Source organism: Catenulispora sp. GAS73, assembly GCF_041262085.1.
Lineage (GTDB): Bacteria > Actinomycetota > Actinomycetes > Streptomycetales > Catenulisporaceae > Catenulispora.
The window spans coordinates 1-57,027 of sequence record NZ_JBGCCM010000049.1 but is presented as its reverse complement, the minus strand read 5'-3'; the positions used below and the strand labels follow the sequence as shown (position 1 = coordinate 57,027).

Below are 57,027 nucleotides of genomic sequence, written 5' to 3'. Positions count from 1 at the left end.
CTCACCGCCAGCAGCACGATCGCGGCCAGCGCGTTGGCGACGTTGAAGTCACCGGGCAGCCCCGCGCGGGCCTTGTGCCGGCCACCGTCCGGGCCCACGACGGTGAACGTCGAGGCGTCGGCGCCGAGATCGATGTCCTCCGCGCTCCAGTCGGCGGGCTCGCCCTTGATGGAGAAGGTGTGCACCTCGACGCCGTTGGCCCGACAGCGCTCGACGATCCTGCGGCCGTGCGCGTCGTCGACGTCGACGACCGCGCGCTCGGTGTACCCCGGGGTGAACAGCTTCGCCTTGGCCTCGAAGTAGTCCTCGAAGTCGGCGTGGAAGTCCAGGTGGTCCTGCGTCAGGTTGAGGAACGCGGCCGCCTTGAACCGGATCCCGGCGGTGCGGCCGTAGGCGAGCGCGTGGCTGGAGACCTCCATCGCGACCGCGTCGACACCCTTCTCCACGGCGGTCGCCAGGATCGCCTGCAGGTCCGGGGACTCCGGGGTGGTGCGCACGGAGGGCACCACCTCGTCGCCGATCAGGATCTGCACGGTCCCGATCACGCCGGTCGTCAGGCCCGCGCGGCGCAGACCGCCGTCGATCAGGTAGCTGGTGGTGGTCTTGCCGTTGGTGCCGGTGACGCCGTACATCGCCAGGTGCGTGGCCGGTTCGCCGTACACGTACGCCGACAGCCGGCCCGCCAGCCCGCGCACGTCCTCGGCCACTAGGACCGGGACGGCCAGGCCGTCGAGCATCGCCGCGCCCGCCGCGTCGGTCACGACCGCGACGGCGCCGGCGTCCACCGCGCCGGGCGCGAACTCGGCGCCGTGCCGCGCCGCGCCGGGCCAGGCGATGTACAGATCGCCGGGCCGGATCGCCTGCGAGTCGTGCGAGATCCCGGTGACCGCCGCTTCCAGGAATTCCATGGCCGCGTCCGCCGGGACGACGGCGGCGCCGACGTAGTCCGCACAGGCGCGGACGCTGTGCTGCGGGATGTTCTGCGGGCGCGGCGTGGAAGTCATGGGATCCCGATACGTCGTCGGATCGGCGGGGACGGTCACTTGGGGCACGAGCGGAAGGCTACCGGTTCGCGGAGCGCGGTCGTGCGTTCAGCTCCTCGCCGATATTCGCGTCCCGTCCCGCGCTCGGGCCGAACCGGCTGGTGAGGCCTGACGAACGCGGGTGGGACGGCCCTTTGCGTCAATGACTTAACAATCAGCTCCCAGTGGCCGGTCAGTTACCGGATCCGTAGGTGGTGGGCAGGTTGGCCTGCGGAGTCCCGGTAGGCGCGACCCCTCGGCTCTGCAACCCGAACGACATGACCTGCGTGAACACCGGCGCGGCGATCTCGGCGCCGAAGTGCGCGCCGACCGGGGCCTGCAGCGAGACCGCGACGACGATCTGTGGTTTGTCGGTCGGAGCGAAACCGATGAACGACGCGGTGTAGCCGTTGTAGCGGCCCAGCTTCTCGTCGTAGCGGTTCGCCGTGCCGGTCTTGCCTGCGACGCGGTAGCCGGGGATCTGGGCCGTGGTGCCGGTGCCGCGCTGGGAGGTGGTGACCGACTCCAGCATGTCGGCGACCTTCGACGCGGTCGCGGCGCTGACCACCGGCGTCTGCTGCGGCGCGGCGGCCGGGGTGTACTTGCCGGCCGCGTCGGTCCAGCCCTGGATCAGGGTCGGGGCGATGCGGACGCCGCCGTTGGCGATGGTCTGGTAGACCGAGGCGTCCTGGACCGCGGTGGCGGCCAGGCCCTGGCCGTACAGGACGGTGTAGCGCTCGGTGTCGTTCCACTTCTCCGGCGGGTCCAGCAGGCCGGCGCTCTCGCCGGGGAAGCCGATGCCGGTCTTCTGGCCGAAGCCGAACAGCCGCTGGTACTTGGCGATGGTCTGGTCACGGTCCAGGCCGTGCTGCTGGAACAGGTCGGCGACCTCGATGGTGCCGATGTTCGAGGAGGCGGCCAGGACCCCGGTCATGGTCAGGCTCCAGGGGCCGTGCGAGACGTCGTCGTTGAAGATGTAGCGCCCGACGCGCTGCGGCGAGGTGAACTGCGGCAGCTGGGTGTCGGGCTCGGCCACACCGGTCTGCACGGCCGCGGACATGGTGATGACCTTGGCCACCGAGCCGGGTTCGAAGGGCTCGGTGAAGGCGCGGTTGCCCAGGTTCGGGCCGTCCGCGTTGGTGAGGTGGCGCGGGTCGAAGGTCGGGTAGTTCGACAGCGCGAGGATCTGGCCGGACTTCACGTCCTCGACCACGACGGTGCCGGAGACCGAGCCGGTCTGCTGCACCTCCTTGGACAGCGCCTGGTCGGCGGCCCACTGGATGTCCGGGTCGATGGTGGTCTTGACGCTCTCGCCGTCCACCGCCGGCTTCAGGTTCACCCCGGTGGTCGGGATCTCCACACCGGAGGCGGCCTGGTAGGACTCCTGGCCGTTCTTGCCGGCCAGCTTGTCGTTGAGCATCTGCTCGATCCCGGCCTTGCCGACGCCGTCGGAGTCGGTGAAGCCGATGAGGTTCGCCGCGAGCGTGCCGCCGGGATAGGTGCGGCGGTCGTCGCGGGAGTTGGTGTAGACCCCGACGGTGCTGCTCGGGTTGCTGGTGTTGGACACGGCCAGCTGCCGGATCTTGGCGCAGGTCGCCGGCGAGGCCTTGTGCGCCAGCACGACGTAGCGGGTGTCCGTCTTGGCCAGCGCGGCCTGCAGGTCCGCGACGCTGGGCGCGCCGCCCTGCGCGTACTCCGGCGCGGCCGAGAACAGGCCGGCGAGCTTCGCGGCGAGCTCGTCGACGTCCTCGTGGTAGCGGGCGACCAGGGTCGGGTCGGCGGTGACGTCGTAGGCCTCGACGGAGACCGCCAGCGGCGTGCCGTCGGCGGCCAGTATCGCGCCCCGGCTGGCGTGCAGCGTGGCGGTGGCCTCGCGGCCCTTCTCGGCGGCCGCGGCGTAGCCGCCGGCGTCGACGGCCTGCAGCTGGAACAGGCGGCCGGCGAACAGGGAGAAGGCGAAGAGCAGGCCGAACATCGTGACCCGCAGACGGCGGCGCGGCGAGCCCATGCGCAGGGTCGGGGTGCGCGGGCCCGGGGGGCGCGGCGGGCGGGGGCGGGCAGGGGCGCTGCCTGTGCCGCCTGTGCCGCCTGTGCCGCCTGTGCCGGCCGGACGGCGGGGCGCGAGTTGGCGGACGGCGGTTTTGCGGGGGCGGGGGCGCGGCACGTCGCGGTCAGAGTTCTGACGCGGCGGGCGGGCGGGACGCGGTAGTTTCAGGGCATCACGATCGCCGGCAGGACGCCGGGGGCGAGGGTCTTCGGGACGGTCGCGGTCACTCATACTTGCTCCCCGTTGCTGCTCGGGAGGTGATGGAAGTCATCGGCCGACCCCGGTCGGAGTGGGGGTCGGCGCGGGTGGGACGTGGGGAGCAGCCGCGCCGGGCTTGGCCTGAGGCGCGACCGGCGTGGTCGGCGCGGCCGGACTGGGCGTCGGCGTGGTCGGGGCCGGCGTGGTCGGCAGAACCGCGGCGCCGGGGACCGCACCGTTGGCGGTCGGCGCGGAGGTGGAGGGCTTCGGCGCGGGCGTCGGCGAGCCGAGTACCGAGCCGTTCGGCGCCAGGAACGCCGGGTTCGGGTTCGGCACCATGCCCATCTGCGAGGCCTTCGTCGCCAGGGCTCCGGGACCGTCCAGACCGTTCAGCGACTGCTGGATCTGCTCGGAATCCTGCTGGAGCTTGGTCGCGGTGGCTTTCTGCTGCTTTATGGTGAACGCGCCCTTGTTCAGCTCGGTGTTCAGGACCAGCAGCGCCAGCAGCCCGACCAGCCCGAGCGCCAGCAGCACCGCCACGAACGGCAGCAACGACGGCGTGCCCTTGCGCCCGGCCAGGACCACCAGCCGCGGGGTCAGAGCACCGCCGCGGCCCGAGCCGCCGGACCCGCCAGAACCCCCGGAAGCCCCGAACCGGCCGACCGCACCGCCGCTCTTGCCCGCAGCAGACCCGGCACCAGTGCCGCCCTCGCTCCCGGACTTGGCGCTGCCCGAACCGCCCGCCTCGCCGGACCGGTCATCGCCGCCCGACCGGCCTAATCGCTCCCCGCCGCCAACGCCGGCACCGGTACCGCCAGCCCCGCCGCCGCCACTCGCCCGCGCACCGGAACCGCTCGCGCTCCCCGCGCCCGAATCGCCCGGCTCGCCATCGGTACCACCGCCGCCGCCGGGACCCTCCGCGCCCATCGCTACCCCTCCCTCACGCGCTCGGCGCCCCGCAGCTTCGCCGACGCCGCCCGCGGGTTCTCCGCGACCTCGGCGTCGGTCGGCGGCTCCGCGCCGCGCGTCAGCAGCCGGAACTTCGGCTGGTACTCCTCCGGCACCACCGGCAGGCCGGGTGGGGCCGTGGACTCCGACACCGCCGCGAACGCGCGCTTGACCAGGCGGTCCTCCAGCGAGTGGTAGGACAGCACCGCGATGCGCCCCGCCAGGCCGGTGGCCTTGATCGCGGCCGGCAGGGCCCGCTCCAGGACCGGCAGTTCGTCGTTCACCGCGATGCGCAGGGCCTGGAACGTGCGCTTGGCCGGGTGCCCGCCGGTGCGCCGGGTGGCCGCCGGGATGGAGTCCCTCACCAGTTCGGACAGACGGGCGGTGGTGGTGAACGGTTCCCGTTCGCGCTCGGCCACGATGTTGTCGGCGATGCGGCGGGCGAAGCGCTCCTCGCCGTAGTCGCGCAGGATGCGGGCGATGTCAGGAGCCGGATACGTGTTCACGATCTCCGCCGCCGTGATGCCGCGCGAGGAGTCCATGCGCATGTCCAGCGGGGCGTCGTAGCTGTACGCGAAGCCGCGCTCGCGCATGTCCAGCTGCAGAGAGGAGACTCCGAGGTCGAACAACGTCCCGGACAGCGCCCGGACGCCGAGGCGGTCCAGCACCTCCGGGATCTCGTCGTACACCGCGTGCACGAGGGTCGCGCGGTCGCCGAACGGCGCGAGGCGCTTGCCCGCGGCGTCCAGCGCCTGCGGGTCGCGGTCCAGGCCGATCAGCCGCACCTCCGGGAAACGCTGGAGGAACGCCTCGCTGTGGCCGCCGAGTCCCAGGGTGGCGTCGAGCACGACCGCACCGGGCCGCCCGAGGGCCGGGCCGAGGATCTCGACGCAGCGTTCGAGCATGACCGGGATGTGTGTCGCGCTTGTCATCGGTGGTGGTTCCGCCTTCGAAGTCTGCTGCAGGTCCGGGCCCCACGGTATCGAGCGGACCTCGGGAGTGGCGCACGCCGCGCGCCTTCTGGTCCCCGCCCGTCAAGGCCGGCTGCCGCCAGGCTGGCACCGGGGAAGGTGTGCCAGCCGGGCGGGCCGGTCGAGCGGGAGGAGGCCACAGGGCACGCGGCGTGCGGGAACGGTTCGGACGGTGCTGACGGTTCGACTGCCGCCGGGTCCGCCGGAGCTGGTCCACCGGTCGCCGGCGACTACTCAGCAGCCGCCTCCGATCCGGACGCGGCGAACGCGGACTCGGCCCCGTCCAGATAGCCGGCCCAGGCCTCGGCGTCCCAGATCTCCAGCCGGGTGTCGGCGCCGATCACCACGCACTCGCGCTTCAGCCCGGCGTACGCGCGCAGCGGCGGCGGGATCACGATCCGCCCCTGCGCGTCCGGCTGGCAGTCGTAGGCGCTGGCGAAGAACACCCGGTGGTAGTCGCGGGAGGAGCGGCCTATCGCCGCGTCGGGCGCACCGGGCCGGGCGGCGCTGCGCATCTGCGCCGTCAGCTCGGCGAAGCCCTCGGCGGTCCACACCGCCAGACAGCGCTCCTGCCCCTTGGTGACCACCAGACCCGCGGCGAGCTCCTCGCGGAAGCGCGCCGGCAGGATCAGCCGGCCCTTGTCGTCGAGGGAGGGCGTGTAGGTCCCGAGGAACACTCGCGCCTCCTATCCCGGCGAGTCGACATGCAGGTCGTCGGGTCCGTAAAAAATCTGCGCATTGCGCGGTAGTCCGAATCCGGACCCGGTCCCGCTCCACTTCCCCCCACTGTACTCCACCAAACTTCCCGGGCAACCCCGGATCACCGGATCCGAGCAGGTCACAGTGGCCCTGAGCACCGGGGTGGGGATTGCCCCGAACGGGGCGTGCAACGCCGGGGGTCTTCCGCACGTCTTGACATCAACGGGAACGTGACGGGGTGGTCCAGACCAGTGCGTCAAAGTTTTGGCCGCATCTATTGCCCTAGGCGCCCCGCTGTGAGCGAAGATCTGAGGAGTACATGTTTTCGCTGGCGCACCGCGCGATCAGCGGGAAGAGTGAACGCCCCGCGCGCGGAGGAGACGCGTGGCGGGGGCCTGGCGGCCCGGGGCCCGGAGCGAGAAGCTCCGGGGGACCCGTGACGTCGGGTGGGGCGGCCGTGCGAACACCGTGCGGCCGATAAGGACAGTGTGGTGGGAGGATCCTGTGACGGTCGGCAACAGCGAGCTGGGATACACCGGGGGCGGCGGCCTGGACGCCGTCGCGACTCCCGCGGTGCGTCCGCAGGGCCCGGTCGGCGGGGCGGACCTGGAGCGCCTGTCGGCCACCACAGCTCGGATCCGCGCCGCGGTGGAGACGGTCATCGAGGGCAAGCCCGAGGTGGTCAAGCTGGCCGTCACGGTGCTGCTCGCCGAGGGCCACCTGCTGCTGGAGGACGTGCCCGGGGTCGGCAAGACCATGCTCGCCAAGGCGCTGGCCAAGTCGATCGACTGCACCGTGCGCCGTATCCAGTTCACCCCGGACCTGCTGCCCTCGGACATCACCGGGGTGTCGATCTTCGACCAGCAGCGCAAGGAGTTCGAGTTCAAGCCCGGCGCGATCTTCGCCAACTTCGTGGTCGGCGACGAGATCAACCGGGCCTCCCCCAAGACCCAGTCGGCGCTGCTGGAGTCCATGGAGGAGCGGCAGGTGACGGTGGACGGCACCACGTTCCACCTGGAGTCGCCGTTCATGGTGGTGGCCACCCAGAACCCGATCGAGATGGAGGGCACCTACCCGCTGCCCGAGGCCCAGCGCGACCGGTTCATGGCCCGCATCTCGATCGGCTACCCGGCGCCGGTCGCCGAGCTGCGGATGCTGGACACCCACGGCCAGGTCTCGCCGCTGGACGAGCTGCGCCCGGTGACCGACGCGCACGAGGTGGCGCAGCTGATCGACACCGCGCGGCACATCCACGTCTCCGACGAGGTCCGGCGTTACGCCGTGGACCTGGTCAACGCCTCGCGCACCTCCCCCGAACTGCGCCTGGGCGCCTCGCCCCGGGCCACGCTGCAGCTGGTCCGCGCGGCCCGCGCGGCCGCGGCCATGGAGGGCCGAGACTTCGTGCTCCCCGACGACATCCAGCACCTGGCGGTCTCGGTCCTGGCGCACCGCCTGCTGCCCACCGCCGAGACTCAGATCAGCCGCCGCACCACCGAGCAGGTGGTGGCCGGCCTGGTGTCGGCGGTGCCGGTGCCGTCGCTCGGCGGCACGCACCACGCCCGCCGCTAGGAGGGAAGGGCAACGATGTCCGCCCAACAGAATCAGAACACGGAGAACACCGACGGCCGCGGCGGGCGGCTGGCCGGGCTCACCACCCGCGGGCGGTCGTTCCTGGCCGCCGGGCTGGCCGCGATGGCCTGCGGCATGCTCTTCGACTACAAGGTGCTGCTGCGGGTCGGCGCGATGCTGGCGATGCTGCCGCTGATCGCGATCATGGTGCTGGCGCGGACCCGCTACCGGGTCTCGTGCCGGCGCGCGCTGGAGCCGGCCCGGGTCGGGGTCGGCCAGGAGGCGCGCGTGCACCTGCGGCTGGAGAACGTCTCCCGGCTGCCCTCGGGCACGCTGCTGGTCGAGGACCGGGTGCCGTACGTGCTCGGCTCACGGCCGCGCTTCGTGCTGAACAAGGTGGAGCCCAACGGCCGGCGCCGGGTGGTCTACCGGGTGCGCTCCGACGTGCGGGGCCGCTACCTGCTGGGTCCGCTGGCGCTGCGCCTGGCCGACCCGTTCGGGCTGGTGGAGCTGTCGCGCTCGTTCTCGGCGCAACACGCGCTGACGGTCACGCCGCAGGTCTTCGCACTGCCGAACGCGCCGGTGGGTCAGGCCTGGAGCGGCCGCGGCGAGGGGCACGCCACGTCCGTGGCCGCGGCCGGCGAGGACGACATCGGCACCCGCGAGTACCGGCACGGCGACGACCTGCGCCGCGTGCACTGGCGCTCCACCGCCCGCACCGGCGAGCTGATGGTGCGCCGCGAGGAGCAGGTGTGGCAGAGCCGCGCGACGATCCTGCTGGACACCCGGGCGATCGCGCACCGCGGCGACGGCCCGGCCTCGTCCTTCGAGTGGGCGGTGTCCGCGGCCGCCTCGATCGCCATCCACATGGCGCGGCACGGCTACGCGGTGCGGCTGCTGACCGAGACCGGGCAGGCGGTGACCGCCGCGGCGCACGACTCCTCGGCGGCCGTCGGCCTGGACTTCGAGGGCATGCTGCTGGACGCGCTGGCCGTGGTGGAGATGAGCAACGCCGCGACGCTGTCCGGCGCGAACGCGATGCTGCGCCAGGGCGGCGGGGACAGCCTGGTGATCGCCGTGCTCGGCGACCTGTCCGGGGACGACGCCTCGGAGCTGGCCCGGGTGCGGCACTCCACGACCTCGGGCGTGGCGTTCGCGATGGACACCGCGTCCTGGCTCGGCGGACGGCCGATGGCCCAGGCGCAGACCCGGTTCGCGGGCTCGGCGCAGGTGCTGCGGGTCGGGGGCTGGCGCGTGGTGGGGGTGGAGCCGGGCGACCGGCTGCCCGAGCTGTGGGAGCAGGCGGCGCGCCGCGGCGCCGGGCTCTCCGGGATGGCCGGGACGGAACTGGGGGCTGCGCGATGAACGTCGGTCGGAGTTCGGGGGCGCGGGGACGGACGAGCGCGCGCGCCGAGATGCGAGTGCGAGTGCGGGTACAGGTGATGACGCGGGCCGGAGGCCCGGACAACGGGGGTACGTGGCGATGACCGGCAGACTGCGCATAGGCATAGCCGCGGCCGTCGCGCTGCTGCTCACTTCCACGGGGCTGCTGCGGCTGCTGGCGCCGGGCTCGTGGGTCTGGCCGATCGTGCTGGCGGTCATCGTGTCCACCGCCTCCGGCGAGCTGTTCCGCCGGCTGATCCGGCCGCGGCCGCTGGTGGTGCTGGCCCAGACCGTCGTCGTGTTCTGGTACGACATGGTGCTGCTGGCCCACGACGAGGCGTTCGGCGGCGTCCTGCCGACCTGGGCGGTGTTCCGGGAGCTGGGCGACCTGTACTCCAGCGGCGCCCACGACATCCGTGACACCGTCATCGGCGGCCAGGCCACGCCCGGCATAGCCGCGATCCTGGTGCTGTCGCTGAGCGCGCTGGCGGTGCTGGTGGACGCGCTGGCCGCGACCTACGCCGCCGCCCCGCTGGCCGGCCTGCCGCTGCTGGCGCTCTACCTGGTCCCGGCCACCCGCAGCGGCGGCGGCTACGACTGGCTGGCGTTCGGGCTGGCCGCGGCCGGCTACACCGCGCTGCTGTCCGCCGAGGGCCGCGACCGCCTGGGCCGCTGGGGCCGGCCGCTGGTGCACGCCGGACGGCAGCGGGCCGGCGCCGACGGCAAGCCGGTCGCGGCGCCCAAGGCCCGCGTGGACACCGGTCCGATCGCCGCCACCGGGCACCAGATCACGATGTACGCACTGATCGTCGCGGTGCTCGCACCGCTGCTGCTGCCGACGATATCCGGCGGCCTGTTCGGGATCGGACCGGACAGCGGCAACGGGAACGGCGACGGGCACAAGAAGGACAACGGCTCGTTCAGCCAGGTGCTGAACCTCAAGAACAACCTCGGTGCGGCGTCCGACGACCCGGTGCTCGACTACCAGGCGGGCAAGCCGGAGTACCTGCGGCTGCAGACGCTCGACGTGTTCGACGCCAAGGCCGACGTGGCCTGGGCGCCGGACCCGAACAAGCAGCTGACGCAGATCGGCACCGACGGGACCGTCTCGGCGGGCGTCCCCGGGCTGGCCGGCGACATCACGCCGCCGAAGACGGTGCAGGTGCAGGTCAAGTACGTCTCCGACCAGACGACCAAGATCGAGAAGACCGACATCAGCTCGCTGCCGGTGCCCTATCCGGCCCAGGTGGTGAACGCCCCGCCGGGGTTCCAGGTCGACCGCGACTCGCTGGCGATCCTGGGCACGGCCTCGGTCTACAAGGGCATGCCGTACAGCGCGACGGTGTTCGACACGACCTCCTTCGCCCCCGCCGACCTGGCCAAGGTCACCGGGATCACCGGGGACGACAAGACGCGCTACAACCTGGGCATGGACCTGGACGCGAAGGGCATCCCGGCGGACGTGGCCGCCCAGGCCCAGACCATCACCAAGGGCATCGCGAACCCGGTCGCCCAAGCGCAGGCGATCCAGGACTTCTTCCAGAAGGGCAACCGCTTCAGCTACTCGCTGAGCGTCCCGTCCGAGGACGGCGTCGGCGCGATGGAGTACCTGCTGAAGTACAACAAGGGCTACTGCCAGTTCTACGCCGAGACGATGGCCGCGATGGCGCGCTCCCTGGGCATCCCGGCGCGGGTCTCGGTGGGCTTCACCCCGGGGCAGCCCATCAGCGGGGACAACTACGAAGTCCGGAAGCACGACTACCACGCCTGGCCGGAGCTGTTCTTCCACGGCATCGGCTGGCTGCGCTTCGAGCCGACGGTCGGCATCACCAACGCCCTGGTCAGCGGCGGGCACGGCGTGGTCCCGAACTACAGCACCAACACCAGCGGCAACACCAGCACGGGGCCGTCGCAGAGCCCGAGCACCTCGGCACCGTCGGGCGCCGGCGCCTCCTCGGCCAGCAACTGCCCGGTGAACATCCGCAAGTTCAACGGCTGCAACGACAACAGCCAGACCGGCGCCGCGGCGGCCGGGCCCAAGCCGAAGTTCAGCTGGCTGGGCTGGTTCGGCGCCGTCCCGCGCTTCCTGGAGTACTGGCTGTTCGGCGGCTCCGGCTACGCCATCGCAGTGCGCTTCATCCTGCTGGCCCTGCTGCTGATCGCCTCCGTCCCGATGCTGCTGCGCATCGCCCGCCGCCGGGCCCGCGGCAAGCTGGCCGCCGGCCTCAGCCGCCGCGCGGGACGGCGCGGCAAACCGGGAGCCGAGGACGAGGACGGCCTCGAATGGGAGTCGGCGGACGCGCCCACGAACCGCCGGCCCGAGGAGGACCCGGAACGCCGACGGATCCTCGCGGCCTGGGACGAGGTCCGCGACAGCGCGACCGACCTGGGCTACGCCTGGCCCACGTCGGAGACCCCGCGCCGCAGTGCCGAGCGGATCATCAAGCAGGCGCACCTCTCCCGCCCGGCCCAGGACGCGATGGGCCGCGTCACCGGCCTGGCCGAACGCGCGAACTACGCCCGCACCCTGCGCCGCCCGACGAACTCCGGCGCCGCACCGATGCCGGACCTGATGGACGACGTGAAGGAGATCCGCGCCGGCCTGGCCGAACCGGTCTCCCGCCGCACCCGCATCCGCGCCACAGTGATGCCGCCCTCGGCCCTGGCCGCCCTCCGCGAGCGCCGCGAAGACTTCACCGGCCGGGTGTACGAGAGGGTGCAGGGCGCCGGCACGCGGCTCCGGGCGCGAGCGCCGCACGGGCGGCGGCCGGGGTCTTCGTCGGAGGGGCGGGGGTCGGAGGAGAAGACGCGGCAGTAGCAGGGAGATGACGAGGCCGGCGCGGTTGATCTCAGTATCGGCCGCGCCGGCCGATGCGTAGGCGATGACGTGATCAGCAGAAAAGCTCGGCGCTGTGGTCGGCGGGTGTTATGAACCGCGGCACGACAAAAGCCGGGCCCCAGTAGGGACCCGGCTTTAAAGCTCTCTCAGAGGTTGCCCTCGTCGCGCCGCCGCTGCCAACGCTCCTCGAAGCGGCGCATCGTCGGCTGGCGGGGCTGGCCGGGCGACCGGCCGGGCTTGCGGGCGGCGGCGCGGACCTTGCGGCGCGCCACCGGGACGATCTCGCCGGGGGCGGGGATCCGGCGCCAGCTCGCGTAGGCCAGCCAGGCGCAGCCCAGCATCACCACGAAGCCGGCCACGCTGAGCGGGATCTGGGAGATGACGACGCCGGCCACCAGTGCGCCGATGCCGAGCACGAACCCGATCACGGCCAGCAGGGCGCGGCGCCGGAACAGCGCGCGCAGATCCGCTCCCTGCAGCGCGGAGGCGAACTTGGGGTCCTCCGCGTGCAGCGCGCGCTCCATCTGCTCCAGCAGGCGCTGCTCATGATCAGACAGCGGCACTTGGCCTATCCTCCCAGCATCCACAGCCACCCATCGGCGGTGACTGTCTTAAGAATAAGCAGACCCCGGGGTCTACGAAAGCTCCCATCAGAGACAGATCCTGTGACCCCTTCACCCGAACGATGCCCTGGTATGCGCTGTGCTACGCATGGGGTGATCTCGGTGTCGGGGGCGCTTTCGGATCCACCCCTTACAAGAACGTTCCCGGGCCGGAAAAGGTTCGCTCCGAAGAGCCGGGAGATCAGTTGTAAGCACGTATTAAGAAGTGATCTTACGTGTCGGCCGAGAGGCCTGGGACGGGACCGCTACGCCGGGCTCTTGCGCGCCAGCACGTGCAGCCGCCCGGCCACCGCGCGGAACTCCGGCCGGTCGGCGACCGCCGCCTCCAGCGCCGCGAGGTCCGAGGCGGCCTGCGGGTCGGCGTCCACCAGCGCCCCGGGCACCAGGTCCGTGAACACCCGCACGCCGTGCACCGACTGCACCACCAGCCCCGCGTCGCCCACCAGCCGGGTGAGCTGCTCCTCGTCGAAGCGGGCGGCCAGCGGGTCCTGCGGTCCGAAGCGGCCGGTCGGGTCGGCCAGCGCGCGCCGGGCCTCGGCGAAGTGGCCGCCGAGCGCGCGGGCCACCACCGCGGCTGCGCGGTTGGCCGCCAGCACGCTCACCACGCCGCCGGGGCGCAGCACGTCGGCGACCGTCGCCAGACCGGCCGCCGGGTCGTCGGCCATCTCCAGGACGCCGTGGCACAGGACCAGGTCCACGCTCGCGGGCTCGACGTACTCCAGCAGCCCGGCCAGGTCGCCCTGGACGGCGCGCAGGGCGTCCTTGGGCACGCCGCTCTCGGCGGCCCGGCGCTCCAGCGCGGCCAGCGCGTCGGGGCTGGGGTCGACGACGGTGACCCGGTGCCCGAGCTCGGCGATCGGCACGGCGAAGCCGCCGGTGCCGCCGCCGACGTCGAGCACGTCGCGGGGCGCGGAGTCGTCGAGGACGGTGCGCACGGCCTGCCACAGCACGGCGGTGCGGGCCTGGGCGCGGCGCGCCGCGGCCGGACCGGTGGCGGCCGGGCCGGCGGCCGGGCCGGCGGATCCGCCCGGTCCCGCGGCGGCGCCTTCGGCGGGTCCCTGGGCGGCGGGGGTGGCGGTCGCGCTGGCGGCGCTGTCGGCCATGAGGGGTGCACTCCTGCGGGTCGGCTCGGGCTCGGCGGGGCCCGACTGCGCCCGGCTGGGACTCGGCTCGGCCGGGGAGACAGGCTCCGGTGCCAGCGTAGTGGACCGGGTGGCCGGTGGTCCGGGGTGTCTCGCAGGGCGTCGTGGCCGGTCGGGGCGTCCGGGTCACCCGAGCGGACCTGCGGTGGTCCATCCCGCGCTCCGGCCCGGCCGGCTCCGCGCCCCGCCCCACCTGTCACTCTTGTCCACTCCTGTCACTGCCAGCAGATGTCAGTGGCCCGGTGCACGATGGAGACGTGCGCCGGCTGCCCTCGATCTTCCACGTCGATCTGGACGCGTTCTACGCGTCGGTGGAGCAGCTGCACAAGCCGAGCCTGCGCGGCAAGCCGGTGGTGGTCGGCGGGATCGGGAACCGGGGTGTGGTGTCGACCGCGTCGTACGAGGCGCGGGCCTTCGGCGTGCACTCGGCCCTGGCCACCGGCATCGCCCGCCGCCGCGCGCCGAACGCCGCCTACCTGATCCCCCGCTTCGGCGCGTACCAGGCGTACAGCGAGCGGGTCATGGCCCTGATGCACGAGCTGTCCCCGCTGGTCGAGCCGCTCAGCCTGGACGAGGCGTTCATCGACATATCACACTTATTCGAACCACTTGACACCGAAAGCACGCATTCTGCGACACTGAGAGCACAACGGATAGCAGCGGAACTGCGGGACCGCATCAAGACCGAGACCGGCCTGACCGCCTCCGTCGGCGCCGGGACCAGCAAACTCATCGCCAAGATCGCCTCGGACGCCGAGAAGCCGGACGGTCTGGTCGTCATCGAACCCGGGACCGAGCAGACCTGGCTGGACCCGCTGCCGGTCCGGGCCCTGTGGGGGGTCGGCCCGGCCACCGCGGACCGGCTCCGGAAGATCGGCGCCACCACGGTCGCCGAGCTGCGCACCCTGAGCCGGAACGAACTGACCGCCGTCGTGGGCGCCTCCTACGGCAGCACCCTCTACGCGATCGCCCGAGGTCAGGACGACCGCGACATCAGCACCGACCGCGAGATGAAATCGGTCAGCGTCGAGGACACCTACGCCGAGGACCTGCTCGACCCCGCGACCATCACCGCGCACATGGACGACCTGGTGACCCGCCTGGGCAGCCGGATCCGCAAGGCCGGCCGGTCGGGGCGGACCATCACGATCAAGGTGCGGGGCCACGACTTCACGACCGTGTCCCGCAGCGAGACCACGCCCAACCCGACCGACGACCCCGCCACCATCCGCGCGGCCACGCACCGCATGCTCCCCGGCGCCGTGGCCGCCGCCACCCAGACCGTCCCGGGCGTCCGGCTGCTCGGCGTGGGCCTGTCCGGCCTGGCCGAGTGGGCCCAGCTCGACCTGTTCGCCGCCGACGACGAGCCGGCCACCGGGCTGGACTTCTGGGAGCAGGCGGCGGAGCCGGGACCGGCGGCCGACGACGGCGACTTCGACATGCCGCGGGGCACGGTCATCGAACCTGATCCCGAACCTGCCCCAGATCCCGAACCAGATCCCGAGCCCGAGCCCGAACCCGGACCCGACCCGGCCGACGTCACGACCCCGGTCGACACCGTCGAGGGCGAACGCTCGCCGCGCCAGTTCGGCCCGCTGCCGCCCGGTACGCGCGGTGCCGTCGAGACGGCGGTCGGCGAGCGCCGCTTCCTGCCGGGCCAGGACGTCGCGCACGACGAGTTCGGCAGCGGATGGGTCCAGGGCAGCGGTCTGGGCCGGGTGACCGTGCGCTTCGAGAGCCCGTGGTCCGAGCCGGGCCGGATCAAGACCGTGTGGGCCGACGATCCGGCGCTTCACCTCGTCGACGCGGCCGCCGTCGCCCGCGAAGCCCTGGCACTGCTCGCCGACCCCGACACCGACGCCGATCCCGACACAGATCCCGATCCCGATGCCGCCCCGGCCTGATCCGCCCGCGAGGCACACCCCCACCCCCGGCGTTAGCATCGGCAGCATGACTGAAGAGCCCACCAAGACTGAGGTAGTCGACAACGAACTCGAAGACCGCTTCGAGATCTGGTACGGCGACGAACTAGCGGGTTTCGCCGCCTACCGGCGCCGCGCCGGGGGAACGGTCTTCGTACACACCGAGATCGAGCCGAAGTTCGAGGGCAAGGGCCTGGGGTCGGTGCTGGCGCGGCAGGCGCTGGACGCGACCGTGGCGCGCGGGGAGCAGATCATCCCGGTGTGCCCCTTTATCGCCGCCTACCTGCGCAAGCACCCCGAGTACGACGAGCACGTGGAGTGGCCCGCGCCGTGAGCGACCTGGAAGCGAACCCCGCCGAGCAGGACTGCCCGGCCAAGGACGACCCGGGTCCGGTCGTCGAGTTCCACGAAGCCCGCGACGTCCCGCTCGGCGGGGTCCGAGGCGTGCACGTGATGCGCGCCCTGCCGCAGCGCGTGCTGCCCACCGTCGGCGCCTGGTGCTTCCTGGACCACTTCGGGCCGCAGGCCTCGGCGATGAACGTCAACCCGCACCCGCACATCGGCCTGCAGACCGTCACCTGGCCGTTCCAGGGCGACGTGCGGCACCGCGACAGCGTCGGCTCCGACGTCGTGGTGCGGCCGCGCCAGCTGAACATCATGACCGCGGGCCGAGGGATCGCGCACTCGGAGATCGGCATCGAAGCCGGGCAGGTGGGACACGGCCTGCAGCTGTGGACCGCACTGCCGCGGGAGCACCGCGACACCGCCCCGCACTTCGAGCAGCACCGGGACCTCCCGGTCTACGAACTCCCCGGTCTGCGCGCGCTGGTCTTCCTCGGGACGCTGGACGACGTCACCTCCCCGGCGACCACCTACTCCCCGATCGTCGGCGCCGACATCACCGTCAACCCCGGCGCGTCGGCGACGATCCCGCTGACCCACTACCACGAGCACGCGGTGATGGTCATCGACGGGGACCTCACGGTGGCCGACTCTGACACCGAGACCGACGTCCCGCCCGGGCCGCTCCTCTACCTCGGCACGGGACGCAGTGAGCTGACGCTCACCAGTCGCGCCGGCGCACACCTGATCCTGCTGGGCGGCGAGCCGTTCCGCGAGGACATCGTCATGTGGTGGAACTTCGTGGGGCGTACTCATGAAGACATCGAGGAAGCCCGCAATGACTGGGAGAAGCGCAACCTGGAACGCTTCCCGGACATCGCAGGGCACGCAGTCGAGGAGCGCATCCCCGCGCCGCCTCTGCCGGGCATCCGCCTCAAGCCACGCAGTCGCCCATCCCGCTGAAACGCTAAGGGGCGCCCACAGAAGTGAGCGCCCCTTAGTCCGACATCAGACCGCTGCCCAACCCGGCATCGGGTACTGCGCCATCAACTCCCGCACCTGCCCGGCGATCCGCGGGTACGCCTCGGTGTCGCCCTTGGCCGCGGCCTCCACGGTCTCGTCCATCCACTGCGCGACCTGCCCCATCTGCTCCGGCTTGAGCCCGCGCGTGGTGATCGCGGCGGCGCCGAGCCGGATGCCCGAGGGGTCGAAGGGCTTGCGCGGGTCGAACGGCACCGAGTTGTAGTTCAGCTCGATCCCGGCCGCGTCCAGCGCCTTGGCGGCCACCTTGCCGGTGACGCCCTTGGGCGTCAGGTCGGCCAGGATCAGGTGGTTGTCCGTGCCGCCGGAGACCAGGTCCCAGCCGCGCTCGGTGAGCCCGGCGGCCAGCGCCTTGGCGTTGGCCACGACGGTCGCCGCGTAGGTCTTGAACTCCGGCTGCGCGGCCTCCTTGAGCGCCACCGCGATGCCGGCCGTGGTGTGGTTGTGCGGGCCGCCCTGCAGGCCGGGGAACACGGCCTTGTCGATCGGTGTCGCGTACTCCTCGGTGGTCAGGATCATCGCGCCGCGCGGACCGCGCAGGGTCTTGTGCGTGGTCGTGGTGATGACGTCCGCGTAGCCCACCGGCGAGGGGTGCGCGCCGCCGGCGACCAGGCCCGCGATGTGCGCGATGTCGGAGACCAGGATCGCGCCGATCTCCTTGGCGATCTCGGCGAAGGCCGGGAAGTCGATGGTGCGCGGGATCGCGGTGCCGCCGCAGAAGATCAGCTTCGGGCGCTCCTTCAGGGCCAGGTCGCGGACCTCGTTCATGTCCACGATGCCGGTCTCGCGGGAGACCCCGTAGGCCACCGGGTTGAACCACTTGCCGGTCACCGACACCGGCGAGCCGTGCGTGAGGTGGCCGCCGGCGGCCAGGCCGGCCCCCATGAAGGTGTCGCCGGGCTTGAGGAACGCCAGGTACACCGCGAGGTTCGCCGGCGAGCCGGAGTACGGCTGCACGTTGGCGTGGGCCACGCCGAACAGCTCCTTGGCCCGCTCGATCGCGATGTTCTCGATCGGGTCGATGAACTGCTGGCCCTCGTAGTAGCGGCGGCCGGCGTAGCCCTCCGAGTACTTGTTGGTCAGGACCGTGCCGGAAGCCTCCAGAACCGCGGCGGAGACGTAGTTCTCCGACGCGATCATGCGGATCTTCTCGTACTGGCGGCGCGCTTCGTCCTCGATCAGACCGGCGATCTGCGGGTCTTCCTGGGCGAGCTCGGGAATGGCGGGCGAGTGCATGTGATGCCTCCTCGGGCGTCATCGTCCGGAAGGACACCCAGGCGCGCGGTGCCCGCTACATCGATCGCTTCCCGGTGGTCGCTTCCACCTCCACACACTCCGCTCCGGAGACATCCCCGGAGAAAAGCGTGCGTTCTGCGCCAGTCGCGATGGGTAGATGCTATCGCTGCGCGGGTTCCAAGAGCGCCACGCATTCCACATGCCGAGTCATGGGGAACAGATCGAAGGCCCGCAGGTTCGTCAACTCATACCCGGCCTCCGCGAAGTACGCGACGTCCCGCGCCAGGGCGGCCGGGTCACAGGCCACGTAGGCCACGGCGCGCGGCGCCAGAGCGGCGATCCGGGCGCAGACCTCGCGTCCGGCACCGGCGCGCGGCGGGTCCAGGACCACGAGGTCGGCGCGGTCCGGCGCGTAGCTGTCGTCGGCGAGGACCTCGTCCACGGAGCCTTCCACGAGGTCCACCCACGGGAACTCCGTGCTCTCCTCTTCGTCCTCCACGAACCCGAGATTGTGCGCGGCGTCCTTGACCGCCTGCCGGTCCAGCTCCACGGCCAGCACGGTGCCGTCCTCGCCGACCGCCTCCGCCAGCGGCACCGCGAACAAGCCGACACCGCAATAGAGGTCCAACGCGGACTCGCCCGCGCGCGGCTTCAGGAAGTCCAGGACCGCTTCGGTCAGGACGTCCGGGGCCGCCGGGTGCACCTGCCAGAAACCGCTTCCGCTGACCCGCCAGGTGCGGCCCTCTGCGACCTCGCGCACATAAGGACGTCCATGGATGCGCTGCACACCGGAGATGTGCGTGTTCCTGGAGACGCCCCGCAGCACCGACACCTTTACGTCAGCATCCACATAGGGCATCTGCTCGCCGCGCTTCGGCGTGACCACCAGAGCCCGGTCCGCGGAGCCGGTCGCGGCGATCACCTCGACCGTCTCCATACCCGGCCAGCTCCTCTGCAGAGCGCCGACCTCGTCCACGCCGGAGGACGCAATAGCGCACTCCTCTACAGGGACCACCTCATGCGAACGGTGCTTGCGGAATCCCAGACTCCCCTCGGGGTCCACCGCGAACTGCACCCGGGTCCGCCAGCCGAACGGCGAGGCGACCTCCTCGACAACCACCTCGCGGTCCAGCTTCGCCAGCCGCCGCAGCTGCTCGGCGACGATCTCGCCCTTGATCCGCAGCTGCGCCTCGTAGCTCGCGTGCTGCCAGTCGCAGCCGCCGCACATCCCCGGCCCCGCGTACTCGCACGGCGCCTCCACGCGGTCCTCGGAGGCCTCCAGCACCTCCACGGCGTCGGCGCGCCAGAACGAGTCCTTGGAGTCCCCCTCGGTCACCTCCGCGACCACCCGCTCGCCGGGCAACGCGTGCCGCACGAACACCGCACGCCCCTCGTGCCGCGCCACGCAGAAACCGCCGTGCCCGGGCGCCCCGACCTCGACCTCGATCCGGGTCCCGACCGCGTCGCCGGGGCCGCGCTCCGCGGTGGCGCGGCGGGCGCCGCCAGAGCCTCCGGAACGGCGTTCGGGGGCGGCGGGAGCGGCAGGAGCGGCGGAGCGGCGGTCAGCAGGTCGTTTCACATCGCAAGCCTAGGGGTAGTCCAGGCTGCTCACCGCCGGGCTCGGAAACAGGGGCTCACGCCCCGTAGTACCGTCGAGTTACGAACATCGAAAGTCCGTCGTCCGAAGTCTCCCGAGAGGGTCGAACGTGCACGTCGTCATCATGGGGTGTGGCCGGGTGGGCTCCACCCTGGCGCACAGCCTGGAGGATCTCGGCCACACGGTCGCGGTCATCGATCAGGACCCCGGGGCCTTCCGCAGGCTCAGCCCGCACTTCGGCGGCCGCCGGGTGACCGGGGCCGGATTCGACCGCGACACCCTCGCCGAGGCGGGGATAGGGGACGCCGGCGCCTTCGCGGCGGTGTCCAGCGGCGACAACTCGAACATCATCGCCGCGCGGGTGGCCCGCGAGAACTTCGGAGTGGAGAACGTCTGCGCGCGCATCTACGACCCGCGCCGCGCGGAGATATACCAGCGCCTGGGCATCCCCACGGTGGCCACCGTGCGCTGGACCGCCGACCAGATGCTGCGCCGGCTGCTGCCCACCGGCTCGACCGAGGTCTGGCGCGACCCCAGCGGCCAGGTGGCGCTGGTCGAGGTGCACACCTCGCCGGCGTGGATGGGCCACCGGGTGGCCAAGCTGGAGGACGCCACCGGCCAGCGGGTGGCGTTCCTGACCCGGCTCGGCGAGGCCGTGCTGCCCGCCTCCGACACCGTCCTGCAGGACGGCGACCTGGTGCAGGTCTTGGTGCACCCGGCGGACGTCGCCCGGGTCGAGGAAGTTTTCGCGAAGGGACCGGGCGCCTGATGCGTGTCGCAATCGCCGGAGCCGGCAACGTCGGCAACTCCATCGCCAAGGAGCTGCTGGAGAACGGCCACGAGGTCCTGCTGATCGACCGCGACCCGTCGCGGATCGCCGTGGAGGGCCTGCCGACGGCCGAGTGGCTGCTGGCCGACGCCTGCGAGATCTCCTCGCTGGACGAGGCGGCCCTGCAGCGCTGCAACGTGGTGGTCGCGGCCACCGGCGACGACAAGGCCAACCTGGTCGTGTCGCTGCTGGCCAAGACCGAGTACGGGGTGCCGCGCGTGGTGGCCCGCATCAACCACCCCAAGAACGAGTGGATGTTCGACGAGAAGTGGGGCGTGGACGTCGCCGTCTCCACCCCGCGCCTGCTCTCGGCGCTGGTCGAGGAGGCGGTCTCGGTCGGCGACCTGGTGCGCCTGCTCCGCTTCAGCCAGGGCGACGCGAACCTGGTCGAGCTCACCCTGCCGAAGGACACGGCGCTGGTCGGCGTCACGGTCGGCGAGGTCGACTGGCCCGAGGACACCGCGCTGGTGACCATCATCCGCGGCGGCCGGGTGCTGATCCCGACGGCCGAGGAGCCGCTGGCGGCGCTGGACGAGCTGCTGTTCGTGGCGCACGTGGACCGCGAGGAAGAACTCGAAGAACTGCTCTCCCCCGCTACGCCCGCGTCCTGAGCGGAAACGCTATAGCGATGTACACGTAAAGGTCCGCAGGAGTTCGGTCCTGCGGACCTTTACCTCTGTACGGTGGCAAATGAGATGGAACCACAGCAATTGGGAGCTCCCCAGCGGCGGATCCTCCTGGCCGCGGCCCGCGTCCTGGCCGACGATCCGGCGGCGAGCATGCAGCAGGTCGCCGACGAGGCCCAGGTGGCCCGCCCGACCGTCTACGGCTGCTACCCGACCAAGGTGGCACTGGTCGAGGCGATCGGCCACGAGGCGGCCAAGGAGTTCGCGGCGGCCCTCGGCCACGCGCGGGCCGCCGGCGACGGCGCGGCCGCGACCCTGGCGCGCCTGATCCGGGAACTGGCCAGGATCGGCGCCGACTACCCGATCGTGTTGCAGACCCCGCACACCGAGGACGTCGACGACCTCGTCGCCCGCGTCGACGAGCTGATCGAGGACGGCCAGGCGGCGGGTGAACTCCGCGGCGACGTGGCCTCCGACGTCCTGCGCCACGCACTGTTCGGCGCGCTGTCGGCGGGACTGCGGCTGGCTCGCGACCCGGAGCGGCCGCAGGTCGACTCCGACACCGTCGGGACCCAGATCGCCGCGATCGTCGTGGAGGGGATGCGCGCGGGGACACGCGAAAAGGGAGCCCCTGCGTAGGGGCTCCCCATGGGATTCGCTTAAGCGTTGGCGAGCTATTGCTCGGCCGCGGTCACTCGCGCGGTCTCCGCAGCCGCGCCGGCGTCGGACTCGTCCTCGTCGGTCACCGGCATCACCGGCGGCGGCGCGTTCTTGATCCACTGCCACGCGACGTACAGGCACGCGAGGTACGGCGGGTAGCCCAGCGCGAGCCGGGCCACGCCGAGCGCCGTCGTGTGGTGCGTCAAGTACAGCGGCACCTGCACCGCCAGCTTCACCGCGAACAGCCCGGCCAGCAGCCACGTGGCCTTGGTGAACGCCTTCAGCCGCCCGGGCACCTGGCGCCAGGTGGTCATCTCGCCGGTGATCGGGCCGATCATCAGGCCCGCGATCGGCCACCGCACCAGCGCGGTGATCGAGAAGAGCAGGAACGAGCCGAGATTGATCAGGATGCCCGGCAGGTAGTAGTTCTGCGCGTGCCCGGAGAACTTCGCGAACGCCGCGCACACGATGACGCCGAACAGGCCGGACAGCGCGTGCTGCAGGGTCTCCTTGCGCAGCAGCCGGATGACGAACATCACCAGCGCCACCGCCACCGAGCCGATGACGGCGGGGTTGAGGTTGTTGGTCGCGGTGTAGACGATCAGGAAGCAGATCGCCGGGAGCCCCGCGTCGGCCATCCCCATCTTGCCGCCGAACGCTTTCTTGACGGCGTCCTCATAGGCCTTGGTCTCGGCCTGCTTGGCCTGCGCGTCACGCTCGGCCTGACCGGGGGCCTCGTCGCCGACCAGGACCTCGGTGCCCGGCGCCGCGTGCCGGGGCCGGCTCATCGGTTCGGCACGCTGGCCGCTCTCCAGGGACATACTGCGAACTGTAGCGGGCCGAGCTGTACCAAACAGGACTGCTCGGCCCACCAATCACTCCAGGGAGCGGATTACCGCCGCTCGGTAATCTCCGGCCCGCGCTGGAACGGGTTCAGGTCGCCCTGCGTGTACTGGTTGCCCTCGGCGTCCTCCGGCGCGGCCTGCTGCTGCATGGCCTGCTGCGCCTCGGCGGGCATCCGCAGCGGGATCGGGTCGCGCGGGGCCATCGGGGAGTTGCCGCGGCTGACCACGGTGTCGCGGAACACGTGCTCTATGTCCAGGGCCTCCTTGGGCTGCACCGCGCCCTGCCCGGACACCACGCCGCGCAGGAACCACCGCGGGCCGTCCACGCCGATGAAGCGGACCAGCTGGATGCCGCGGCTGCCGTCCGGCGCCTGCACCGGCACCTGGGCCCGCAGCTCGATGCCGAAGGGTCCCTCGCGCTCGTCGACGGTGCCGCCCTGCTTGGAGATCTCCAGAGCGATCTCCGCGCGGACCTCGGCCCAGATGCCCTCGCTGCGCGGCGCGGCGAACGCCTGCAGCTGCACCGCGGACTGCCGGGCCACGACCGTGGCCGCGATCACCTGCTCGGCGTCGGCCATCTCCAGCCGCAGCTCCATGCCCTCCACGGCCGGCACCAGGAGCGCGCCGAGGTCGACACGGCCGGCCTTGGGGTCCTCGACCTCGTTGAAGTCCCAGGGGCCCGCAGCCCGCGAGACGTCGGCGAGGCTGATCTTGCGCTCCTCGTCCTTGATCTCGCTCAGGTCGCCGTAGGCGTCCGCCTCGCTCACTTTGTCGCGGCGGTCCGCGTCGCCCTTCTGTCCGCGTCGGAAAACCACGGCTTCCCACTCTCTCTATCTCTGCGTCCTGAGACGCAACGCTCTACTCCACGGGGCGCCACCCGCCCCGGCCGCCAGGGCCGGCAAGGCCACGCCGACGGACACGGTTCTAGCCCGGCCCACTCCAGAACCGGTTTGGTGCACGGTCGTCACGCGAGACCTCGGCGAGAGTACCGTCACTCGGCCTCTCTCCGGGAAACGCGCGGGATCTACGCAGGTGTTCCCGCAGCCGTGCCCGTCGAACCGAAACCACCCTCACCGCGATGCGAGCCCGGGAGTTCGGCGACCTCGTGGAAGACCGCCCTCTCGACCCTTTGTACTACAAGCTGCGCCACCCGGTCGCCCCGCTTGAGCGTCACCGGGTGCACCGGGTCCAGGTTCACCAGGATGATCTTGATCTCGCCGCGGTACCCGGCGTCCACCGTGCCCGGGGCGTTGACCAGCGCGACCCCGCAGCGCGCCGCCAGACCCGAGCGCGGGTGCACGAAGGCCGCGTAGCCGTCGGGCAGGGCGATGGCCACGCCGGTGGGCAGCACGGCCCGCTCTCCGGGGGCCAATGTGGCGTCCACGGTGGTCAGCAGATCGGCCCCGGCGTCCCCCGGATGGGCGTACGAGGGCAGCGGCAGGGCGTCGTCGAGCCGCCGGATGAGGACGTCGACCCCGGGCACTACGGGTTGACCTCGAAGGCGCGCGCCGCCCGGAGCTGTTCCGGGTCGTGCATGGCTTCCTGCACGTCCTCCAGGCGGCCGTTGTTCAGGAAGTGGTCGACCTCCACCTGGATGAAGATCGCGGTCGCCCGGACCGCGACCTCGCCCTCGGGCCCGTCGAGGCGGCCGACCGCCGAGGTGTAGATCTTGCGGCCGGAGATGCCGTCGCACTGCGCGGTGATGTGCAGCGTGGTGCCGACCGGGACCGGCAGCAGGTAGTCGGTCTCCAGGCGGCCGGTGACGGCGATCGCGCCGATCAGCCAGTTCACGGCGCCCAGCGCCTCGTCGAAGGCGAGGGCGAGCAGGCCGCCGTGGGCCAGGCCGGGCGCGCCCTGGTGGTTGTCGGTGACGGTGAACTCGGTGGTGACGCTCAGTCCCTCGCCGACCGTCGAGGACACCCGCAGGCCGCCCAGCGCGTCGTCGCCGCAGCCGAAGCAGCGCGAGTAGTGCGAGCCGAGCTTGGTTCCCGGTGCGGGGGCGTTCGGGTGCTTGTCCGGCATCACAGCGTCGGCCGGCGGAGTCGTGGAGGCAGGTCTCACGGTGAGGAATCTACCGGCACGACCGCGGCGCGTCCGACCGGCGTGGCCACGCTCACACCCGGACGGCAATCGATCGACACCCCCCACGGACACCCTCCGTATCCGTCTCGTATCACCGTGGCTGATATCCAGGTCGCGGCCGCGTCCTACCTTCCTGGGTATGAAGTCCATGAAGAGCCCTGAAACGGACGACCTTCCGGAGATCGGCGCCCTCGTCCGCGACGCCAGCGGCCGGATCGGCCGACTGATGGCCTACACCCGCGCCCGGGCGTGGCTCCGTCCGCCCGGCGGGGGCCGGGAGTGGGACGTCGAGCCCGACACCATCACCGAGATCCCCGGATGGGACACGGCCGGTGCCGGAAAGGAGGGGGCGGTCCAGGACCGGTGACGGTCTCCTCAGAAGGATGTGGGAGATTGTCGGCATGGCAGACAAGGCCAAGGCCAGCACGAAGGCCAGTACTTACGAGGAACACCTCACCGCGCCCGCCGGATGGTGGGCCGTCACCGCGATGGCCGGCATCATGGGCGGACTCGTCTTTCTCCGCGTGAACCCGGCCGCGGCCCTGGCGGCGGCGATCGTCACGGCGGCGCTGTGCGGCGCGCTGGTCGTCGCCTATGGACGCGTCGGAGTGCGCGTCCACGACGGGTTCCTGGAAGCCGGCCCGGCACGTCTCCCCCTCACGGCGCTCGGGGCAGCCACCGCCCTGGACGCCGAGGCAGCCCGACGGCTGCGGACCACGGAGGCCGACGCGCGCGCGTTCATGTTGTTGCGCGGCTACGTGAGCACCGCCGTAAAGGTGGACATCACAGACCCCGAGGACCCGACGCCGTACCTGTACCTGTCGACGCGGCGGCCGGAGAAGCTCGTGAAGGTGCTCTCCGCACGCTGAGGTCCGCGCACCAGCCTGCGCACCACCCCCGCGTTACTCGCCCGTTCGCAGCAACTTCCGTCGGCATTCCTTGACCCGCGCCGGGCCGGGCACAGATCCTGGGCGAGGCCCTCTCCCCCGATGGAGCCTCCAGACCGTCCGCTACAGGCTCCGCAGAGCCCGTAGAGCCCTCTCAGAGCCCATATAGGCGCCACAAAGGTAAAGGCCCCGCGAACGCGGGGCCCAGGGGCGCAGAGACTACCTCGCGACGACGCGGTCAGGCGCAGTCCTTGCAGATCATCTCGTTGCCCTTTTCGCGCGCCAGCTGGCTGCGGTGGTGCACCAGGAAACAACTGGTGCACGTGAACTCGTCCGCCTGCCGTGGCAGCACGCGCACCGACAGTTCCTCGTTGGACAGGTCGGCGCCGGGGAGTTCGAGCGACTCGTTGTCGCCCTCGTCCAGGTCGGCCAGGCCCGCAGCCTTGTCGGTGCGGCGGGCCTTCAGCTCCTCCAGGCTGTCCTCGTTGAGGTCGTCGTCGGTCTTGCGCGGTGTGTCGTAGTCGGTAGCCATTCTTGATCCCTCTCCCCTGACGGCTGTTTCGTCGTCGTGTTGGTGCTGTGTTCAGTGCGGCGACGGCGGTGGCGCCCCGACGCGGCCGGCACAAGCGGTGCGCTACCGTCTGCGCTCGGGCGCCGTCGGCGTTTCGCCGTCAGCGCAGTAACGCGGAAAGGAGCGCAATTGTGCCCGCTGAAGCGCAGATTGTGCCGTACTTCAAGACCCGTTACGCAATCGACACCCCGGAACAGACCCGAACAGGTGATCCGGAGGCCTGATCCCCGGCCCCATCCGTCCTACCTCGTCCCGTTTCGTTCCGGACATCACAGCAGCCACACCCAGGAAGGATGACGAACCATGGCCGTCTACGCAATCGGCGACGCAGTGCCGGAAATCCACCCCGAGGCCTACATCCACCCGGACGCGACCGTCATCGGCCAGGTCAGCGTCGGTGCCGGCAGCACAGTATGGCCTGGTGCGGTACTGCGGGGCGACTACGGACGGATCACCGTGGGCGACCGTACGTCGATTCAGGACGGCACAGTGGTGCACGCCACTGAGACCTTGCCCACAGTGATCGGATCGGACTGTGTTGTTGGTCACATCGCGCATCTGGAGGGGTGCGTGGTAGAGGACGGCTGTCTGATCGGATCGGGTTCCGTGGTGCTGCACCGGGCCGTGGTGCGCACGGGGGCTCTGGTGGGGGCGAACGCTGTCGTGAGCAACAACGTGGAAGTCCCCTCCCGCGCGATGGCCCTCGGCGTGCCGGCGAAGATCCGCGAGAACGCGGTGCCGGCGGGCAGCTTCGACGACGCGGTCGCCCGCTACGTGGCCAACGGGAAGCGGTACCGCGAGGAACTGCGGCGCATCGACTGACCACCGGCCTTCCGCCCAGCCCTCTCGTGTTCGTCCCCGCTGCCCATCAATCCAGCTCCGGCTCCGGCTCCGGCTCCCGGCCGCACCGAAACCGGGCGGAGCCTAGCAGAACCGAGCAGAACCGGGCACATGGTCATCCCGCGCCCTTAAGCGTTCTGTCTGCGCGCCTTCTCCCTGGACGCGCTCCAGAGGCCGCCTCAGGAGATGTGCATCCGCCCCGCCATGCGCCGCAGCCGCTCCCGCTGGCTGCGCCGCTCGTGGCTCAGCAGCGAGCGCACGGCGGCCTTCGCGACCGGGTTGTTGCGCACCAGCAGCGGGGCGATGCGCTCGGCCCGCTCGATCTCGTCCAGCGCCTGGTCGTAGCCGCCGTAGTAGATCCAGCCGCGGGCGGAGTCCAGATGGAAGCGGCCGCGGCGGGAGGCCGGGAAGTTCGGCGGGATCCTGGTCTGGGACGCCAGCGCGACGGCGCGCGCCCCGTCGCGGATCTCCACGGCCACGGCGAGCTTGTGCAGATCGACGTTGGCCGGGCAGAAAGCGAGCTTGTACGGGTCGTACCCTTCGCCGAGGCGGTGCGCGGTCTCGTCGGCCAGGCGGATCCGCTGCCATGCCTCGTCCTCCTTGGACGACAGCGCCGCGGTGATCGCCGCGCGCAGTTGGAGCGAGCCCCACACCGACGCCTGCTCCTTCTGGCGCGGTTCGCCGACGAAGCCGATCGCGCCGTCGATCAGATCCAGCGCGTCGGGCCACAAGTCGGCGGCCCACAGGTCGCGCACCCGGAGGTAGTCGAAGACCACTGACAGGCACGGGTCCCCGGCGCGGTCCGCGGCGGCGCGGAAACGCTCTGTGGTGAGCGTGGAGAGGTCGTCGTAGCCCAGTTCGTGGGCGACGGTGTCGGCTTCCTTGTAGGCGCGCGCGAGGAGGCCGTGTAATCGCTCCGATTCCTCCCCCGCCGGGGCCACGTAGGCCGCGGCGTGGATCTCCCGGATGAGGTTCGGCGCGGCCTCCCCGAGGTCGGCGTAGCGCGCCGCCATGCGCAGCACCGCCAGATGCTCCACCGCGGCCTCCAACTCCCGGCGCGACCGCGGTTCCACCGGCCAGTCCGGCGGGAGGTCGTGCCGCGAGACCACGCGGCGCAGGGCCGGGATCGCGCGGTGCCCGCGGTCCTCGGCGGGGGTGCCGGGGTCGTAGGGGCGTCCGGTGATTTCGTTGGGATAGACCTTCAGGACACTCGCGGCGCGTACGATCAGGGTCACCGAATCGAGCTCCAGATCGCCGTTCTCGATGCCCGACACCCAGCCCTGGGAGCGGCCCATGAGCTGTCCGAACTCGGACTGCGTCAAGCCGGCACGCTTGCGCAGCCGGCGGATCCGCCCGCCGTCGGGTTCCTGCTCGTAGGTCACCATGCCAGGCCTCACAATGCGGTCAATGAGGAACATCCCGTATACGGGCCCATCGTCCGCCCCGGCGCCGTGGCGTTCGTGCACGGACGGCAGAATGTCCCCGACGAGCCGGGAGGTTCCCTGTGCCAGTGCTCTACCTCGTCGCCTGCGGCGCGCCGCCCGCGGCCGAGCTGTTGTCCCATCCCGAGGCGGTGCCGGGCCTGCAGGCCGACGGCTGGACCGTGTGCGTGCTGTGCACGCCGGCCGGAGAGCGTTTCCTGGACCCCGCGGCGGTCTCGATCGCGACCGGCTATCCGGTCCGCGTGGAGCAGCGCCAGCCGGGGGAGCCGGACGTGCTGCCGTCACCGGACGCGATCATGGTCGCGCCGGCGACCTTCAACACCCTCAACAAGTGGGCCCTGGGCATCTCCGACACCCTGGTCCTGGGCATACTCAACGAGCACCTCGGCGCGGGCCTGCCCATCGCGGCGACCGTGTGGGCCAAGGACGAGTTGCAGAAGCATCCGGCGTTCGACGGCCACGCGCAGCTGCTCTTCGAGAGCGGCGTCCGCTTCATCCAGCCGGAAGACGGCGTTGCGCAGTTCCCCTGGGGGCAACTGCGCAACGCCATGGCGGAACTCCTCACAGACTGAGGAAGCCGCCGAGAGGATCAGAGGATCGACCGAGATCAACCGAGGACGGTCACCCCGACGACCATGCCCATGGCCGCGTGCGGCAGCCCGGTCTTGTCATCGGGCACGAGGCAGAAGGCGATGTAGCGCCCCGGATCGGCCTGGACCTTGAACCAGCCGCCGTGGCCCGGCGCCACGGCCCCGTGCCCGCCCTCGAAGACGAACGGCGGCGGACCCGGGTTCACCGGCGGCGTCGCGGAGGAGGCGACGAACCACGCCTTGGCGTCGTCGACCGTCTTGCCCGGCAGCAGCTTGCCGAGGTTGACCTCGTGGTAGTCGGTGGCGTCGGTGTCCTCGAACCGGACCACGGTGCCGTGCACCAGGTAGCGCGGCATCGTGTAGGTCAGGTCGTGGCCCCGGATCACGAAGGACGACTCCGCCGCCTCCCGGTCGTCGGCCGCCGCCCACTCCGGCACCGTGCCCCGCACGTCGAAGGACTTGTACATGCCCAGGAAGATGTGCGGCACGCCGCCGGGGCCGGGCACGAAGCAGGTCACGACATAGGTGCCGCCCCGCAGGACGTCCCACACGTCCTGCCGGCCGCGCGGCGGGACGACGGGGTTCGCGCCTCCGGCCGGCACACCGTCCGCGAACAGCGCCGCGTTCGCGTTCGGGCCGTGGATGTCCGCCTGCCACTGCGCGAACGTGACACCGTCGTTGAGCCGGAACAGCTGCGCCTGGTGCAGATCGGTGCCGCGGTTCTCGAACCGGATGTGGACGACGCCGGCGGCCAGGACACCGTGCGTGTCGACGTCGTACGTCAGCGGCTCCACGGCCGTGACGTCGACCTGGTGCGAGAGCCGGACATGCGCGTCAGCGGGACCCGCGATGCCGACGAACGCCAAGGCCGCGGCCACCGCGACGACGACGGCCCGCCGGACCCGGCGCGGGATGGGGTGAAGGTGATTCAGCACACTGCCGATCATCCCGCCGAAGCGGACATAACGGGAAAATACCGCCGCACGCAGTCACCCGTTCGCGAGACGGAGCCAGGGCCGCCACGCTCAAAGACCACCGGATCGGAGTATTCCGCTGACGCCGTGGCCGAGCGCCGGCGCACCGCCCGCGCGTCTCCGGCCGACCCACCGGCGCACCTCTGGCACATCTCCCCAGGCACATCTGGCGCGCCGCGGGGCTTCTCCAGCGCACCACCGGCGCATCGCGGCGCGCCGCCACATCGCCGGCGAATCAGCCCTCGGCGAGCTTCGCCTCGACCGCGGCCACCTTCGCCGTCAGCCCGTCGGTGACCCCGGCGCGGATGTCCGCCTTCAGCACCACACTCACCCGAGGCGCCTTGGCCGCCACCGCGTCCACGGCGGCCTTCACCACCGCCATCACCTCGTCCCACTCCCCCTCGATGCTCGTGAACATCGCGTCGGTGGAGTTCGGCAGGCCGCTCTCGCGCACCACGCGCACCGCGTCGGCCACATACTCGCTGACACCTTCGCCGACACCGATCGGGGTCACAGAGAACGCGATAATCATGCTTCGATCCTAGGGCGGACTCAGGGCGGGCGGTCACACCCGCACCGGCAGCCACACCCGCACGATGAGCCCGCCGCCGGGCCGCGGCTCGGCGGCGACCCGGCCGCCGTGCGCCCGCACCACGGAGCGCACTATCGACAGCCCCAGACCGACGCCCTTGTCCTTCGGGTCCCGCGCGGGGGACGCGCCCGAGGGCTGCGAGCCGCGCTTGAACGGCTCGAACAGCGTCTCCACCGCGTACGGCGGCACCTCCGGGCCGGTGTTCGCGACGACCAGCAGGCCGTGGCCGGGGACGTCGTTCGAGCGGTCGTAGCTGAGCACGTCCACCCAGCCGCCCGCGCCGATGTTGTGGCGCAGCGCGTTCTGGATCAGGTTCATCGCGATCCGCTCGATCAGGATCCCGTCGCCGGAGACCACCGCCGGCTGCAGCGACGTGCGGATCGCGACGTGCCGCTCGGCCGCCTCCATCTCGCACTGCGTCACCGACCGGTACGCCACCTCCGCGAGGTCGATGTCCTCCCGGTTGGTCGGCTCGTTGTCCGCCCTCGCCAACAGCAGCAGGCCCTCGATCATGCGCTCGCTGCGCTCGTTGGTGGCCAGCAGCGTGTGGCACAGCTGCCGGGTCTGCTCGGAGGCGTCGGGGTCCATCAGGGTCACTTCGAGCAGCGTGCGGTTGATCGCCAGCGGCGTGCGCAGCTCGTGCGAGGCGTTGCCGACGAACCGCCGCTGGCCCTCGAAGGCGTGGTCCAGCCGGTCCAGCATGCCGTCGAAGGTCTGCGCCAGGTTGACGAGCTCGTCGTCCTGCGGGCCCTCCATGTCGATGCGGGCGTGCAGGGCGCGGTCCGGACGGCTGGCGACCCGGCGCGCGGTACGAGTGATCTTGTTGATGGGGGCCAGGAACCGGCCTGCCAGGAAGTAACCGATCAGCACCGCGACCACCGCGGAGATCAGCAGCACGAAGATCAGCGGCTTGTCGATCTGGCTGAGGATGTTCTGGTCCCGGGCGGCCATGCAGTATTTCGACTGGACCACGTGTCCGTTGACCGAGCAGCCCGGCGCCAGGACGACGTCCGAGTTCATGTGCGACAGACGCCACCGGAACAGTGAGTACGCCGTGTAGACCAGCACGGCGCCGGTCAGGAACACCGCGGCGCCATACGTGATGGTCATCCGCAGCCGGATGGTGAGCCCGCGGCGTCCCACGCGGGCCGGCGCCTGATCCGGTCCGGCCTCGCCGCCGTAGGTGCTGTCGACCGCTCCCGAATCGCCCGCCATCAGGCCTTGTATACCTTGAACGTCCTGCATCATGGAATCCGGTATCCGGCGCCCGGGACCGTCAGCACCACCGGCGGCTCACCGAGCTTGCGCCTCAGCGTCATCACCGTGACGCGCACCACGTTCGTGAACGGATCGGCGTTCTCGTCCCACGCCTTCTCCAGCAACTGCTCAGAACTCACAGCAGCACCATCGGCACGCATGAGCACCTCTAGTACCGCGAACTCCTTAGGCGACAGCGGCACCAGCCGACCGTCGCGCAACACCTCTCGCCGACTCGGGTCCACGCGGATCCCCGCGCGCTCCAACACCGGCGGCAGCGCCGGGACCGCGCGGCGGCCCAGGGCACGGATGCGCGCTATGAGCTCCGGAAACGCAAAGGGTTTGGAGAGGTAGTCGTCCGCGCCGAGGGTGAGGCCCTCGACCCGGTCCGCAACATCGCCGGCGGCCGTCAGCATCAAGACCCTGGTCGACAGGCCGCTGTGCACGATGTGCCGGCAGACGTCGTCGCCGTGCACCAGCGGCAGATCGCGGTCCAGCACGACCACGTCGTAGTCGTTGACGGCTATGCGTTCCAGCGCGGCGTCACCGTCGTAGACGACGTCCACGGCCATGGAATCCCGGCGCAGCCCGGTGGCCACGGCGTCGGCCAGCACCTGCTCGTCCTCAACGACCAGCACCCGCACAGCGCGCTCTCCCTAAGTACGGCAAGCAATCTTCGGTCCTGAGGTCATCATGCCTGGTCATCGCGTAAACACCGAGTAAGTGAGAAACGTCTCATGATCACAGGGTTTTCTCAGGTGATCCAAAGTTTCCGTGGCGAAGATGCCGGGCAGAAGGCACGAAGCCCCCTAGCGTCACCCCCGCAGGAGAGAGACCATGCTCGAATTCGTCACCGGCCTGACCCAGCGTATCCGCGAGACGAAGTCCCGCCTGCAAGGTGCGATGATCGCCGAGGACGCGTACGCGGTCCAGGTGGAACAGGCCGAGTTGGACAACCTGCTCCGGATCGCCGCGAACCACCACGTGGAGGTCCGCGACGACCTCCCCCGCGCCGCCTGACCGGATACCCCGGCAGGAAGGCGGGGACTCACACCCTCAACCCCTCAGGAGTCCCGCGCCGCGTCGTGTTCCTCAAGAAACTCGCACAGCGCCTCAAACAGCCCTTCAGCGGCCGCCACCGTCATCTCGTCGGAGGCGGCCGCTCCGTGTAGTCCGCCGACCTTCGCGCCGGCCTCCTGCGCGATCAGCGCGCCGGCCGACAGGTCCCACGGCTTCGCGCCGCGCTCGAAGTAGCCGTCCACGCGCCCGCACGCCACCGAGCACAGGTCGAGCGCCGCGGAGCCGCCGCGCCGGATGTCCCGCACCTTCGGAAGCAGGTCGGCGACGATCTCCCCCTGCACCGCACGCCGCTGGGCCGCGTACCCGAAGCCCGTCGCGATCAGCGCGCGCTCCATCGGAACCGGCTTCCCCTCGGACTGCGCGCTGAAGGCGCGGATCGCCTGACCGTTGCGGTAGGCGCCATGCCCGCGCAAGGCGGTGAAGGTCTCGCGCAGCATCGGGATCTCGACCACCCCGGCGACGGTCTCGCCGTCGACCTCCACACCGATGGAGACGCCCCACAGAGGGATCTCATAGAGGTAGTTCACAGTGCCGTCGATGGGATCGATCACCCAGCGCACCCCGGAGGTGCCCTCGCGGTCCGAGCCCTCCTCGCCGAGGATGCCGTCCTCGGGGCGCTCGGCGAGGATGCCCTCGACGATCAGCTTCTCCGAACGCTGATCCATGACGGTGACGATGTCGGTGGGGCTGGACTTGGTGTCGGCCACACCGAGGTCGCTGGGACGCTCCTGGACCAGGAGGCGTCCCGCCTCGGCAGCCAGCCGCACCGCCAGTTCCAGCAGGTCTTTGGGATTGGGGGAATCGGCGTTCTCAGACATGAGTGGGCAGGGCCTTCCTGGGTTCGGTGCGTGGTGCGCAGTGAGGGAGGCGCTCAGTCCTCCCCCGCCACCGCCGGGAGCGGCGCGCGCGGATTCGGGCAGCAATTCAGGGGACACACGTCCGAGAACGCCCGCAGCCGGCCGACCACGTTCGACAGCGAATCGCCCTCGCTGTCCCCGCGCGCCACCGACGCCCGCTCCAGCACCAGGCGCCGCAGCGCGGCCACGAAGCGCGGATCGGTGCCGACCGTCGCGGCGCGCGCCGTCGGCAGCCCGATCTCCTGGGCGGTCTCGGCGGCCTGCGTATCGAGGTCGTAGATGACCTCCATGTGGTCGGACACGAAGCCGATCGGGGCGAGCACCGCGCCGGTGGCGCCCTGCGCCTTGATGTCGCGCAGGTGGTCGTTGACGTCCGGCTCCAGCCACGGCATCTGCGGCGGGCCGCTGCGCGAGCAGAAGACGAGCTCGTGCGGCAGCACCAGGCCGGTGCGGCGGCTGACGCCCTCGGCCACGAGGCGCGCCACTTCCAGGTGCTGGGAGACATACGCGCCGCCGATGGGGCCGGAGGTCTCGGCGTACGTGCGCGGCAGGGAGTGCGTGACGAACACCAGACGCGGTGCCAGGCGCGCGCTCTCGGGGAGTCCGGCGACCGCCGCCGCGACGGCGTCCGCCATCGGCTCCACGAACCCGGGGTCGTTGAAGTACGGCCGGATCTTGTCGAACTGGATCGAGGTGCCGGACTGCTCCAGCGCGCGCGCCAGGTCCTCTCGGTATTGCCGGCACCCGGAGTAGGAGGAGTACGCGCTCGTGAACACCACGAGCGCGCGCCGCACTCCGTCGGCCTCCATCTCAGCCAGCGTGTCGGCGAGGAACGGCGTCCAGTTCCGATTGCCCCAGTAGATCGGCAGCTTCAGTCCGGTCTCGGCGAAGTCCTGGCGCAGCGCGGCGATCAGGTCGCGGTTCTGCTGGTTGATCGGGCTCACTCCGCCGAACTCGAAGTAGTGGGCCCCGACCTCCTTCAGCCGCTCCGGCGGGATGCCGCGGCCTCGGGTCACGTTCTCCAGGAAGGGCACCACGTCCTCAGGTCCTTCGGGGCCGCCGAAGGACAGCAGGAGCAGAGCGTCGTACGGAGCGGTGTTCGACATGTCAGCGGGACTCCATGATGTCGAAGACCAGCGCCGCGGGGCCGGTCATCTCCAGGTGGCCGTCGGCACGCTCGACGAAGCGCAGTCGGCCGCCGAGAACGTCCACGGTGTAGTCGGTTCCGGCCTGAGCGCCGTCGCGGCGCGCGGCGGCGATCATCACGGCGCACGCGCCGGTGCCGCAGGAGCGGGTCTCGCCGACGCCGCGTTCATGGACGCGCATAGCGAGGTGGTGCGGAGCGACGTCTGCGGCGAACTCCACATTGACGCCCTCTGCGTAGATCCCCGCAGGGAGCACTGTGGGCATCTCATAGAGAGGGCCGGCGTCGGCAGTGGAGTCCACGAAGACCACAGCGTGGGGATTCCCCATGTCCACGTCCACGGCCACCTTAGGCGTGCCCTTCACGTCGACCGTCACAGCGCCCCGCTCTGTGGGGAACACCGGGACACCCATGTCGACGGTCACGTCCGCGGTGTTCTTACCGGTGGCCTTCAGCGTTACCCGCTTGATCCCGCCGCGCGTCCCCACAGCGAACTCCACCGGTTCCCCTAAAGCGCCGCCCTTTACGTAGCCGCGCGCAGTGACGAACAGCGCGAAGACGCGGACTCCGTTCCCGCACATCTCCGCCACACTGCCGTCGGCGTTGCGGTAGTCCATGAAGAACTCCGCCTCAGCCGCCTGGTCTTCGTACCCGGGGACCTTCGCAGTGCGCACCACGCGCAGCACGCCGTCGGCGCCGATCCCGGCCCGCCGGTCGCACAGCGCAGCGACCGCTGCCGGCGAGACCTCCAGGGTGCCGTCCGGGTCCGGGACGATGACGAAGTCGTTCTCGGTGCCGTGCCCCTTGGTCAGCGGGGTGGAGGCCGGCAGGCCGTCGAGGATCATGCTCCGATCCTATCGAGCGCGACCTCCACCAGGTCGGACCGGTCGTATCGCAACCAGTGCACGCGCGGGTCCCGACGGAACCAGGAGTCCTGGCGCCGCGCGAACCGCTTGGTGGCGCGCACCGTCTCCTCCTTGGCCTGTTCCTCCGTGTACTCCCCCGAGAGGAAACGCAGGACCTGGGCATAGCCGAGGGCGCGGCTGGCGGTAAGACCGTCGCGCAGCCCCCGCGGCTCCAGATCCCGCACCTCCTGCACGAACCCGGCGTCCCACATCCGGTCCACGCGCAGCGCGATGCGCTCGTCCAGCGCGGGGCGGTCGACGTCCAGGCCGACGTGCACGGTGCGCGGGTAGTGGTCGGTGTGCTCGGGCAGCGTGGCGGTGAACCGGCCGCCGGTCAGCTCGATCACCTCCAGCGCGCGCACGACGCGCCGGCCGTTCGAGGGCAGGATCGTCTCGGCGGCGGCCGGGTCCCGCTCCTTCAGCCGCTGGTGCAGGACGAACGAGCCGACCTCGGCGAGTTCGGCCTCCAGGCGCTCGCGGATCAGGGCGTCGGTGCCGGGGAACTCGAACTCGTCCAGGGCGCCGCGCAGGTACAGGCCGGAGCCGCCGACGAAGACCGGCGGCCGGTCCCGGGCGATCAGCCGGTCCGCCTCGACCCGCGCCAGGGTCTGGTACTCCGCGACGTTCGCGGTGCGGGTCACCGGCCAGACGTCGAGCAGGTGGTGCGGCACGCCGTGGCGCTCGGCGGCGGTCAGCTTCGCGGTGCCCACGTCCATGCCCTGGTACAGCTGCATCGAGTCGGCGTTGACCACCTCGCCGTGCAGCGCCTCGGCCAGCGCGACCCCGAGGTCGGACTTGCCGGAGGCGGTCGGGCCGACCACCGCGATCACCGGGACTCTGGCCGTGTTCATGCCGGCAACCCTGCTGCGCTCACCCGACCGATTCTCCCATCCCGCCACGGACCCGCGGACCAGGCACCCGAGCACTGTCACAGACCGTGACGGACTCGGCTCGACAGGTGACCGCCGTCGTGATCCACTTGGGGGAAGGTTCCCCGTTCACGGAAGGAAACGCAGGCGACATGGGCATCTTCGATGTTTTCAAGAGCAAGGTGAGCGAAGCCGCGGACAAGGCGGGCGACGTGGCGGGGCAGGCCTGGGACAAGGCCGGGGACGTGGCCGGTCAGGCCAAGGACAAGGTCTCCGACATGATGGACAAGAAGAAGGGTGACGAGGCCGGCGAGCCCGCCGCCCAGGCCCCGGCCGAGACGGCTCAGGCAGCTCAGGCTCCGATGACCCCCGCCGGCGGTGTCGAGGGCGAGGCGGCCGACATGGTGTCCGAAGGCGCCCCGGTGGCAGCCGCTGGCGAGGCCGCGCCCGGCGTCGGCGACGACGGAGCCCCGGCCCAGGACTCCTCCTCCAGCGGCGGCGGGATGACCCAGAGCATCAAGGACAACGTCGCCCAGGGCACCGACAAGGCCGGCGAGATGGCCAAGGGCGCCACCGGGAACCGGTTCGACGAGAAGATCGACTCCGGAGTCCAGCAGGCGAAGGACCGGCTGGGCTGACACGCCTGCGGCGCCGGTTCAGCGGCGGGCGCCGTCGGAAGGGGGATGGAATACGGCCGCGGCCGCCAGAGATGGTGGCCGCGGCCGTTGCCGTGTCCGAAGAAGGACAGCGTCAGCGCGCGAGCCACGTGGCGACGAAGTAGCCGACGCCATAGAGAGCCTGGTCGTAGAGCAGGTCGGCGTCGTATTCGACTCCTGATGCGGTCGCCGCGGCGGCCAGCACCTTCCACGCCGGGAGCCCCGCGACGTGCAGTTCGCGCGACAACCCGGGTTCGAGGCCGGCGAGCGCCGCGGCGTCGGCCGTGGCCAAGGCCCGCGCGACCGCCGCGTCGTAGGCTTCGGCGCGCTCGTCGAAGTGGCCGGGGGCTTGCAGGGTGCGGGAGGCGCTTCCGTCGCCCAGGACCAGCATCGCCTGACGCCCGCCGGCCACCGCGAGCGCCCCGCTGTGCTCATTCACCATCACCGGCCGCCGTACCGGCTCGGCCGGTGAGTCGCGCAGCAGCCAGGCCGCGATCAGGAACGGCAGCGTCATCGGTGCGGCGCTCCGCGTAACCGGATCCCACTGGCCGTCGACGTCCACATCGACGCCGTAGGCCCTGAAGCTCCCCCGCGAGACGACCTCGGTACCCTGCTGAGGTCCGGCCCCTACAATCAGCACTTCGTCGGCTCCGGCCGCGTACAGGCGGCCGACCGCGGTGCCGCAGGCGGCGCGCAACGAGTCGAGGTCCGGGGAAAGACCCTGCGCGACCTCGGGCACGAGGACCGGAGGGTGCGGCACGACGGCGGCGGCGATCAACACCCGTCCAGGGTAGGACACAGGTGGGGCACATGGTCGCGGCTACCGGCCGGTGCTGCCACACTGGTCTGCGTAAAGTCGGATTACGGAGGGGCCAGCGGTGGCTGGGGATCAAGAGAACGCAGAAGACAGCCACGGCGCGGAGGGGATTCTGGTAGCCGGGCGGTACCGGCTTCTCGAACGGCTGGGCGCCGGCGGCATGGGGCGGGTCTGGAAGGCCTACGACGAGTCGCTGGACTGCGAGGTGGCCGTCAAGGAGGTCTGGCTGCCGCCGATGCTCTCGGACGCCGAGCGCGCCGACCGGCTGGCCCGCGCCCAGCGCGAGGCCCGCAACGCCGCGCGCATGCGCAACCACCCGCACATCGTCTCGGTGCACGACATGGTGTCCGACCAGGGCATGCCGTGGATCGTCATGGACCTGATCCCCTCGCAGAACCTGATGCAGGCCGTCGAGCAGTACGGGCCGCTGCCGCAGGAGCAGGTCGCCAAGATCGGCCTGGGCGTGCTGGACGCGCTGACCGCCAGCCACGCGGCCGGGATCCTGCACCGCGATGTGAAGCCGGCGAACGTCCTGCTCACCACGGACGGCCGGGTGCTGCTCACCGACTTCGGCATCGCGGTCCAGGAGGCCGACCTGACGATGACGGCCTCCGGCGTGCTGGTCGGCTCGCCGGAGTTCGTGGCCCCCGAGCGCGCGCGGGGCGAGGCCAGCAACGGCTCGTCCGACCTGTTCTCGCTGGGCGCCACGCTGTTCTTCGCCGCTGAGGGCCGCTCGCCGTTCAGCCGGGACACGGCGGTCGGCGTGCTGACCGCGATCCTGTTCGAGGAGACGGCGCCGGTGACGCGCGCGCCCGCGCTGGCCCCGCTGATCAGCGGGCTGCTCACGAAGGACCCCGTGGCGCGCTGGGACGCGGCGCGGGCGCGGCCGGAGTTGGAGCGGCTGAGCGGGGCGACGCCGGGCTCGGGGACGCGGGTGGACGGGATACCCGGGGCGACGAATCCCTTTGTCGTGCCGGCGACGATGGTCGCGGGGACGAATGGGGACAGTAGTACGCCGGGGTCGGGGACTCCGGGCTTCGGTACTCCTGGGTTCGGCGCTCCTGGGTTCGGTACTCCGGGGTCGGGAACGCCGATACCCGGCATGGTTTCCACGGCGCCGGCGACGATGGCGGCCGATGCGGTCGGCCCCATGGGCGGCCCGAACAGCGGAGGCATACAGGGCGCGCCGGGGTTCGGGATGCCCGGCGGGGTCGGACCGAATTCCGGGCCGGGTGTCGGCTCCGGGTTCCATGGCGGTTCACAGACTCCTTATCCACCGCAGAGCATGCCTTTCGGGCCTGGTGGTGCGGGCGGGCCGGGCGGGCCGATGGGTCCGGGCTCCGGCTTCCAATCCGCACCGCTGTCCGCACCCATGTCCGCCCCGAAGAACAACACCGGGCGCAACGTCGGCCTCGGGGTCGGCGCGCTGGTGATCGTCGGCGGCGTCGTCGCGGCGATCGCCCTGTCCGGCGGAGGCGGCGGGAACAACAACAACCAGAACGCGAACACGCCGGTCGGGCAGGTCACGAACCAGTCGTCGGGGCCGAACGCCCCGTCCGGCTCGTCTTCGGGCTCGGCGCCGACGAACGGCCCGAACTCGTCGCAGACCTCGACGACGTCCGGCTCGTCGAGCCCGAGCACGTCGAGCTCCACGGACCCGGCGACGTGGGACACGTCGTCCACGGACCAGACGGCCTTCACCCCGGACGCGCTGCTGCCGGTGTCGTTCACAGACGACAAGGGCGTGGTGTACACCGCGACGAACCGTTGGACCGACAAGTGCGTCAACTCTTATGAGAGTGCCCAATTGAAGGCCATGCTGACGCAGTACCAGTGCCAGAACCAGGCGATCGGCACGTACACCGACAGCACCGGCCGGGTGCTGGTGGACATGGCGGTCCTGCCGTTGCCGGACGCGCAGACCGCGAAGACCGCTTTCCAGACCATGCAGGGCAAGAACGCGTTCACCGTCGAGGACTGGGGTATCTGGTGCCCCAAGACCGGCCCGGGCTCGGACGTGTGCGGCTCCGGCAAGAACACCGGCAGCGCGCAGCAGTACGGCTACATCCAGCCCGACCACCGGTACCTGGTCCACGCGGTGTCGCTCTACATCAATCTCACCACGGACCCGTCGGCCCAGTCCTGGCTGAAGCCGGCCGCCACCAGCGCGGCGAAGCAGGGCGGCCCGCAGGTCGCGGTGCAGTAAGTCGCAGTGCAGTAGGTCGCAGTGCAACACATCGAGATAGCAGGGACCTGATGACGAGGGAGGGCGGGGCCTTGTCCGTGCAGCGTGGGGATCTGGTCGCCGGAAGATACCGGACCGGCGAGCCGCTGGGGCCGGCGTGGCGTGCGCACGACGAGACCGGCGACGGCAGCGAAGTGCTGCTGGTCCCGGTCGCACCGCCAGGGGAGGCGGGCGCCGCCGACGACGCCCCCGACCCCCTGGACACCGACCGCTGGCGCGACCGCCCCGGCATCCCGCCGGTCACCGCCACCGCGACCGGCGACGCCGGCGCCTGGCTGGTGACGCACCCGGTCGCGGCCCGCACCCTCTCCGACGCCGTGGCGCAGTGGGGCGCCCTCCCCGCCGAACAGGTGCTCCTCATCGCGGCCGGAGCGACCACCGCACTGTCCGCGAACGGCCCCCGCATCTCGGCCACCCCGGACCACATCCTCCTGACCGACGACGGCCAGGTCCTCCTCCTCCCGATCGAGACGACGCAGAACGACCTCCCCGCCCTCGGCGCCTCCCTCTTCCTGGCCGCCGAAGGCCGCCCGGCCTCCGAAGGCACCACCGACACCCCCCGCCAACCGCAGCTCACGACCCTGATCAGCGGCCTCACGCAGCCCGAAGCGGACCGCGCGAGCACCCTGGACCGCACCTTCGCGGAGCTGACGCGCCTGGGCGCGCCGCTGGAGACCGCGCACGCCGCCGACACCCTGCACGAGGCGCAGGCGGCGAGCGCCGCGGCCGCCGACGAGGACACCAACGACGCGACGCAGCCGATCGAGTCGAGCGACGTGCCGACGCAGACCATGTCGGCGGCCGAGTTGCTTGCCGAGACCGGCGAGAGCGAGGTCGAGGCTGAGAGCGAGGTCGAGGCTGAGAGCGAGGTCGAGGCTGAGGCTGAGGCCGCTGATGACGCCGAGGAAGATGACGCGGCCACTCGCCAGGTGCCGGTCATCGCAGTAGCCGAGGAAGTCCCGGCGCCCGAAGCCGAGACCACGAGCCTGGAATCGCCTGCCGACGACGCCGACGCTCCGGTCGCAGCCGACGAGGTCCCGCCGGCCGAAGCCGAAACCACCAGCCTCGAATCCGCCACCGACGCCGACTCAGCCGCGACCCGCCAGGTCCCCCTGGTCGCCGCGACAGCCGCAGCCGACGCGCCCGCATCCGACACCGCCAGCTTGGAATCCCCCGCCGACGAGACCGTCACCCGGCAGGTCCCCCTCGTCGCCGCGGCAGCCGCAGCCGGCGCGCTCGCATCCGACACCGATTCCACCGCGACCCGCCAGGTCCCCGCCCTCGACCTCGCCTCCGCCGCCGACGCGATCCCCACCGACTCGACCGAGGAGATCCCCTCCCCGGACGACTCCGCCACCAAGGCGCTGCCCATCCCGGCAGCCGCGTCTGCCGAGCCGGCGCCCAATCCGTTCGTCGCCCCGACCCAGGTCGCCGACGCCGTGCCGCCGCAGCCGGCCGGCCAGCCGCAGGCCATGGGCCAGCAGCCCATCCCGTCCACGGCCGTGCCCCCGACGCAGGCCGCGGCCGCGGTCCCGCCGCCCGGCGCGCCGAATCCGTGGTTGCAGCCACCGCAGCCCCAGCCTCAGCCGCTGCCCCAAGGCGGCGGCCCGGCCCCGCAGTTCCAGCCCCAGCAGGGCCCCTGGCAGCAGGGCGCCCCCGGTCCCCAGCCCGCGCCGGGCCCGTGGGGTCCCGGTCCGGGGCAGCCGCCGTACCCGCCGGGGCAGCAGCCCTACTTCCCGCAGCAGGGGCCGCCGCCGGGCAAGGGCAACGGCGGCAAGACCGCCGCGATCATCGTCGCGGCCGTCGTCGCGGTCGCGGCGGTGGTGTCGCTGGTCGTGGTGGCCACGCGGGGCAACGGCGGGTCGTCCGACGCCATCAACAACGTCGCGAACTCCTCGACCTCCCGGTCCGGGACGTCCAACGGGCCGACGTCGGTACCCGGGACCAACTTCCCCACCCCGTCGACGTCCAGCTCCGACTCCGCCCCGACCGACACGTCCAGCGACACCTCCAGCGACGTCACCGACACGGCCACCACCACCGACTCGCCGCCGGAGCTGACCTCGACGCCGTTCGACCCGACGTCGCTCAACGCCTTCCAGACCGACAAGACGCCGCTGGACGTGAACTCGCTCGTACCGCAGGAGTTCACCGACGACAAGGGCGTGCACTACTCGCTCAAGGCCGGCAGCGTGCAGCCCTGCGTGCAGACCGACATGTCCAACAACATGCAGGACATCCTGACCTCCAACAGCTGCAGCAAGGAGATCGCGGCGGCCTACGTCGACGACAGCGGCCAGTACCTGGTCTCGGTCAAGGTCCTGCCGCTGCCCGACCAGCACACCGCCACCACCGTCTACAACGACCTCGCGCAGCAGTCCGCCGCCGACTTCGGCATCTGGTGCCCGGCGAGCGGCGCCGGCTCGAACGCCTGCCAGGGCGACTACCAGTCGGCGACCATCAAGCAGTACCGCGAGCAGCAGCACCGCTACATCATCCTGTCGGTGGCGCTGGCCGTGAACCACTCGCAGTCCACCGACATCACGCCGTGGCTGGACGCCGCCGCGAAGAAGGCCGTGGACACCTCCGGTCCGCTGAACTGGTCCGGGAACCAGTAGCACCGAACGAATTGAGGCCCCTGCGAATCACCTTCGCAGGGGCCTCAATCACGTTCACGAATCAGCAGACGCCGCAAGCGTTCTCCGCCTCGGCCGACGTCGACGCCGACACCGCCGGCTTCCCGATCGACGGCATCCCCAGCACCACAGCCGAAGTCCGCCGCTCCGCCTCCGGCTGCTCCTGCCGAGCCTGCCAGGCGTCGCCGGATCGCGTGCGTCGCAGAGCCTTGATGGCGCTGCCGCCCTCGGGCCCGTCGGCGTTCAGATGGTGCGGTGCGGCGTACGTGATCTCCACCGACACCATGTCACCGGGACGCGGCAGGTCGGCGGCCGCAGTGTCGCCCACTCCGAAGTGCACCAACCGGTTGTCCGGAGCCCGCCCCGACATCCGCCGGGTCTCCCCGTCCTTGCGCCCCTCGCCCTCCGCGACCAGCAGCTCGACGGTCCGCCCGACCTGCTTCTTGTTCTCCTCCCAGGAGATCTCCTCCTGCAGCGCGACCAACCGCTCGTACCGCGCCTGCACGACCTCCTTGGGCACCTGCTCCTCCATCGTGGCCGCGGGCGTCCCGGGCCGCTTGGAGTACTGGAACGTGAACGCGGCCGAGAACCGCGCCTCGCGCACGACGTGCATCGTCTCCTCGAAGTCCTCCTCGGTCTCCCCGGGGAAGCCGACGATGATGTCGGTGGTGATCGCCGCGTCCGGCATCGCCGCGCGCACCCGCTCGATGATGCCGAGGTAGCGGTCCTGCCGGTAGGAACGGCGCATCGCGCGCAGCACGGTGTCCGAGCCGGACTGCAGCGGCATGTGCAGCTGCGGCATGACGTTCGGCGTCTCGGCCATCGCCGCGATCACGTCGTCGGTGAAGTCCCGCGGATGCGGCGAGGTGAAGCGCACCCGCTCCAGCCCCTCGATCTGCCCGCACGCCCGCAGCAGCTTCGCGAACGCCTCCCGGTCCCCGCTGTACCCATCAGCGCCTCCGCCGAATTCCGACCCGTACGCGTTGACGTTCTGCCCCAGCAGCGTCACCTCGCACACACCCTCGGCGACCAGCGCCTCGATCTCGGACAGGATCTCCCCGGGCCGCCGGTCCTTCTCCTTGCCGCGCAACGCGGGCACGATGCAGAAGGTGCAGGTGTTGTTGCACCCGACGGACACACTGACCCACGCCGCGTACGCCGACTCCCGCCGCGTCGGCAGCGTGGAGGGGAACACGTCCAGCGACTCCAGGATCTCCACCTGGGCCTCGTCCTGCACCCGAGCACGCTCCAGCAACACCGGCAACGACCCGATGTTGTGCGTCCCGAACACCACGTCCACCCACGGCGCCCGCCGCGTGATCTCCCCGCGGTCCTTCTGCGCCAGACACCCCCCGACCGCGATCCGCATCCCCGGCCGCCCCGCCTTCACCGAGGCCAGATGCCCCAGGTTCCCGTAGAGCCGGTTGTCGGCGTTCTCCCGCACCGCGCAGGTGTTGAGCACCACCACGTCCGCCTCGGAGGCACCGTCCTCCGCCCGCACATAGCCGGCGCCTTCGAGCAGGCCGGACAGGCGCTCGGAGTCGTGGACGTTCATCTGGCAGCCGTAGGTGCGGACGATGTAGGTCTTGTCGGTCGCGGTGTCGGGCATGCCTACCAGGATAGGCGTTGCGGCCGGGTGGGCAGGCCGTCATCGCCCACCCGCCGCTACTTCGCCGCGAAGCCCCCGTAGAAGATCGCCAGTCCCCCGGCGGCGAACAGGCCGGCGATGATCCAGAACCGGATCGTCACGTTGACCTCGTTCCAGCCGAGCATCTCGAAGTGGTGGTGGATCGGTGCGATCTTGAAGACCCGTTTGCCGTGCCGCAGTTTGTACGAGCCCACCTGGATCACCACCGACATCAGCTCCGTCACGAACAGGCCGCCGATGACCACCGCGAGCAGTTCGGTGCGGGAGCAGATGGCCAGGCCGGCGAACGCCCCGCCGAGCGCCAGGGAGCCGGTGTCGCCCATGAAGATCTTGGCCGGGGTGGCGTTCCACCACAGGAAGCCGAAGCAGGCGCCGACCAGCGCCGCGCCCACGACCGCCAGGTCCAGGGGGTCGCGGACCTCGTAGCAGCCGCCGTGCGGGGCCAGGCCGCAGGGCTGGCCGTACTGCCAGATGCCGATCACCGTGTACGCGCCGAACGCCAGCACCGAGGCGCCGGTGGCGAGGCCGTCCTGGCCGTCGGTGATGTTGACGGCGTTGGCCCAGCCGGCGGTCATGACGTAGCACCATCCGACGAACAGGATCGGGCCCAGGCCCAGCCAGCTGACGTCGTGCAGGACGGACACGTGATCGCTGGCCGGGGTGATCCCCAGGGAGTTGCGGAACCGCAGCGCCAGCACGGCGAAGGCGATCGTCACCGAGCACTGGCCGACCAGCTTCGCCTTGGCCCGCAGTCCGAGTGACCGGCTCCGGTTGATCTTGATGAAGTCGTCGACGAACCCGACGGCCCCCATCCCGGTCATCAGCAGGAGCACCAGCACTGCCGAGGGCGTCGGCGTCTTGACGATGATCGCCTTGGTGAGGAAGTACCCGATCAGCACCGAGAGCACGATCACCGTGCCGCCCATGGTCGGCGTGCCCCGCTTGACCAGATGCGTCTTCGGACCGTCCTCCCGGACTTCCTGGCCGTAGCCCCGCTTTTTGAAGAACCTGATCGCGACCGGCGTGCCCAGCAGCGAACATATCAGCGCGATGGACATGGCGTAGAGCACCGATCGCATCACGGGGTGGGTCCTCCAACGGGGCGTGCGTTCGGGCGGAACGACGGAGTCATAGTACGCAGAAGGAAAGCCTTATCGTGGCATGGTTCTGACTAGCCGATGAGCCTTCGACACGGTGTCACGACGTTCAGGAAGCCGCCTGATCCCGCTCGAAGAAGATCCAGTACTGCTGGAGATGCGGCGGAATCTCCGTCCCGGCGTACGGCGTCCGCTCCACGAACCCGCGCGAGCGGTACAGCCGTTGAGCATCCGCCATAAAGCGGACCGTATCGAGGCGCACCGTAGGCGCCCGCATGTGCTCTGCCTCTTCGAGCAGCCGATCGAGGAGCTGCGAGCCGACCCGCCGGCCGCGGCACTCAGGGACCACGTACATCCGCTTCACCTCGACGACGCCCGGCTCCAGCGTGCGCAGACCTGCCACGCCGACGAGCCTGTCGGCCGCGTCCTCGCCCACGTCCTGAGCCACGAACAGGGCCTTGGCCGGATCGCGGTACTCCTCCAGCGAGTCGCGCAGGCCGTCGACGTCGGTCGGCGAGTCCTCGACGCCGAAGGTCTCGTGGAGCTCCCGCAGAGCCGTGGTGATGTAGTCCACCAGCAGCTTGGTGATCTCCTCGGCCTCGGCGGAGAGGTCGGCGCGGCGGATGACGATCGTCATGGGATGGACAATAGCTGGTATGGCACCGGCACCCCACCTGAACCCGGACGCGCTCCAGACCCTCCGCCAGACGGTCGCGGCCCGCGTCGAGCGCGCCGAACTGCCCGGCGCGGTGACGCTCGTGGCCCGCGTCGGCGACGACGGCGCCGAGCAGGTCGACGTCGGTGTGTTCGGCGAGACCGGGCTCGGCTCCGGCCACCCGATGCGCCGCGACACGCCCTTCCGCATCACCTCGATGACCAAGCCGATCGTCGCCGCCGCGGTCCTGGCCCTCGTCGACGCCGGCGGGCTGGACCTCGACGCCCCGGTCGACGGCCTGCTCCCCGAGCTCGCCGACCGCAGGGTCCTGACCCGCCTGGACGGCCCGCTCGACCAGACCGTGCCGGCCGAGCGCCCGATCACCGCCCGCGATCTGCTGACCTTCCGTCTCGGCTTCGGCATGAACGGCGCGCCGCCGGACATCAACCCGCCGTACCCGATCAACCTGGCCGCCGAGCAGCGCGACCTGGTGCTCGCGCAGCCGGAACCCCGCACGCGGCACACCCCGGACGAGTGGATCCGCCTGTTCGGCGAGCTCCCGCTGATGGATCAGCCCGGCACACGGTGGCGCTACAACGTCGGCTCGCTCGTCCAGGGCGTCCTGCTCGCCCGCGCCGCCGAGGCGCCCCTCGACGACGTCGTCAGGGAACTGATCCTCGACCCGCTGGGCATGGCCGGCACCGGTTTCAGCGTCCCCGAGGACCAGGCGCGCAGGCTCCCCGACTGGTACTTCACCGACCCCGCCGCCGGAAAGCTCACCCGGCAGCCGGCCGACCCCTGGCAGACCTGGGCCGCTCCCGCTGTCTTCCCGTCCGGCGCGGCGGGCCTGATCAGCACGGCCGACGATTACTACGCCTTCGCGCGCATGCTGTTGCGCCACGGCACGCACGAGGGCCGCCAGGTCCTCTCCCCAGAATCCGTCGAGCTGATGACCACCAACCAGCTCACCCCGGAGCAGGTCGCCGAAGCACCGTTCCCGCTCGACGGAGAAGGCTGGGGCATGGGCCTGTCCGTCACCGCCGAAGGCCGCTACGGCTGGGACGGCGGCTGGGGCACGTTCTGGGCCAACCACCCGCACCTCGGCCTCTGCGCGATCTTCCTGTCACAGACCACTGACGCGATCTTCAACGGCACGACAGCCGAGTTCGACACCCTCGCGACCCAAGCCGCCGCCTGAGGATTCCAAGGAGCCCGATGAGCACCCCCGTCATCACCGAGACCGACGTCAAAGCCGCCGCCGACCGCATCGGCTCCCGAGTGCGGCGCGTCGCCGTCACGCGCGCCGACGCCGACGTCGTCCCCGGCGCCGTCCCCAACGCCGCCGAGGTGTGGCTCGCGTACGAGTTCATGCAGCACGCCGGCTCGTTCAAAGCCCGCGGCGCCCTCAACCTCGCCGTATACCACCTGGAGAACGGCACCATGCCGCGCGAGGGCATCGCCATCGCCTCCGGCGGCAACGCCGCGATCGCCGCCGCGTGGGCCGGCCGCGCCGCCGGTATCAAGGTCACCGTCTTCGTCCCGGAGACCGCGCCGGCCGTGAAGGTCGCGAAGCTGCGCGCGCTCGGCGCCGACGTACGGCTGGAAGGCACCGTCTACGCGCACGCGCTGGAAGCCTCCATCAAGCACGCCGAGGCCACCGGAGCCCTACTCTCCCACGCCTACGACAACCCCCTGATCGCCGCGGGCGCCGGAACCTGCGCGGCCGAGATCCGCGAACAGGCCCCTGACATCGACACCGTCATGGTCGCGGTCGGAGGCGGCGGCCTGTTCGCCGGCACCGCCGCCGCCATGTTCCCGCACGGCGTCCGCGTCGTCGCCGTCGAACCCGAGAACTGCCGGGCGCTCAACGCCGCGCTGGAAGCCGGCGGCCCGACCGACGTCGACGTGCACTCCGTCGCCGCCGACGCCCTCGGCGCCCGCCGCGTCTCCGAGACGGCCCACCGCCTCGCGACCAACCCGCTGGCCACCTCGGTCCTGGTCACCGACGAGCAGATCATCGCGGCCCGCGCCGCGCTGTGGGAGGACCGCCGAGTGCTGGTGGAGCACGGGGCCGCGGCCGCGCTGGCCGCGCTGGTGTCCGGGCGGTACTCCCCGCGCGAGGGCGAACGGATCGCTGTCGTGCTGTGCGGCGCGAACACCGATCCGTCCGACCTGTCTCACTGATCCCTTACCGAATCGTCACTGCACGACGGACCACACGAACGTGGCCGTGCCGGACACCCCCGCAGGATCGGTGGCCGTCACGGTCACGGTGTACGTCCCCAGCGTGGTCCCGCTGCCGGAGATCGTGCCGTTGCCGCTGATGCTGATCCCCGGCGGTAGCCCGCTGGCCGTGAAGGTCAGCGTCTGCCCCTGCTTGGAGTCCACGGCCTGCATCGGGAACGACACCGCCGCGCCCTTCGGGCTGCTGTAGCCGAAGGGGTTGACCACGCCGACCGTCTCTGCGCCCGGGACGCCGGAGTTCGGTGTGACGTTCGCGCTGACCGCGGTGTTCGCCGACGACACCCCCGCGTAGGAGGAGCCGGCGGCGACCTGGCCGGTCAGCGTGTTCGCGAGTGAAGTCGAGCCGGTCAGCGGCAGGTTGTTCGACGCGTCGCCAACCCGGATCGCATACGTCCCGGCCTGCGCCTCCCACTGGTTGTCAGTACCAGACCAAGAAGCCAGGTTGTGAACCGTCAGCGGGAAGCTGACCTGCGTGCTCTGCCCCGGGTTGAGCATGACGCGCTGGAACCCGGCCAGCTGGTTCGGCGGGTCCTGGCTGGCCGCCGGATCGCCGACATACATCTGTGCCACCTCGGCCCCGGCCACCGAGCCGGTGTTGGTCACCGTCGCGGTCACCGTGGCCTGCCCGTTGGCGTTGAACCCGCCGACCGCCAAGTTTGAGAAGGCGAACTTGGTGTAGGACAGCCCGTATCCGAACGGGAACGCCGGGGTGATGTTCTGCGACTGGTACCAGCGGTAGCCGATGTTCACGCCCTCGCTGTAGATCGGCCCGGCCGGCGTCCCCGGCCACTGCGCCGTGGTCTGCGCCGGAACCTGGCTCAGCGACGACGGGAACGTCACCGGCAACTTGCCCGACGGGTTCACCGTCCCGAAGATCAGCGAGGCCACCGCCGCACCGGTCTCCTGGCCGCCGTACCAGTTCTCGAAGACGCCGGCCACGTTGTTCAGCCACGGCATGACCACCGGCGAACCGCTGTTGATCACCACGATGGTGTTCGGGTTCACCGCCGCCACATCCGAGATCATCGTCTCGTCGGCGGCGGACACGTCGAGCGTCTTCAGGTCGCTCTCCTCGCCCTCCGGCGCACTGACGAAGACGATCGCGTACGTCGCAGCCTGCGCCGCGGCCACCGCCTGCGGGATGTTCGTCGTCCCGTTGTCGTCGCCCGGTGTGTACGTGACCTTCACGTTCGGCCCGACCGCGTTCTGGATCCCGGTGATCGGCCAGACCGTGTTCGAGCTGTCGACCCCGCCACTGCCGCCGCCGGCGAGCTCCACCGCCGCGCCGCCGTCGGTCCCGAGCACCGCGATGCTCTTCGCAGTACTCGGATTCGGGTTCAGCGGCAGGATGCCGTTGTTCTTCAGCAGGACCGTGCCCTCCTGACCCAACTGCAGCGCCGTCTGCTGGTGCGCCGCAGTGGTCACCGTGGCGGACAGCGAGCCAGACGCCGGGTTGTCGAACATGCCGAAGGCGAACATCTGGGTCAGGATCCTGGCCACGATGGAGTTCAGCGTGCCCTGGTCGAACTGGCCGGCGGCCAGCGCGTTGCCCAGGTTGGTCGCGTAGGAGTTGAACGGCATCGCGATGTCCAGGCCGCCGTTGGCGTCGGCGACCGCCGGGCCCGCGGCGCCCCAGTCGGAGACGATGAAGCCGCCGTAGTTCGCCTGGGTGTCCAGGCCGTTGCGGAGCATCGAGGCGCTCGCGCAGGACGAGGCACCGTTGACCACGGCGTAGGAGCACATGAACGAAGCAGGCGCGGACTGCGCGATCGAGTCTTGGAACGGAGCCAGATACAGCTCCTGCATCGCCTGGTTGCCGACGATCTCGTTGTTGCCGCCGTTCGGATACTGCTCCTGGTCGTAGGCGGCGACGTGCTTCACGTCGGCCATCACGCCCTGGCTCTGCAAGCCCTTCACCTCGGCCGAGGTGACCTGGCCGGCCAGGAACGGGTCCTCGCCATAGGTCTCATAGGTCCGGCCCCAGCGCGGGTCGCGCACCACGTTGGATGTCGGGCCGAGCGAGACGTTCGCGCCCTTGCCCGCGAACTCGGCGCCCTTGGCGGTGCCTTCCTGCCCGATCAGCGTCGTGTCCCAGGTGGCCGCGGCGGACTCCCCGTCGGGGAAGGCCGTCACGCCGCCGTTGCCGTCGCCGACCCCGGACGGGCCGTCCTCCATGTTGGTCTGCGCGATGCACAGGTTGGGGATGCCCGCGACGTGGCCGATGTAGTTCGTCGTGCCGTCACCGGCGACCAGGGTCAGTTCCTCGGACTGGTTCATGGTGTTGAGGACCTGCTGGACCCGCTGTGCGACCGGCGCGGTGGAGCCGACCCAGGGGCAGACGCCGTTGCCGCCGTTGCCGTTGCCTCCGGTGACCGGCGGGGTGTTGGTCAGGCCGTAGACGTCGAACTCAAGGATCGAGTAGCCCCACTGTGTGGCGCGCGCCGTGCCGTACATGCGCACGTAGCGGTCGGTCGCGGAGACCGGGATCGTCTGGTGGCCGCCGGTCCCGGTGGTCGTGGAGTAGACGTTCGTCCAGGTCGCGTTGTCGTTGGAGACCTGGACCTGGAACGCCGAGGCGTACGCGTTCTCCCACAGGATGCCCACGCTGCAGATCTGCTGCTGGCTCCCGAGGTCGACCTCCAGCCACTGCGGGTCGCTGTACGCGCTCTCCCAGCGGGTGCCGGGGTCGCCGTCGGTGGCCGCGGAGGCCAGGTTGCCGGCGGCGGAGTACGTCGAGGACGCCGTGGTCGGCTGGTCCATCGCCAGGTCCTGCGTGCCGCAGTACTGGCCCGGTCCGGGTCCGCCGCCGCCCGATCCCTGCGTGAAGGTCAGGAAGTGCAGGTTGAAGCCGTTCGCGTCCTGCTTCACGGTCAGCGTCTGGGCCCCGGCCGGCAGGGTCAGGGTCGCCGTGACGTTGGTCCAGGTCGCGTAGCTCCCGGTGTTCGGGACGGCGACCGCGCCGGTGAGGTTGGCGCCGGAAGCGTTTTCGACGTGCAGCCCGTCGGAGACCCCGTACGGCGACGACACCCGGAAGCTGACCGTGTAGATGCCGCTGGTGGCCACCTGGACCGTGTAGTTGAACCACTGTCCGGCGTTGGTCCAGCCCATGTCGTAGGGACCGCCGGGCGGGCTGGTGTCCTGGGTGTCGCTGGTGTTCTCCAGGTCCACCGAGTCGGTGCGGTAGCCGGTGGCCGTGCCGTTGCCGGCGACCGTGTTGTAGGCGACGCCCTGGCCGCCGGTGTCGTAGTTGGCGACCTGAACGGTGCCGGGCACCGGCGCGGGCGTCCCGCCGAACGGCTTGTCGCCCCCGCCGCCACCGCTGGTGGTGAGGGTGAAGGCCATGTTGTGGAAGTTGAAGCCGTTCGAGTCCTGCTTCACCGTCAGCGTTTGGGTGCCGGCCGGCAGGTTCAGGCTGGCGGTGACGGTGGTCCAGGTCTCGTAGCCGCCGGTGTTGGGGACGGCGACGGAGCCGGTGAGGTTGGCGCCGGAGGAGTCGGCGATGTGCAGGGCGTCGGTCAGGCCGTATGGCGAGGACAGCCTGAAGGCGACGCTGTAGGTGCCGGCGGTGGCGACGTTGACCGTGTAGTTGAACCACTGTCCCGGTGTGGTCCAGCCGATGTCGTAGGCACCACCGGCCGGGCTGGTGCCGAGGGTGTCGGCGGTGGTCTCCAGGTCGATGCCGTCGGCGCGGTAGCTGTTCGCCGAACCGTTGCCGGGGGCCGTGTTGTAGGCGACACCCTGGCCGCCGGTGTCGTAGTTCGCAGCTTCGACCAGGCCGGGCAACGCGGCGGGCGTCCCGCCGAACGGAGTCCCGGCGGCGGCGTGCGCCTGACTGGGCAGACCGGCCAGCGACGCGGCGAACAACGCCCCGGCCGCCAGCAGGGTACGGAAAACCGGCCGCTGTCTGGACGATCGTGGTTTGGACGATCGTGGTTTGGCCGAACCTGGCCTGGATGATCGTGGTCGGCCGCGCGCGGGTGTGAGGAGCCTCATTACAGTCCCTTCAATCCTGGAGACCTCACCGATGGCAGCGGCATACAGCCGCTGTCATCGGTGCGACGTGATCAGGGAGGGCGCCCTCGTTCGGCTTGAATATTGCGCGCGGGTTAACCACTGTCAATGAAGAACCGGTTCCGGAACCGTTCCCGTAACCGCATCCGTTACCGGTTCCGGGGCCTCGAAGCGAGACCCCGGCAGCTCAACAGCGCTCTGCGATGAGATCACACCTGGGCGACGGTCTGAGCGCCAACCTCAGAAGGCTGAGACAAATCCTCGCGCTTCGCCTTGGGCCGCAACAGGATCAGGGCGGCGATCGCGGCGAGGGCGAGCATTCCGGCGCCACTGCGGAACGCGAGATGCAACGCCTCGACGAAGGAGCTGTCCACCGTGTCGCGCAGGACCGGCGGCAGCGCGCGGCTCGCCGTGATCCCGCCGGCGCCTCCGTTCGTGACCGCGGCGACGACCTGGTGCGTGTGCGCGGCGTCGATGCCGTGCGCGTGCAGCTTGTCGTGGAGCAGGCCGGTCATCCGGCTGGTCAGGATCGCGCCGAGGGCGGCGATGCCGACCACGCCGCCGACCTCGCGCATGGTGTTCGTCACCGCCGAGGCCATGCCGGCCTTCGGGCCCGGGACGCGTTCGAGCACCGCGACCGAGACCGGCGCGAAGGACAGGCCCATGCCCAGGCCCATGACCGGGAGCGTCCACACGTACTGGTCGTAGTGCGCGCCGAGGCCGTAGAGCGACAGGCCGCCGAGGGCGATGGCGCACAGTGTCAGGCCGCTGACGAGCGCCGGGCGCGGGCCGAGGCGTCCGGTGACGATGCCGGCGACCGGGGCGGCCACCATGATCGAGGCGGTGGCGGGCAGCGAGCCCACGCCGGCCATGGTGGGCGACCAGCCGTAGACGTCCTGCATCAGCAGCGGCAGGAAGAACAGCGCGCCGAACATCCCGAAGCTGACCATGAACCCGCTCATCAGGGCGCCGGTGATGACGCGGTCGCGGAAGAACGACAGGTCGAGCATCGGCGCCGCGCGCGTCGCCTCGATGATGAGGAAGGCCGCCAGCGAGAGCACCGCGAGGGCCGCGGCGGTGAGCACCCGGGCGCTCTCCCAGCCCGAACTCGGCCCCTCGATGAGCGCGAACACCAGCGCCCCGAAGCCCAGGGCGCCGGCGACCTGGCCGGGGATGTCGAAGCGGTCGCGGCCGTCGTGGAACTCCGGCAGCACCCGCAAGCCCACCAGCAGTGCCACGGCGCCGATCGGCACGTTGATCCAGAACACGCTGGACCAGCCGAAGGCGTCGACCAGCGGGCCGCCGACGGCCGGGCCGAGCGCGAGTCCGAGCCCTGAGATGCCGGACCACAGGCCGATGGCCCGGGCCCGCTCGCGCGGGTCGGGGAAGGTGTTGCGGATGATCGACAGGCTGCCCGGAGTCAGCAGCGCCGCCCCGACGCCCTGGAGCATGCGGGCCGCGACGAGCTCGCCGATCGAGCCGGACAGCGCGCAGAGCATCGAGCCGAGCGTGAAGCCGACCACGCCGGTGAGGAAGACGCGCTTGCGGCCGAGGCGGTCGCCGAGCGTGCCGCCGGTCAGCAGCAGCGCTGCGTAGACCAGGCTGTAGCCCTCGACGACCCACTGCAGGCCGGTGACGCCGGCGTGGAGCTGGGAGCCGATCTTCGGCAGCGCGGTGTTGACCACGACGTTGTCGAGCATGGCCATGAACAGTGTGATGCACAGGGTGCCGAGGATCAGGGCTTTGCGACGGGAGGTCGGTTCGCCCGGCGCGGCCGGTGCTGCTGGCGACGGTGCTGCCAGTGCTGCCGGTGACGTCGCTGTCGGTGCCGTCGGTGCTGCCGGCGTCGACGCTTCCGGCGGAGACCCGTCGTCGGTCCCGCTACGTGTTCGTTCCGGAATGGCCATGGTGCCCCCTGTTTCGAGGCGCGGGGCAGCCCGAAGCCGGGCGGAGCCCCCGCGCGACGGCTGCCTAACGCCGTTAGGTTCCCACTAACAGCGTTAGACTGCAAGTCTGGGTGCCGACAGCGCTGGTCAGCAGGCATGGCGGCGGAAGTATGGAAAAGGAGGCCCCGGGTGGTTTCGGCGGACGACAACACGGCGGCCAACACGGCGGCCAGACCCCCTGCCATCACCCGCGAAGCCCTCGTCGCGGCGGGTATGGCGGTGCTGCGGCGCGAGGGCCTGGACGCGCTGTCGATGCGCAAGGTGGCCGCCGAGCTGGGCGTCCGCGCGGCGTCGCTGTACTACCACGTCCAGGACAAGGAGCAGCTGCTCGACCTGCTCGCCGACAGCGTGGTCTGGGACGCCCGCAAGCTGGCCACCACCGGCGACTGGGAGCGCTGCCTGCGCGAAGCGGCGCACGCCTACTACCGCCACCTGCACGCCAACCGCGATGCCGCGCGCCTGATGGCCGGGCGTCGCACGGCGGGCCCGAACCTGCTGTACGTGCTGGACGTCATGATGGGCCGACTGCACGCCGGCGGGTTCTCCGACGCCGACGCCGCCTGGGCCACGCTCACGATGGCGACGTACGTCCAGGGCTTCGTGCTGCAGGAGCAGACGCCGAAGCCGGCGCTGAAGGAGAAGCGCGCCGACGTCGGCCAATACCCGAACATCGCGGCGCTCATCGACGTGCTCGTCGGCGACAACTCGCAGGAGCTGTTCGCCTTCGGGGTCGAGCGGATCATCGACGGCCTGCGGATTCGGCGCACCGCCGAATCCGAAAACCCGTCCGGAAACCCACCCGAACGGCCCACTTGTGCGGACACCGCCCCGCCGCCGGCGCAACGCTAACAGGCATGACGGACAACAAGGCTTCCACCAAGGCCGAGAACAAGCACTGGACCGTGACCGATTTCGACGAACACACGATTCATCTGAAGGCGCCGTTCCGCATGCTTTTCAACGACAACATCTCGCTGGCGCGCGCTTCCATCACCACGGTCGAGGAGCGTCAGGGCCACGATGTCATCGTCGTGTCGACCATGGACGGGCGCAGCTACGAGGTGCTGCGCGGGGTGGCTCGGGCGCAGCGGGCGAAGACGAAGGAAGCGTTCGGGTTGTGATTCGGTGAATCCGCGGGTGATTCTCGGCGCGTGATTCCCCGCGCTTGATTCCCCGCCCCTGATTGTGGATCGGGTGCGGGGAATGGCCGCGTGCGGTTAGACGCTGGTTAGGCGCCGTGGTGCACGGTCAGTGCGTAGAAGGCGACCCGCGCGCCCTTCGTCGTGCTGTTCGACGAGGACTGGTTGTAGCTACCGGCCTTGAAGTACATGTTGTACTGGTCGAAGGACGACGGGATCGTGTACTTCGTCGTCTTGCCGTTCACCGTCAGGTTGACGGTGTTCCCGCCGGTGACGGAGATCGTGTAGCTCCACTGCGTACCGACCGGCACGTTCGCGATCTGGTGCGTGGTCTGGCCGCCGGACGGCGAGTTCTCGGTGCCGAGCACGATGTTGCCGTTGTTGTAGTAGTACAGCTCGACCAGGGGCTTCGTCGACGAGCCGCCGGTGCCGAGGTGGATCTGGCCGACGCAGACGTGGTTGGTCACCGACACCACGCGCAGGGTGGCCTGCAGCTGGTGAGTGCCGGCCAGGTGCCAGTCGGCGACGCTGCCGTCGGCGTTCATCTCGCGCAACTCCGAGCGCGCGTAGTTGGAGTTCGGCGTGGTGACGCCCTTCTCCGGGGCCCAGAACGTCATGGCGCCGTCGTGGGTGTCGGTGTAGAAGTACGAGTCCTGATACCCCTTCGCCCCCTGCATCTGCGAGGAAGGGATGGTGCGCGGCGAGCCGGGGCTGCCCACGGGCTCCTGGAGCTCCCAGACGGACAGGTTGAAGTTGCCACCCGGCGCGACCGTCGTGCTGAGCTTGCCCTGGACCGCGTGTACGCCGGCGGAGGCGGCGCGCGCGGGGGCCGCTTGGGCGGCCGTCGACGACGCGGCGAGCACGAGGGCGGTGCAGATCGCGGTTGCGGCGGCGGTTGCGGCTAGGAGCTTGGGTGATGCGGGTCTTGGCATGGGAGGTCCCTTCGGTCGGGGGGCGAGGTGGGGTGGGGCGGGGATGGTGGCCGGTGGTACTGTCCGGGCCTTGCGAAGCGCGTGTTCATCGTCTGGGGCGGAGGCTGTTCCGGCAATGGGCGGGTGGTCAAGGCTGAGTAAAGGTTCATAACCATAGTTGGGGTTCGGGTATGTGAATGGGTGATAGTTCGTGGGTGGGGTGATTTTGGGTGGTGGTTGATGGCCTCGCACGGGTGGCGCAGTTCGGTTGTGCGTTGCGGGTTGCGTTGGCGGCTGGCGGTTTTCGCTGGCACGACCGCGCGGCGGTTCAGGCTTCTGCGGCAGTGCGCTGGCGGGTGGCGGTTTGCGCGTGCAAGACCACGCGCCGGTCCG

At 71.0% G+C, this 57,027-nt stretch carries 51 protein-coding genes and 1 riboswitch (1 of these 52 only partly in view); of the genes, 21 read left to right on the top strand and 30 right to left on the bottom strand.

Translation table 11 applies throughout. The features are described 5' to 3' along the window. From ABH935_RS45335 to mraZ, 5 genes are all read right to left on the bottom strand, one after another. Positions 1–1,052, bottom strand: partial view of a UDP-N-acetylmuramoyl-L-alanyl-D-glutamate--2,6-diaminopimelate ligase gene (locus ABH935_RS45335; RefSeq protein ID WP_370384198.1) — the 5' portion only. The gene continues 607 nt to the left of window position 1, outside the view; only the first 1,052 of its 1,659 coding nucleotides appear in the window; its start codon is at positions 1,050–1,052; its stop codon lies off the left edge, out of view. A gap of 163 nt (positions 1,053–1,215) precedes the next feature. Then, positions 1,216–3,030 carry a peptidoglycan D,D-transpeptidase FtsI family protein gene (locus ABH935_RS45330; protein ID WP_370384197.1) on the bottom strand — a complete coding sequence of 605 codons (1,815 nt, stop codon included), beginning with the start codon at positions 3,028–3,030 and terminating at the stop codon, positions 1,216–1,218. Between the two features lie 306 nt (positions 3,031–3,336). Further along, positions 3,337–4,194 carry a hypothetical protein gene (locus ABH935_RS45325; RefSeq protein ID WP_370384196.1) on the bottom strand — a complete coding sequence of 286 codons (858 nt, stop codon included), beginning with the start codon at positions 4,192–4,194 and terminating at the stop codon, positions 3,337–3,339. 2 nt (positions 4,195–4,196) lie between these two features. Further along, positions 4,197–5,147, bottom strand: coding sequence for a 16S rRNA (cytosine(1402)-N(4))-methyltransferase RsmH (gene rsmH / locus ABH935_RS45320; protein WP_370384195.1), 951 nt, complete (start codon positions 5,145–5,147; stop codon positions 4,197–4,199). 269 nt (positions 5,148–5,416) lie between these two features. After that, positions 5,417–5,863, bottom strand: a complete 447-nt coding sequence (mraZ, locus tag ABH935_RS45315; RefSeq protein WP_370384194.1) for a division/cell wall cluster transcriptional repressor MraZ — start codon at positions 5,861–5,863, stop codon at positions 5,417–5,419. A 571-nt stretch (positions 5,864–6,434) separates the two neighbouring features. On the opposite strand from mraZ, the gene ABH935_RS45310 reads away from it, so the two are divergent. The 3 genes from ABH935_RS45310 (at position 6,435) to ABH935_RS45300 (ending at position 11,655) form a co-directional block, all read left to right on the top strand. Then, positions 6,435–7,454: an AAA family ATPase gene (locus tag ABH935_RS45310; RefSeq protein WP_370384217.1), complete on the top strand. Its 1,020-nt coding sequence runs from the start codon at positions 6,435–6,437 to the stop codon at positions 7,452–7,454. A gap of 15 nt (positions 7,455–7,469) precedes the next feature. After that, positions 7,470–8,819, top strand: a complete 1,350-nt coding sequence (locus ABH935_RS45305) for a DUF58 domain-containing protein (protein WP_370348833.1) — start codon at positions 7,470–7,472, stop codon at positions 8,817–8,819. 118 nt (positions 8,820–8,937) lie between these two features. Next, the gene (locus tag ABH935_RS45300) at positions 8,938–11,655 is read left to right on the top strand and encodes a transglutaminaseTgpA domain-containing protein (RefSeq protein WP_370384193.1); all 2,718 of its coding nucleotides are present in this window, start codon (positions 8,938–8,940) and stop codon (positions 11,653–11,655) included. A 167-nt stretch (positions 11,656–11,822) separates the two neighbouring features. Here ABH935_RS45300 and ABH935_RS45295 read toward each other — a convergent pair whose 3' ends face one another. After that, the gene (locus tag ABH935_RS45295; RefSeq protein WP_194911869.1) at positions 11,823–12,239 is read right to left on the bottom strand and encodes a DUF3040 domain-containing protein; all 417 of its coding nucleotides are present in this window, start codon (positions 12,237–12,239) and stop codon (positions 11,823–11,825) included. 305 nt (positions 12,240–12,544) lie between these two features. After that, the gene (locus ABH935_RS45290) at positions 12,545–13,402 is read right to left on the bottom strand and encodes a methyltransferase (RefSeq protein ID WP_370384192.1); all 858 of its coding nucleotides are present in this window, start codon (positions 13,400–13,402) and stop codon (positions 12,545–12,547) included. A gap of 281 nt (positions 13,403–13,683) precedes the next feature. Between ABH935_RS45290 and ABH935_RS45285 the strand changes: the two genes are divergently transcribed. From ABH935_RS45285 to ABH935_RS45275, 3 genes are read left to right on the top strand one after another with little or no spacing between them, the layout of a single operon-like run. Next, complete coding sequence (locus tag ABH935_RS45285) at positions 13,684–15,345, top strand: DNA polymerase IV (protein ID WP_370384191.1); 1,662 nt, start codon at positions 13,684–13,686, stop codon at positions 15,343–15,345. Between the two features lie 46 nt (positions 15,346–15,391). Continuing rightward, the gene (locus ABH935_RS45280; protein WP_370384190.1) at positions 15,392–15,697 is read left to right on the top strand and encodes a GNAT family N-acetyltransferase; all 306 of its coding nucleotides are present in this window, start codon (positions 15,392–15,394) and stop codon (positions 15,695–15,697) included. Further along, the gene (locus tag ABH935_RS45275; RefSeq protein WP_370384189.1) at positions 15,694–16,668 is read left to right on the top strand and encodes a pirin family protein; all 975 of its coding nucleotides are present in this window, start codon (positions 15,694–15,696) and stop codon (positions 16,666–16,668) included. The genes ABH935_RS45280 and ABH935_RS45275 overlap by 4 nt, the downstream gene beginning before the upstream one ends. 45 nt (positions 16,669–16,713) lie before the next feature. Here ABH935_RS45275 and glyA read toward each other — a convergent pair whose 3' ends face one another. Both glyA and ABH935_RS45265 read right to left on the bottom strand, forming a co-directional pair. After that, complete coding sequence (glyA, locus tag ABH935_RS45270) at positions 16,714–17,982, bottom strand: serine hydroxymethyltransferase (protein ID WP_370384188.1); 1,269 nt, start codon at positions 17,980–17,982, stop codon at positions 16,714–16,716. 28 nt (positions 17,983–18,010) lie between these two features. Then, positions 18,011–18,140, bottom strand: a riboswitch (ZMP/ZTP riboswitch). A gap of 2 nt (positions 18,141–18,142) precedes the next feature. After that, complete coding sequence (locus ABH935_RS45265) at positions 18,143–19,561, bottom strand: class I SAM-dependent RNA methyltransferase (protein WP_370384187.1); 1,419 nt, start codon at positions 19,559–19,561, stop codon at positions 18,143–18,145. 127 nt (positions 19,562–19,688) lie between these two features. On the opposite strand from ABH935_RS45265, the gene ABH935_RS45260 reads away from it, so the two are divergent. From ABH935_RS45260 to ABH935_RS45250, 3 genes are all read left to right on the top strand, one after another. Continuing rightward, positions 19,689–20,348 (top strand): TrkA family potassium uptake protein, encoded by a 660-nt coding sequence (locus ABH935_RS45260; protein WP_370384186.1) that lies wholly within the window; start codon positions 19,689–19,691, stop codon positions 20,346–20,348. After that, complete coding sequence (locus tag ABH935_RS45255) at positions 20,348–21,019, top strand: TrkA family potassium uptake protein (RefSeq protein WP_370384185.1); 672 nt, start codon at positions 20,348–20,350, stop codon at positions 21,017–21,019. Before ABH935_RS45260 ends, ABH935_RS45255 begins: the two co-directional genes overlap by 1 nt. Positions 21,020–21,103: 84 nt before the next feature. Then, the gene (locus tag ABH935_RS45250; RefSeq protein ID WP_370384184.1) at positions 21,104–21,673 is read left to right on the top strand and encodes a TetR/AcrR family transcriptional regulator; all 570 of its coding nucleotides are present in this window, start codon (positions 21,104–21,106) and stop codon (positions 21,671–21,673) included. A 35-nt stretch (positions 21,674–21,708) separates the two neighbouring features. Here the strand turns inward: ABH935_RS45250 and ABH935_RS45245 are convergent, their stop codons facing one another. The 4 genes from ABH935_RS45245 to ABH935_RS45230 all read right to left on the bottom strand — a co-directional run bounded on the left by ABH935_RS45245 (position 21,709) and on the right by ABH935_RS45230 (position 24,561). Beyond that, positions 21,709–22,515 (bottom strand): DUF3159 domain-containing protein, encoded by an 807-nt coding sequence (locus ABH935_RS45245; RefSeq protein WP_370384183.1) that lies wholly within the window; start codon positions 22,513–22,515, stop codon positions 21,709–21,711. A gap of 71 nt (positions 22,516–22,586) precedes the next feature. Continuing rightward, entirely contained in the window at positions 22,587–23,354 is a 768-nt protein-coding gene (locus ABH935_RS45240; RefSeq protein WP_370384182.1) for a DUF3710 domain-containing protein, read from the bottom strand. A gap of 209 nt (positions 23,355–23,563) precedes the next feature. Then, positions 23,564–24,022: a dUTP diphosphatase gene (gene dut, locus ABH935_RS45235; RefSeq protein WP_370384181.1), complete on the bottom strand. Its 459-nt coding sequence runs from the start codon at positions 24,020–24,022 to the stop codon at positions 23,564–23,566. Then, positions 24,022–24,561, bottom strand: coding sequence for a PaaI family thioesterase (locus ABH935_RS45230; protein WP_370384216.1), 540 nt, complete (start codon positions 24,559–24,561; stop codon positions 24,022–24,024). Before ABH935_RS45230 ends, dut begins: the two co-directional genes overlap by 1 nt. Positions 24,562–24,760: 199 nt before the next feature. On the opposite strand from ABH935_RS45230, the gene ABH935_RS45225 reads away from it, so the two are divergent. Both ABH935_RS45225 and ABH935_RS45220 read left to right on the top strand, forming a co-directional pair. Beyond that, positions 24,761–24,988, top strand: a complete 228-nt coding sequence (locus ABH935_RS45225) for a hypothetical protein (protein WP_370384180.1) — start codon at positions 24,761–24,763, stop codon at positions 24,986–24,988. A gap of 34 nt (positions 24,989–25,022) precedes the next feature. Then, on the top strand, positions 25,023–25,490 hold the full coding sequence (locus ABH935_RS45220; protein ID WP_370384179.1) for a DUF3093 domain-containing protein: 468 nt from the start codon (positions 25,023–25,025) through the stop codon (positions 25,488–25,490). A 256-nt stretch (positions 25,491–25,746) separates the two neighbouring features. Here the strand turns inward: ABH935_RS45220 and ABH935_RS45215 are convergent, their stop codons facing one another. Then, positions 25,747–26,040: a DUF4193 domain-containing protein gene (locus tag ABH935_RS45215; protein ID WP_194911845.1), complete on the bottom strand. Its 294-nt coding sequence runs from the start codon at positions 26,038–26,040 to the stop codon at positions 25,747–25,749. A 342-nt stretch (positions 26,041–26,382) separates the two neighbouring features. Here ABH935_RS45215 and ABH935_RS45210 point away from each other — a divergent pair, with 342 nt between their 5' ends. Then, on the top strand, positions 26,383–26,901 hold the full coding sequence (locus tag ABH935_RS45210; RefSeq protein ID WP_370384178.1) for a gamma carbonic anhydrase family protein: 519 nt from the start codon (positions 26,383–26,385) through the stop codon (positions 26,899–26,901). A 197-nt stretch (positions 26,902–27,098) separates the two neighbouring features. Here ABH935_RS45210 and ABH935_RS45205 read toward each other — a convergent pair whose 3' ends face one another. Next, positions 27,099–28,304: a helix-turn-helix domain-containing protein gene (locus ABH935_RS45205; RefSeq protein WP_370384177.1), complete on the bottom strand. Its 1,206-nt coding sequence runs from the start codon at positions 28,302–28,304 to the stop codon at positions 27,099–27,101. Between the two features lie 119 nt (positions 28,305–28,423). Here ABH935_RS45205 and ABH935_RS45200 point away from each other — a divergent pair, with 119 nt between their 5' ends. Next, positions 28,424–28,933, top strand: a complete 510-nt coding sequence (locus ABH935_RS45200) for a flavoprotein (RefSeq protein WP_370384176.1) — start codon at positions 28,424–28,426, stop codon at positions 28,931–28,933. A gap of 35 nt (positions 28,934–28,968) precedes the next feature. On the opposite strand, the gene ABH935_RS45195 is transcribed toward ABH935_RS45200, so the two are convergent. The 4 genes from ABH935_RS45195 to ABH935_RS45180 form a co-directional block, all read right to left on the bottom strand. Further along, positions 28,969–29,886, bottom strand: coding sequence for a hypothetical protein (locus ABH935_RS45195; RefSeq protein ID WP_370384175.1), 918 nt, complete (start codon positions 29,884–29,886; stop codon positions 28,969–28,971). A gap of 274 nt (positions 29,887–30,160) precedes the next feature. Further along, entirely contained in the window at positions 30,161–30,457 is a 297-nt protein-coding gene (locus ABH935_RS45190; protein ID WP_194911836.1) for an MTH1187 family thiamine-binding protein, read from the bottom strand. A gap of 33 nt (positions 30,458–30,490) precedes the next feature. Next, positions 30,491–31,732, bottom strand: coding sequence for a sensor histidine kinase (locus ABH935_RS45185; protein ID WP_370384174.1), 1,242 nt, complete (start codon positions 31,730–31,732; stop codon positions 30,491–30,493). Between the two features lie 29 nt (positions 31,733–31,761). After that, positions 31,762–32,418 carry a response regulator transcription factor gene (locus tag ABH935_RS45180; protein ID WP_194911832.1) on the bottom strand — a complete coding sequence of 219 codons (657 nt, stop codon included), beginning with the start codon at positions 32,416–32,418 and terminating at the stop codon, positions 31,762–31,764. Positions 32,419–32,611: 193 nt separating this feature from the next. On the opposite strand from ABH935_RS45180, the gene ABH935_RS45175 reads away from it, so the two are divergent. Next, complete coding sequence (locus ABH935_RS45175; RefSeq protein ID WP_194911830.1) at positions 32,612–32,794, top strand: hypothetical protein; 183 nt, start codon at positions 32,612–32,614, stop codon at positions 32,792–32,794. A gap of 44 nt (positions 32,795–32,838) precedes the next feature. Here ABH935_RS45175 and ABH935_RS45170 read toward each other — a convergent pair whose 3' ends face one another. From ABH935_RS45170 to miaA, 4 genes are read right to left on the bottom strand one after another with little or no spacing between them, the layout of a single operon-like run. Beyond that, a complete protein-coding gene (locus tag ABH935_RS45170; protein ID WP_370384173.1) occupies positions 32,839–33,672 on the bottom strand; it encodes an inositol monophosphatase family protein in 834 nt (277 codons plus the stop codon). 53 nt (positions 33,673–33,725) lie between these two features. Then, positions 33,726–34,817 carry a ferrochelatase gene (locus ABH935_RS45165; RefSeq protein WP_370384172.1) on the bottom strand — a complete coding sequence of 364 codons (1,092 nt, stop codon included), beginning with the start codon at positions 34,815–34,817 and terminating at the stop codon, positions 33,726–33,728. 1 nt (position 34,818) lies between these two features. Beyond that, on the bottom strand, positions 34,819–35,700 hold the full coding sequence (gene dapF / locus ABH935_RS45160; RefSeq protein WP_370384171.1) for a diaminopimelate epimerase: 882 nt from the start codon (positions 35,698–35,700) through the stop codon (positions 34,819–34,821). Next, positions 35,697–36,611 carry a tRNA (adenosine(37)-N6)-dimethylallyltransferase MiaA gene (miaA, locus tag ABH935_RS45155; RefSeq protein WP_370384170.1) on the bottom strand — a complete coding sequence of 305 codons (915 nt, stop codon included), beginning with the start codon at positions 36,609–36,611 and terminating at the stop codon, positions 35,697–35,699. Before miaA ends, dapF begins: the two co-directional genes overlap by 4 nt. Positions 36,612–36,781: 170 nt before the next feature. Here miaA and ABH935_RS45150 point away from each other — a divergent pair, with 170 nt between their 5' ends. Further along, complete coding sequence (locus ABH935_RS45150; RefSeq protein ID WP_370384169.1) at positions 36,782–37,267, top strand: antitoxin; 486 nt, start codon at positions 36,782–36,784, stop codon at positions 37,265–37,267. Positions 37,268–37,379: 112 nt separating this feature from the next. Here ABH935_RS45150 and ABH935_RS45145 read toward each other — a convergent pair whose 3' ends face one another. Continuing rightward, a complete protein-coding gene (locus ABH935_RS45145) occupies positions 37,380–38,066 on the bottom strand; it encodes a hypothetical protein (protein WP_370384168.1) in 687 nt (228 codons plus the stop codon). A 97-nt stretch (positions 38,067–38,163) separates the two neighbouring features. On the opposite strand from ABH935_RS45145, the gene ABH935_RS45140 reads away from it, so the two are divergent. Further along, positions 38,164–40,308, top strand: coding sequence for a serine/threonine-protein kinase (locus ABH935_RS45140; protein WP_370384167.1), 2,145 nt, complete (start codon positions 38,164–38,166; stop codon positions 40,306–40,308). 71 nt (positions 40,309–40,379) lie between these two features. Then, positions 40,380–42,965: a hypothetical protein gene (locus ABH935_RS45135; protein WP_370384166.1), complete on the top strand. Its 2,586-nt coding sequence runs from the start codon at positions 40,380–40,382 to the stop codon at positions 42,963–42,965. Positions 42,966–43,026: 61 nt separating this feature from the next. On the opposite strand, the gene miaB is transcribed toward ABH935_RS45135, so the two are convergent. From miaB to ABH935_RS45120, 3 genes are all read right to left on the bottom strand, one after another. After that, complete coding sequence (gene miaB, locus ABH935_RS45130) at positions 43,027–44,592, bottom strand: tRNA (N6-isopentenyl adenosine(37)-C2)-methylthiotransferase MiaB (RefSeq protein WP_370384165.1); 1,566 nt, start codon at positions 44,590–44,592, stop codon at positions 43,027–43,029. A gap of 56 nt (positions 44,593–44,648) precedes the next feature. Continuing rightward, the gene (gene mraY / locus ABH935_RS45125) at positions 44,649–45,710 is read right to left on the bottom strand and encodes a phospho-N-acetylmuramoyl-pentapeptide-transferase (protein WP_370384215.1); all 1,062 of its coding nucleotides are present in this window, start codon (positions 45,708–45,710) and stop codon (positions 44,649–44,651) included. 127 nt (positions 45,711–45,837) lie between these two features. After that, positions 45,838–46,365 carry a GNAT family N-acetyltransferase gene (locus ABH935_RS45120; RefSeq protein WP_370384164.1) on the bottom strand — a complete coding sequence of 176 codons (528 nt, stop codon included), beginning with the start codon at positions 46,363–46,365 and terminating at the stop codon, positions 45,838–45,840. Positions 46,366–46,384: 19 nt separating this feature from the next. On the opposite strand from ABH935_RS45120, the gene ABH935_RS45115 reads away from it, so the two are divergent. Together ABH935_RS45115 and ABH935_RS45110 are read left to right on the top strand one after the other, a co-directional pair. After that, positions 46,385–47,581, top strand: coding sequence for a serine hydrolase domain-containing protein (locus ABH935_RS45115; protein WP_370384163.1), 1,197 nt, complete (start codon positions 46,385–46,387; stop codon positions 47,579–47,581). A 17-nt stretch (positions 47,582–47,598) separates the two neighbouring features. Further along, a complete protein-coding gene (locus ABH935_RS45110; RefSeq protein WP_370384162.1) occupies positions 47,599–48,567 on the top strand; it encodes a threonine/serine dehydratase in 969 nt (322 codons plus the stop codon). A gap of 15 nt (positions 48,568–48,582) precedes the next feature. Here ABH935_RS45110 and ABH935_RS45105 read toward each other — a convergent pair whose 3' ends face one another. Beyond that, positions 48,583–52,491: a glycoside hydrolase family 3 C-terminal domain-containing protein gene (locus tag ABH935_RS45105; protein WP_370384161.1), complete on the bottom strand. Its 3,909-nt coding sequence runs from the start codon at positions 52,489–52,491 to the stop codon at positions 48,583–48,585. Positions 52,492–52,847: 356 nt separating this feature from the next. After that, positions 52,848–54,362, bottom strand: coding sequence for an MFS transporter (locus tag ABH935_RS45100; RefSeq protein WP_370384214.1), 1,515 nt, complete (start codon positions 54,360–54,362; stop codon positions 52,848–52,850). Positions 54,363–54,713: 351 nt separating this feature from the next. On the opposite strand from ABH935_RS45100, the gene ABH935_RS45095 reads away from it, so the two are divergent. After that, complete coding sequence (locus ABH935_RS45095) at positions 54,714–55,433, top strand: TetR/AcrR family transcriptional regulator C-terminal domain-containing protein (RefSeq protein WP_370384160.1); 720 nt, start codon at positions 54,714–54,716, stop codon at positions 55,431–55,433. A 5-nt stretch (positions 55,434–55,438) separates the two neighbouring features. Next, the gene (locus tag ABH935_RS45090; RefSeq protein ID WP_370384159.1) at positions 55,439–55,705 is read left to right on the top strand and encodes a hypothetical protein; all 267 of its coding nucleotides are present in this window, start codon (positions 55,439–55,441) and stop codon (positions 55,703–55,705) included. A gap of 107 nt (positions 55,706–55,812) precedes the next feature. Here the strand turns inward: ABH935_RS45090 and ABH935_RS45085 are convergent, their stop codons facing one another. Further along, complete coding sequence (locus ABH935_RS45085) at positions 55,813–56,655, bottom strand: polysaccharide lyase family 7 protein (protein WP_370384158.1); 843 nt, start codon at positions 56,653–56,655, stop codon at positions 55,813–55,815. Between the last annotated feature and the right edge of the window lie 372 nt (positions 56,656–57,027).

What these genes read in the sequence shown, in the direction of transcription:
- ABH935_RS45170 (WP_370384173.1), bottom strand. Translation starts at nt 33,672, where the DNA reads ATGTCTGAGAACGCCGATTCCCCCAATCCCAAAGACCTGCTGGAACTG.
- ABH935_RS45230 (WP_370384216.1), bottom strand. Translation starts at nt 24,561, where the DNA reads ATGCCGGACAAGCACCCGAACGCCCCCGCACCGGGAACCAAGCTCGGC.
- ABH935_RS45120 (WP_370384164.1), bottom strand. Translation starts at nt 46,365, where the DNA reads ATGACGATCGTCATCCGCCGCGCCGACCTCTCCGCCGAGGCCGAGGAG.
- ABH935_RS45330 (WP_370384197.1), bottom strand. Translation starts at nt 3,030, where the DNA reads ATGGGCTCGCCGCGCCGCCGTCTGCGGGTCACGATGTTCGGCCTGCTC.
- ABH935_RS45290 (WP_370384192.1), bottom strand. Translation starts at nt 13,402, where the DNA reads ATGGCCGACAGCGCCGCCAGCGCGACCGCCACCCCCGCCGCCCAGGGA.
- mraY (WP_370384215.1), bottom strand. Translation starts at nt 45,710, where the DNA reads ATGCGATCGGTGCTCTACGCCATGTCCATCGCGCTGATATGTTCGCTG.
- dapF (WP_370384171.1), bottom strand. Translation starts at nt 35,700, where the DNA reads ATGATCCTCGACGGCCTGCCGGCCTCCACCCCGCTGACCAAGGGGCAC.
- ABH935_RS45300 (WP_370384193.1), top strand. Translation starts at nt 8,938, where the DNA reads ATGACCGGCAGACTGCGCATAGGCATAGCCGCGGCCGTCGCGCTGCTG.
- ABH935_RS45205 (WP_370384177.1), bottom strand. Translation starts at nt 28,304, where the DNA reads ATGGTGACCTACGAGCAGGAACCCGACGGCGGGCGGATCCGCCGGCTG.
- ABH935_RS45255 (WP_370384185.1), top strand. Translation starts at nt 20,348, where the DNA reads ATGCGTGTCGCAATCGCCGGAGCCGGCAACGTCGGCAACTCCATCGCC.
- ABH935_RS45185 (WP_370384174.1), bottom strand. Translation starts at nt 31,732, where the DNA reads ATGGCGGGCGATTCGGGAGCGGTCGACAGCACCTACGGCGGCGAGGCC.
- ABH935_RS45090 (WP_370384159.1), top strand. Translation starts at nt 55,439, where the DNA reads ATGACGGACAACAAGGCTTCCACCAAGGCCGAGAACAAGCACTGGACC.
- glyA (WP_370384188.1), bottom strand. Translation starts at nt 17,982, where the DNA reads ATGCACTCGCCCGCCATTCCCGAGCTCGCCCAGGAAGACCCGCAGATC.
- ABH935_RS45305 (WP_370348833.1), top strand. Translation starts at nt 7,470, where the DNA reads ATGTCCGCCCAACAGAATCAGAACACGGAGAACACCGACGGCCGCGGC.
- ABH935_RS45110 (WP_370384162.1), top strand. Translation starts at nt 47,599, where the DNA reads ATGAGCACCCCCGTCATCACCGAGACCGACGTCAAAGCCGCCGCCGAC.
- ABH935_RS45150 (WP_370384169.1), top strand. Translation starts at nt 36,782, where the DNA reads ATGGGCATCTTCGATGTTTTCAAGAGCAAGGTGAGCGAAGCCGCGGAC.
- ABH935_RS45250 (WP_370384184.1), top strand. Translation starts at nt 21,104, where the DNA reads ATGGAACCACAGCAATTGGGAGCTCCCCAGCGGCGGATCCTCCTGGCC.
- ABH935_RS45225 (WP_370384180.1), top strand. Translation starts at nt 24,761, where the DNA reads ATGAAGTCCATGAAGAGCCCTGAAACGGACGACCTTCCGGAGATCGGC.
- ABH935_RS45190 (WP_194911836.1), bottom strand. Translation starts at nt 30,457, where the DNA reads ATGATTATCGCGTTCTCTGTGACCCCGATCGGTGTCGGCGAAGGTGTC.
- ABH935_RS45280 (WP_370384190.1), top strand. Translation starts at nt 15,392, where the DNA reads ATGACTGAAGAGCCCACCAAGACTGAGGTAGTCGACAACGAACTCGAA.
- ABH935_RS45245 (WP_370384183.1), bottom strand. Translation starts at nt 22,515, where the DNA reads ATGTCCCTGGAGAGCGGCCAGCGTGCCGAACCGATGAGCCGGCCCCGG.
- ABH935_RS45220 (WP_370384179.1), top strand. Translation starts at nt 25,023, where the DNA reads ATGGCAGACAAGGCCAAGGCCAGCACGAAGGCCAGTACTTACGAGGAA.
- ABH935_RS45165 (WP_370384172.1), bottom strand. Translation starts at nt 34,817, where the DNA reads ATGTCGAACACCGCTCCGTACGACGCTCTGCTCCTGCTGTCCTTCGGC.
- ABH935_RS45115 (WP_370384163.1), top strand. Translation starts at nt 46,385, where the DNA reads ATGGCACCGGCACCCCACCTGAACCCGGACGCGCTCCAGACCCTCCGC.
- ABH935_RS45210 (WP_370384178.1), top strand. Translation starts at nt 26,383, where the DNA reads ATGGCCGTCTACGCAATCGGCGACGCAGTGCCGGAAATCCACCCCGAG.
- miaB (WP_370384165.1), bottom strand. Translation starts at nt 44,592, where the DNA reads ATGCCCGACACCGCGACCGACAAGACCTACATCGTCCGCACCTACGGC.
- ABH935_RS45085 (WP_370384158.1), bottom strand. Translation starts at nt 56,655, where the DNA reads ATGCCAAGACCCGCATCACCCAAGCTCCTAGCCGCAACCGCCGCCGCA.
- ABH935_RS45175 (WP_194911830.1), top strand. Translation starts at nt 32,612, where the DNA reads ATGCTCGAATTCGTCACCGGCCTGACCCAGCGTATCCGCGAGACGAAG.
- miaA (WP_370384170.1), bottom strand. Translation starts at nt 36,611, where the DNA reads ATGAACACGGCCAGAGTCCCGGTGATCGCGGTGGTCGGCCCGACCGCC.
- ABH935_RS45215 (WP_194911845.1), bottom strand. Translation starts at nt 26,040, where the DNA reads ATGGCTACCGACTACGACACACCGCGCAAGACCGACGACGACCTCAAC.
- rsmH (WP_370384195.1), bottom strand. Translation starts at nt 5,147, where the DNA reads ATGACAAGCGCGACACACATCCCGGTCATGCTCGAACGCTGCGTCGAG.
- ABH935_RS45325 (WP_370384196.1), bottom strand. Translation starts at nt 4,194, where the DNA reads ATGGGCGCGGAGGGTCCCGGCGGCGGCGGTGGTACCGATGGCGAGCCG.